The 56,937-nt window shown below is 64.5% G+C and carries 53 protein-coding genes (1 of these 53 only partly in view); 29 read left to right on the plus strand and 24 right to left on the minus strand.

Going from position 1 to position 56,937, the window contains the following annotated elements; all coding sequences use genetic code 11:
• Positions 1-267: helix-turn-helix domain-containing protein (locus tag GA0061098_RS12875; protein ID WP_129590846.1), on the minus strand; the 267-nt coding region annotated here is incomplete at its 3' end.
• Positions 268-389: 122 nt separating this feature from the next.
• On the opposite strand from GA0061098_RS12875, the gene GA0061098_RS12880 reads away from it, so the two are divergent.
• Complete coding sequence (locus GA0061098_RS12880; RefSeq protein WP_091956672.1) at positions 390-1,133, plus strand: DUF7168 domain-containing protein; 744 nt, start codon at positions 390-392, stop codon at positions 1,131-1,133.
• An 86-nt stretch (positions 1,134-1,219) separates the two neighbouring features.
• Here GA0061098_RS12880 and GA0061098_RS12885 read toward each other — a convergent pair whose 3' ends face one another.
• Positions 1,220-1,828 (minus strand): sll1863 family stress response protein, encoded by a 609-nt coding sequence (locus GA0061098_RS12885; protein ID WP_129590847.1) that lies wholly within the window; start codon positions 1,826-1,828, stop codon positions 1,220-1,222.
• Between the two features lie 267 nt (positions 1,829-2,095).
• On the opposite strand from GA0061098_RS12885, the gene GA0061098_RS12890 reads away from it, so the two are divergent.
• From GA0061098_RS12890 to GA0061098_RS12900, 3 genes are all read left to right on the plus strand, one after another.
• Positions 2,096-4,129: a VTT domain-containing protein gene (locus GA0061098_RS12890; protein WP_091956673.1), complete on the plus strand. Its 2,034-nt coding sequence runs from the start codon at positions 2,096-2,098 to the stop codon at positions 4,127-4,129.
• Positions 4,129-4,821 carry an endonuclease/exonuclease/phosphatase family protein gene (locus GA0061098_RS12895; protein WP_091956674.1) on the plus strand — a complete coding sequence of 231 codons (693 nt, stop codon included), beginning with the start codon at positions 4,129-4,131 and terminating at the stop codon, positions 4,819-4,821. The genes GA0061098_RS12890 and GA0061098_RS12895 overlap by 1 nt, the downstream gene beginning before the upstream one ends.
• A 161-nt stretch (positions 4,822-4,982) precedes the next feature.
• Complete coding sequence (locus GA0061098_RS12900) at positions 4,983-5,174, plus strand: hypothetical protein (protein ID WP_091956675.1); 192 nt, start codon at positions 4,983-4,985, stop codon at positions 5,172-5,174.
• A gap of 58 nt (positions 5,175-5,232) precedes the next feature.
• Here GA0061098_RS12900 and GA0061098_RS12905 read toward each other — a convergent pair whose 3' ends face one another.
• Entirely contained in the window at positions 5,233-5,457 is a 225-nt protein-coding gene (locus GA0061098_RS12905; protein WP_028144631.1) for a hypothetical protein, read from the minus strand.
• 248 nt (positions 5,458-5,705) lie between these two features.
• Here GA0061098_RS12905 and GA0061098_RS12910 point away from each other — a divergent pair, with 248 nt between their 5' ends.
• Positions 5,706-6,026: a DUF1476 domain-containing protein gene (locus GA0061098_RS12910; protein ID WP_038970337.1), complete on the plus strand. Its 321-nt coding sequence runs from the start codon at positions 5,706-5,708 to the stop codon at positions 6,024-6,026.
• A 16-nt stretch (positions 6,027-6,042) separates the two neighbouring features.
• Here the strand turns inward: GA0061098_RS12910 and GA0061098_RS12915 are convergent, their stop codons facing one another.
• Positions 6,043-6,621 carry a TIGR00645 family protein gene (locus GA0061098_RS12915; protein ID WP_091956676.1) on the minus strand — a complete coding sequence of 193 codons (579 nt, stop codon included), beginning with the start codon at positions 6,619-6,621 and terminating at the stop codon, positions 6,043-6,045.
• Between the two features lie 160 nt (positions 6,622-6,781).
• Between GA0061098_RS12915 and GA0061098_RS12920 the strand changes: the two genes are divergently transcribed.
• On the plus strand, positions 6,782-7,072 hold the full coding sequence (locus GA0061098_RS12920) for a hypothetical protein (protein WP_091956677.1): 291 nt from the start codon (positions 6,782-6,784) through the stop codon (positions 7,070-7,072).
• 17 nt (positions 7,073-7,089) lie between these two features.
• Here GA0061098_RS12920 and GA0061098_RS46960 read toward each other — a convergent pair whose 3' ends face one another.
• Positions 7,090-7,218 (minus strand): hypothetical protein, encoded by a 129-nt coding sequence (locus GA0061098_RS46960; RefSeq protein ID WP_256379428.1) that lies wholly within the window; start codon positions 7,216-7,218, stop codon positions 7,090-7,092.
• Between the two features lie 786 nt (positions 7,219-8,004).
• Between GA0061098_RS46960 and GA0061098_RS12925 the strand changes: the two genes are divergently transcribed.
• Positions 8,005-8,931 (plus strand): septal ring lytic transglycosylase RlpA family protein, encoded by a 927-nt coding sequence (locus GA0061098_RS12925; protein WP_091956678.1) that lies wholly within the window; start codon positions 8,005-8,007, stop codon positions 8,929-8,931.
• Here the strand turns inward: GA0061098_RS12925 and GA0061098_RS12930 are convergent.
• Complete coding sequence (locus GA0061098_RS12930) at positions 8,928-9,881, minus strand: alpha/beta fold hydrolase (RefSeq protein WP_091956679.1); 954 nt, start codon at positions 9,879-9,881, stop codon at positions 8,928-8,930. The genes GA0061098_RS12925 and GA0061098_RS12930 overlap by 4 nt on opposite strands.
• Positions 9,882-10,034: 153 nt before the next feature.
• Here GA0061098_RS12930 and GA0061098_RS12935 point away from each other — a divergent pair, with 153 nt between their 5' ends.
• The 9 genes from GA0061098_RS12935 (at position 10,035) to GA0061098_RS12975 (ending at position 19,848) form a co-directional block, all read left to right on the plus strand.
• A complete protein-coding gene (locus GA0061098_RS12935; protein WP_165637329.1) occupies positions 10,035-11,297 on the plus strand; it encodes a D-alanyl-D-alanine carboxypeptidase family protein in 1,263 nt (420 codons plus the stop codon).
• Between the two features lie 2 nt (positions 11,298-11,299).
• A complete protein-coding gene (tmk, locus tag GA0061098_RS12940) occupies positions 11,300-11,986 on the plus strand; it encodes a dTMP kinase (RefSeq protein ID WP_018320476.1) in 687 nt (228 codons plus the stop codon).
• The gene (locus GA0061098_RS12945) at positions 11,983-13,029 is read left to right on the plus strand and encodes a DNA polymerase III subunit delta' (protein WP_091956681.1); all 1,047 of its coding nucleotides are present in this window, start codon (positions 11,983-11,985) and stop codon (positions 13,027-13,029) included. Before tmk ends, GA0061098_RS12945 begins: the two co-directional genes overlap by 4 nt.
• A gap of 108 nt (positions 13,030-13,137) precedes the next feature.
• Positions 13,138-15,156, plus strand: coding sequence for a methionine--tRNA ligase (gene metG, locus GA0061098_RS12950; protein WP_091956682.1), 2,019 nt, complete (start codon positions 13,138-13,140; stop codon positions 15,154-15,156).
• Between the two features lie 12 nt (positions 15,157-15,168).
• Positions 15,169-15,945: a TatD family hydrolase gene (locus GA0061098_RS12955; protein WP_091956683.1), complete on the plus strand. Its 777-nt coding sequence runs from the start codon at positions 15,169-15,171 to the stop codon at positions 15,943-15,945.
• 13 nt (positions 15,946-15,958) lie between these two features.
• Positions 15,959-16,756 carry an MBL fold metallo-hydrolase gene (locus GA0061098_RS12960; RefSeq protein WP_091956684.1) on the plus strand — a complete coding sequence of 266 codons (798 nt, stop codon included), beginning with the start codon at positions 15,959-15,961 and terminating at the stop codon, positions 16,754-16,756.
• Between the two features lie 211 nt (positions 16,757-16,967).
• On the plus strand, positions 16,968-17,516 hold the full coding sequence (locus GA0061098_RS12965) for a TRAP transporter small permease (RefSeq protein ID WP_245323286.1): 549 nt from the start codon (positions 16,968-16,970) through the stop codon (positions 17,514-17,516).
• A 2-nt stretch (positions 17,517-17,518) separates the two neighbouring features.
• On the plus strand, positions 17,519-18,832 hold the full coding sequence (locus GA0061098_RS12970) for a TRAP transporter large permease (RefSeq protein WP_091956686.1): 1,314 nt from the start codon (positions 17,519-17,521) through the stop codon (positions 18,830-18,832).
• A 38-nt stretch (positions 18,833-18,870) separates the two neighbouring features.
• Complete coding sequence (locus tag GA0061098_RS12975) at positions 18,871-19,848, plus strand: TRAP transporter substrate-binding protein (protein ID WP_091956687.1); 978 nt, start codon at positions 18,871-18,873, stop codon at positions 19,846-19,848.
• A gap of 58 nt (positions 19,849-19,906) precedes the next feature.
• Here GA0061098_RS12975 and GA0061098_RS12980 read toward each other — a convergent pair whose 3' ends face one another.
• The 4 genes from GA0061098_RS12980 to GA0061098_RS12995 all read right to left on the minus strand — a co-directional run bounded on the left by GA0061098_RS12980 (position 19,907) and on the right by GA0061098_RS12995 (position 25,847).
• The gene (locus GA0061098_RS12980; RefSeq protein ID WP_165637330.1) at positions 19,907-21,556 is read right to left on the minus strand and encodes an acyl-CoA synthetase; all 1,650 of its coding nucleotides are present in this window, start codon (positions 21,554-21,556) and stop codon (positions 19,907-19,909) included.
• A 21-nt stretch (positions 21,557-21,577) separates the two neighbouring features.
• Entirely contained in the window at positions 21,578-23,467 is a 1,890-nt protein-coding gene (locus GA0061098_RS12985) for a TRAP transporter large permease (protein ID WP_091956689.1), read from the minus strand.
• Positions 23,468-23,482: 15 nt separating this feature from the next.
• Positions 23,483-24,502: a TRAP transporter substrate-binding protein gene (locus GA0061098_RS12990; RefSeq protein WP_091956690.1), complete on the minus strand. Its 1,020-nt coding sequence runs from the start codon at positions 24,500-24,502 to the stop codon at positions 23,483-23,485.
• A gap of 469 nt (positions 24,503-24,971) precedes the next feature.
• Positions 24,972-25,847 carry a ferritin-like domain-containing protein gene (locus GA0061098_RS12995; RefSeq protein ID WP_091956691.1) on the minus strand — a complete coding sequence of 292 codons (876 nt, stop codon included), beginning with the start codon at positions 25,845-25,847 and terminating at the stop codon, positions 24,972-24,974.
• A 179-nt stretch (positions 25,848-26,026) separates the two neighbouring features.
• Between GA0061098_RS12995 and GA0061098_RS13000 the strand changes: the two genes are divergently transcribed.
• Genes GA0061098_RS13000 through GA0061098_RS13030 form a run of 7 tightly spaced genes read left to right on the plus strand, consistent with a single transcriptional unit; the run spans position 26,027 to position 34,975 of the window.
• On the plus strand, positions 26,027-28,324 hold the full coding sequence (locus GA0061098_RS13000; RefSeq protein ID WP_091956692.1) for a NosR/NirI family protein: 2,298 nt from the start codon (positions 26,027-26,029) through the stop codon (positions 28,322-28,324).
• Between the two features lie 22 nt (positions 28,325-28,346).
• Positions 28,347-30,293 carry a TAT-dependent nitrous-oxide reductase gene (gene nosZ, locus GA0061098_RS13005; RefSeq protein WP_091956693.1) on the plus strand — a complete coding sequence of 649 codons (1,947 nt, stop codon included), beginning with the start codon at positions 28,347-28,349 and terminating at the stop codon, positions 30,291-30,293.
• Positions 30,294-30,317: 24 nt separating this feature from the next.
• Positions 30,318-31,673 (plus strand): nitrous oxide reductase family maturation protein NosD, encoded by a 1,356-nt coding sequence (locus GA0061098_RS13010; RefSeq protein WP_091956694.1) that lies wholly within the window; start codon positions 30,318-30,320, stop codon positions 31,671-31,673.
• Positions 31,670-32,590: an ABC transporter ATP-binding protein gene (locus GA0061098_RS13015; protein ID WP_091956695.1), complete on the plus strand. Its 921-nt coding sequence runs from the start codon at positions 31,670-31,672 to the stop codon at positions 32,588-32,590. The genes GA0061098_RS13010 and GA0061098_RS13015 overlap by 4 nt, the downstream gene beginning before the upstream one ends.
• Positions 32,587-33,414, plus strand: coding sequence for an ABC transporter permease subunit (locus tag GA0061098_RS13020; RefSeq protein ID WP_091956696.1), 828 nt, complete (start codon positions 32,587-32,589; stop codon positions 33,412-33,414). Before GA0061098_RS13015 ends, GA0061098_RS13020 begins: the two co-directional genes overlap by 4 nt.
• On the plus strand, positions 33,411-33,983 hold the full coding sequence (locus GA0061098_RS13025) for a nitrous oxide reductase accessory protein NosL (protein WP_091956697.1): 573 nt from the start codon (positions 33,411-33,413) through the stop codon (positions 33,981-33,983). Before GA0061098_RS13020 ends, GA0061098_RS13025 begins: the two co-directional genes overlap by 4 nt.
• Entirely contained in the window at positions 33,980-34,975 is a 996-nt protein-coding gene (locus GA0061098_RS13030) for an FAD:protein FMN transferase (RefSeq protein WP_091956698.1), read from the plus strand. Before GA0061098_RS13025 ends, GA0061098_RS13030 begins: the two co-directional genes overlap by 4 nt.
• 8 nt (positions 34,976-34,983) lie before the next feature.
• On the opposite strand, the gene GA0061098_RS13035 is transcribed toward GA0061098_RS13030, so the two are convergent.
• The 5 genes from GA0061098_RS13035 to GA0061098_RS13055 all read right to left on the minus strand — a co-directional run bounded on the left by GA0061098_RS13035 (position 34,984) and on the right by GA0061098_RS13055 (position 43,069).
• Positions 34,984-35,811, minus strand: a complete 828-nt coding sequence (locus GA0061098_RS13035; protein ID WP_091956699.1) for a hypothetical protein — start codon at positions 35,809-35,811, stop codon at positions 34,984-34,986.
• An 86-nt stretch (positions 35,812-35,897) separates the two neighbouring features.
• Entirely contained in the window at positions 35,898-37,187 is a 1,290-nt protein-coding gene (gene fsrB / locus GA0061098_RS13040) for a siderophore utilization protein FsrB (RefSeq protein ID WP_091956700.1), read from the minus strand.
• Positions 37,188-37,243: 56 nt separating this feature from the next.
• Complete coding sequence (locus tag GA0061098_RS13045; RefSeq protein WP_165637331.1) at positions 37,244-39,238, minus strand: TonB-dependent siderophore receptor; 1,995 nt, start codon at positions 39,236-39,238, stop codon at positions 37,244-37,246.
• Positions 39,239-39,865: 627 nt separating this feature from the next.
• Positions 39,866-41,863 (minus strand): primary-amine oxidase, encoded by a 1,998-nt coding sequence (locus GA0061098_RS13050; RefSeq protein WP_091956702.1) that lies wholly within the window; start codon positions 41,861-41,863, stop codon positions 39,866-39,868.
• A gap of 15 nt (positions 41,864-41,878) precedes the next feature.
• Positions 41,879-43,069 carry a serine hydrolase domain-containing protein gene (locus GA0061098_RS13055; protein WP_091956703.1) on the minus strand — a complete coding sequence of 397 codons (1,191 nt, stop codon included), beginning with the start codon at positions 43,067-43,069 and terminating at the stop codon, positions 41,879-41,881.
• 181 nt (positions 43,070-43,250) lie between these two features.
• Between GA0061098_RS13055 and GA0061098_RS13060 the strand changes: the two genes are divergently transcribed.
• Complete coding sequence (locus GA0061098_RS13060; RefSeq protein WP_091956704.1) at positions 43,251-44,237, plus strand: helix-turn-helix domain-containing protein; 987 nt, start codon at positions 43,251-43,253, stop codon at positions 44,235-44,237.
• A gap of 6 nt (positions 44,238-44,243) precedes the next feature.
• On the opposite strand, the gene GA0061098_RS13065 is transcribed toward GA0061098_RS13060, so the two are convergent.
• From GA0061098_RS13065 to GA0061098_RS13080, 4 genes are all read right to left on the minus strand, one after another.
• Entirely contained in the window at positions 44,244-44,909 is a 666-nt protein-coding gene (locus GA0061098_RS13065) for a methionine ABC transporter permease (RefSeq protein ID WP_091956705.1), read from the minus strand.
• Positions 44,899-46,050, minus strand: a complete 1,152-nt coding sequence (locus GA0061098_RS13070) for a methionine ABC transporter ATP-binding protein (RefSeq protein WP_208610648.1) — start codon at positions 46,048-46,050, stop codon at positions 44,899-44,901. The genes GA0061098_RS13065 and GA0061098_RS13070 overlap by 11 nt, the downstream gene beginning before the upstream one ends.
• A gap of 240 nt (positions 46,051-46,290) precedes the next feature.
• Positions 46,291-47,763: a DASS family sodium-coupled anion symporter gene (locus GA0061098_RS13075; RefSeq protein ID WP_091956706.1), complete on the minus strand. Its 1,473-nt coding sequence runs from the start codon at positions 47,761-47,763 to the stop codon at positions 46,291-46,293.
• Between the two features lie 110 nt (positions 47,764-47,873).
• Positions 47,874-48,680, minus strand: a complete 807-nt coding sequence (locus GA0061098_RS13080) for an enoyl-CoA hydratase/isomerase family protein (protein ID WP_091956707.1) — start codon at positions 48,678-48,680, stop codon at positions 47,874-47,876.
• 122 nt (positions 48,681-48,802) lie between these two features.
• Between GA0061098_RS13080 and nthA the strand changes: the two genes are divergently transcribed.
• From nthA to GA0061098_RS13095, 3 genes are read left to right on the plus strand one after another with little or no spacing between them, the layout of a single operon-like run.
• Entirely contained in the window at positions 48,803-49,438 is a 636-nt protein-coding gene (gene nthA, locus GA0061098_RS13085; protein WP_091956708.1) for a nitrile hydratase subunit alpha, read from the plus strand.
• The gene (gene nthB, locus GA0061098_RS13090) at positions 49,435-50,097 is read left to right on the plus strand and encodes a nitrile hydratase subunit beta (protein ID WP_091956709.1); all 663 of its coding nucleotides are present in this window, start codon (positions 49,435-49,437) and stop codon (positions 50,095-50,097) included. The genes nthA and nthB overlap by 4 nt, the downstream gene beginning before the upstream one ends.
• Complete coding sequence (locus tag GA0061098_RS13095; protein ID WP_091956710.1) at positions 50,094-50,474, plus strand: nitrile hydratase accessory protein; 381 nt, start codon at positions 50,094-50,096, stop codon at positions 50,472-50,474. Before nthB ends, GA0061098_RS13095 begins: the two co-directional genes overlap by 4 nt.
• Before the next feature lie 162 nt (positions 50,475-50,636).
• Here GA0061098_RS13095 and queC read toward each other — a convergent pair whose 3' ends face one another.
• Entirely contained in the window at positions 50,637-51,353 is a 717-nt protein-coding gene (gene queC / locus GA0061098_RS13100; protein ID WP_091956711.1) for a 7-cyano-7-deazaguanine synthase QueC, read from the minus strand.
• 126 nt (positions 51,354-51,479) lie between these two features.
• Between queC and mazG the strand changes: the two genes are divergently transcribed.
• Positions 51,480-52,298 carry a nucleoside triphosphate pyrophosphohydrolase gene (gene mazG, locus GA0061098_RS13105; RefSeq protein WP_091956712.1) on the plus strand — a complete coding sequence of 273 codons (819 nt, stop codon included), beginning with the start codon at positions 51,480-51,482 and terminating at the stop codon, positions 52,296-52,298.
• Positions 52,299-52,311: 13 nt separating this feature from the next.
• Complete coding sequence (locus GA0061098_RS13110; protein ID WP_091956713.1) at positions 52,312-52,770, plus strand: GNAT family N-acetyltransferase; 459 nt, start codon at positions 52,312-52,314, stop codon at positions 52,768-52,770.
• Between the two features lie 56 nt (positions 52,771-52,826).
• Here GA0061098_RS13110 and hflX read toward each other — a convergent pair whose 3' ends face one another.
• The 4 genes from hflX to GA0061098_RS13130 form a co-directional block, all read right to left on the minus strand.
• A complete protein-coding gene (gene hflX / locus GA0061098_RS13115) occupies positions 52,827-54,209 on the minus strand; it encodes a GTPase HflX (RefSeq protein WP_165637332.1) in 1,383 nt (460 codons plus the stop codon).
• Positions 54,210-54,220: 11 nt separating this feature from the next.
• Complete coding sequence (gene hfq / locus GA0061098_RS13120) at positions 54,221-54,469, minus strand: RNA chaperone Hfq (RefSeq protein WP_007591126.1); 249 nt, start codon at positions 54,467-54,469, stop codon at positions 54,221-54,223.
• Positions 54,470-54,782: 313 nt separating this feature from the next.
• Entirely contained in the window at positions 54,783-56,153 is a 1,371-nt protein-coding gene (ntrX, locus tag GA0061098_RS13125) for a nitrogen assimilation response regulator NtrX (protein WP_091956714.1), read from the minus strand.
• A 17-nt stretch (positions 56,154-56,170) separates the two neighbouring features.
• A protein-coding gene (locus tag GA0061098_RS13130; RefSeq protein ID WP_091956715.1) for a sensor histidine kinase crosses the window boundary here: on the minus strand, positions 56,171-56,937 show its end. 1,630 nt of this gene lie beyond the right edge of the window; 767 of the gene's 2,397 nt are visible here — the last part of the coding sequence; its start codon lies off the right edge, out of view; the stop codon is at positions 56,171-56,173.

Raw genomic sequence — 56,937 nt, forward strand, 5'->3', positions numbered from 1 at the left:
CCGTGCACCCCAATGCGGCTTCTCGGCCTTGAGCTGCACGATCAGGGTCTCGATCTGGCTTGGCAGCTGATTGGCATAGCGGACCGGCCGCCGGGAGCGATCGCTCAGGGCCTCGAGACCGTGCTCTTTATAGCGATCGAAGATCTTGTAGCCGGTCTTCCGCGAGATGCCGAACTCGCGACAGACCTCGGACATGGCTTCTCCTTCCAGAAGCCGGGCGACAAAGCGAAGGCGTTCTTCCATGACCGAACTCGCTCTCCACGGCATCGCCACCTCCCGCAGAACAAAAGCAGAAAGTGTAACCCATGTGTCCGGTACGTTCTGTCACCTATGTCTCGGGTCGCTCACGAACGGGGTCTCCCGGTCGGGCTTTCCCGAGCAGGTGATCGGTGGACCAGGCGTTAAATCCGGACGGGCTCGACAAGCTCAAGCTCCGCATTCGGGCGTTGCGCGCCAAAACCATCGCCAATGGCTGCACCGAGGACGAGGCGCTGTCTGCCGCCGCCAAGGTTGCCGAGCTGCTGGATCGCCACGATTTGTCGCTCTCCGACGTCGAGCTGCGCGCCTCGCCGTGCGAACGGAGGGTCTACGAGACCTATCGCAAGAAGCGAATTCCCCTGGACGACTGCATCGGCGCGATCGCTCATTTCTGCGATTGCCGGGTCTGGCGCGAGAAGAACGCGACCGGCGAGAACATCTATGTGTTCTTCGGTCTCGGCGCCGATGTCGAGGTCGCGCATTACCTGGCCGAATTGATCGACGGCGCCGTGCGCGCCGAACTTGGCCGCTTCAAGACCTCGGTCGACTACGCCCGGTTCCGGCACCAGCAGCGGCATCTGGCCAATGCCTCCTTCGCACTCGGGATGGTGGGGTCCATCGCGGACAGGCTGGTGGCAATCAAGGCCAGTCGCGATCAGGTCAACGAAGGCACCGGCCGCGGGCTGGTGGTCCTCAAGACCTCAGTGGTCGACGCAGAATTCGACAAGCTCGACCTCAATCTCCGGAACCAGCGCAGCTCCGGCCGGATGGTGTCGATGACGGCCTATGAAGCCGGTGGCGCCGCCGGAGCGTCGCTGGCCATCAATCCCGGGCTTGGCGGAGCGCGGTCAGGGACCACTGCCAAAGGAAGCTGAGCGCATCAGGGCGCGTGAGCTACGCCGTGCCACACGTGCCCTACGCCCGTCTTTTTCGAGTGGGCAGCCTTGGCAAACCGAAAACCTCAGCTCTTTGGACCGCCGCCCTTCAGCGCATTCCAGGCGGCCTGATTCGCCTGATCGAACGCCTTCCGAGACTCTGCGAGTGCGGCGCTCAGGACCGACCAGGATTCGCTGCCGGCCTGCTTCAGCTTCTGCAGACGCGCTTCAGCTTCGGACGCATCGGATTTCATCTGCTTGAGCGCGGCATCGACATCGACCGTGCGGGCTGCGGTCACTTTGCCCGCGGCGTCGCGAAATTTGTCCGCAGCTTCGCGCCAGGCCTTGGCCTGTGCCGCTGCGACGTCCTTGAAAGTGGCTTGCTGCTGCTCCAACTGTTTGCCGGCGCCTTCGAAGTAGGTTTTCACCTGGGCTTCGAATCCAGCCCACTGCTTTTCCAAATCGGCCTTGGCGTCCGTCCAGGCGGCTTCACCTGCTTCCGCCTGGGTCTTGAGCATCGCCTGAAACGCGTCACGGCGCGTCGTCAGATCGGACAGAAGTTGATCCGTCTTCACCTTGGACTCGGCCTTGGCCTGACCGGCCTTGACCTCGAACGAGGCCAATGCGGCATCCATCTCGTCGATCCGCTCCTTGGCCCAATTGAGGTAAAAATGCATGCTGCTCTGCTGTGACATGGCCGTCTCCATCTGCTTGACGACGTGAGATTCCCAGAGCTTCGGCCTGCTCGTATTGACCTGTCTCAATCATGCCGTGGTCTCACGGAATTGCGCCTGCGGCAGCGCGGACTCAGCGCCTGGCAACCTCTACCTCCTGGATTCGTGGAACCCCTTGAGCGTTCAGCGCGTTTAGACGCGAATGCGAATTGCGAGGTCCACCTGCTTCAGAGCTCATCCACCCTGATCCCCGGCGACACCGTCTGGCGGCGGTGCAAGGCGCGGCACGTGGCGGTTCTGAACGATGCTGCCGCTTATTTCGCAGCCCTGCGCGAGACGCTGCTCGAGGCGGAAGATATCGTCTACATCATCGGGTGGGACATCCACAGCGAGACCAGGCTGGTCGGATCGTCGGGGCGGGCGGATGACGGCTTGCCGGAACAGCTCGGCCCATTTCTGCGTGCCCTCGTTCACCGCCGGCCGGACCTGCGGATCAACATTCTCGTCTGGGACTTCGTCTCGTTCTACGCCTCCGAACGGGAATGGAATTCCGCGGCCAAATTCACCGCCGACACGGACGGCCGCGTCCGATTTCATCTGGACCCCACGCTTCCGTTCGGTTCGGCCCAGCACCAGAAGATCGTCTGTATCGATGGTTCACTGGCGTTCGTCGGCGGGCTCGATCTGACGATCAGGCGCTGGGACACGAGCGATCATCGCGCCGATCACGAACTGCGCTGCGACCCCCAGGGCAAGCCATACCCGCCGTTTCATGATGTTCAATGCTTGGTCGACGGGGATGCTGCCGCCTCGCTGTTCGAGTTGGCCGAGGAGCGCTGGCGTGCGGCAGGCCAACAGATGCAGGATCGGCGTGCGCAAAAGAGTATGCGCTGGCCGTCGGTTGTGCCGGTCGAGGCTGAGCTCATGCCGGTTGGGATCGCCCGGACCGAGGTGGTCTGTCCTGCTGGTTCGACCATCAGGGAGGTCGAACGCTCCTTGATTGCGGCGATCCGGTCCGCGACGAGCTTCATCTACATCGAGAACCAGTTCACCAGCGCCATCAAGATCGCGCGTGAGTTGGCGGAGCAGATGCAGCGCGTGCCGTCGCTCCAGGTTCTGGTCGTCGCTCCAAAACTGCATTCCTCGTGGCTGGAATCCCAGGCCATGCAGAACGGCCGTGGCGCGTTCATCGACTGCTTCAGCGAGGCTGGCGTGGCAGATCGCATCCGCTTCGTCTACCCGGTCTCACGAGAGGGAGACACGGAAGCGGCCGTGATGGTGCACAGCAAGCTCATGATCGTCGATGACAGGATCTTGAGGATCGGCTCGGCCAATTTGAACAACCGGTCGATGGGCGCCGACAGCGAATGTGATCTGATCTTTGAAGCCGCATCCGACGAACATCGAGAGTTCGTCGCTTCAGTTCGGCATCGCCTGATAGCCCATTTTTGTGGCCCCGACGAACAGAGCGTCAGGCAAAACGACGATCGTCTTCTTGCGCTTATGGACGAGGTGTCGAAAGCCGATGGCCCGAAGACGCTGCGGGAAGTGGAAGCCTCAGTCCTGACCAGCACCCTTGCCACGATGGTTCAGCCGGTGGCGGACCCTGAGCGGCCCCTTCATCTCGAGCGGGCGGCATCGCGCATGTGGAGCACGAAGACCGTCATCGGGATCGTATCGATCGCCGTGGCGCTTTTTGGCTTGGCGATAGCCTGGTCGTACACCTCCTTAGGCGATTTCGCCGACTCGGGCCGCATCTCGAATTTGCTGTCGACTTACTCCCAATCCGTCTGGGGGCCGCCACTCGCAATCGCGGCTTTTGTCGTCGGCGGGCTGGTGGTGTTTCCGGTGCTCGTGCTCATTGCAGCAACGGCTGCCGCGCTTGGGCCATGGCTGGGTTTCGCCACGGCGATCGCCGGTGTCTTGCTCAGCGCCTTCATCCTTTTCGTGATCGGGCGCGCCCTCGGACGGCAGCGGCTTCAGCAGTTGCTCGGACGACGCGCCGCGCGGATCCAGGACCGCGTTGTCGGCAAGGGCGTCCTGGCTGTCGTCGTCATCCGGATGATTCCCATCGCACCGTTCTCGGTCGTGAATGTCGTGGCTGGCGCGAGCACGCTGCCTTTACGCGACTTCCTGCTCGGAACCCTGCTTGGCATGACGCCCGGTATTCTTGCCATGGCCGTGCTGGGGGCTCAGATCGCGGATTTGGCCCGCAATGCATCCTGGAGCAGCATGTTCCTGTTGGTGCTGGCGTTCCTGGGGTGGCTCGGCGTCTGCGCGGGCGCGCAATTCCTCGCGACCTGGCTCGCCGGGAGACGCTGATGGCGCCGGTGCGTTTCATGACGTGGAATGTGCACGGCACGTTCAATCTCAATCCGAAGTTCGATCTGGAGGGGGTCTGCTCCATCCTTCGCAAATGGGCCCCTGATGTCGTCGCGCTACAGGAGGTGGATTCGCGATCGAGGTCCGACGATCCGTTCGCGAAGCTGGCGAATGTCGTCGGCGATCACCGCGTTCACGCCAAGTCGATTGTCACTGCGGATGGCGACTACGGTCAGATGCTCCTGAGCCGCTTTCCGTTCTCCGGGGTGCCCGAAATCGTCGACGTGTCGTATCGGGAGCGCGAGCCGCGCAGGGCCATTGCCACTGGCCTCCTGACGCCGGTCGGTGACGTGCGTGTGGTTGCCACGCATCTCGGCCTGAGCATCCACGAGCGGTATGCCCAGGCACAAGCCCTGGTGAGCCTGGTGAAACCCGGAAGGACCGTCGTCCTCGGCGATTTCAACGATTGGTTTTGGGTCAAGTCGGTGCGGCGTGTGCTCGCGCAGGCCTGCCCCAACCGTACGCGGCTGCGCACCTTCCCGTCGCGCTTACCCCTTATGCGGCTTGACCGGATTTATGCGACGTCTGATAGCCGGATCGAGAAGGTCTGGACCGACGTGGAGGCGAGAGCCTTCTCGGACCATCTGCCCGTCATTGCCGATGTTGAGATTCAGGGGCCTTCGAGAGCCTAGAAAAAGCTTTGTTGTCCAGTAGCATAGCTACTGTGCATGGGGTTGTTTTCCGATATTTGTTGGAGCGGCCTTCGGGCGGGGGCGGTCAGCTTGAGTTCCAATTTGCGGGGCCGCGGGGTCCACCTTGTGGAACCCTTTCGCCGCGTCTGCGTTGTCTCCGCATGACTGAAGACCTTTCCTTCCGACGCAAACCCCTGACCCCCGAGCAGCGCCAGGCGCGCGATGCGGCACGCCGGATCGAGGCCGAAAAGGCCATGCGCGACCATGAAGAGGCGCAGAAGGCGTTTTACGCCAACAAGGAGCGGCTGAAGGCCGAACGGCTGGCGCGCGAGGCGGCGGCGGCGAAGGTCTGATCCTGCGCGAGTCCCGCCCGCAATCTTCTGACGCGATCTGTCCGGGCGATGCCGCCGGCTAGTGCCGGTTCGGCGTCCTCGTCGCGCTCCAAGCCAGCCTCAGCGCCTGGACGGCCCCTGTGAACGCACCACGGGGCGATTGCGCCTCGATGGCTTCGGCTGCGATGCGGCAATCGTCGGCGACCTTGAGCAACCCGCTTCGCGCGAGGTCCATGGTGGAGAGGGCGGCCTGCTCCAGGCAGACCCGTTCAAGCCGTCGAAACTCCCGCAGCTCTTTGTTCATGCGTCAGCTCTCGGTATGCCCCAAGCCATGCGGCGCTGAGTCTGCTTAACGATCAGTAAACGATCTCTGCCTAGCCAAGTCGGCTGGCGCCGGGCTTGTGCGGGCCATGCACGCGCCCGGCGCGGGCGCATCGGCAGGCTTGACGGCGTTTGGCTTCCGCCGGAAGCTTCAGAACTGACGTGAAGCACGGAGACGTTCGCCCCCAGCCAGTCCGACACCCATCAGCGCAAGTGCAAATGGAGCTGACCATGACCACGTTCGACAAGCGCGAGCAGGGCTTTGAGGCCAAATTCGTCCACGACGAGGAATTCATGTTCAAGGCCACCGCCCGGTCCAACAAGCTGCTTGGGCTCTGGGCTGCAGGCCAGCTCGGACTCAGCGGCGATGCCGCGGCAAGCTACGCAACCACGCTGGTGACGGACCATCTGGAGAGCCGGGCGATCGCCGATGTCGTGGACAAGGTGTCAGGCGATCTCGCCGCCAAGGGCATCGCGCGTGAGCAGGTCGCGCTGAAGCTTCAGGAGTGCCTGCATCAGGCGCTGGCGCAGCTCGAAGTGGACAAGCAATAAGGCCGACGTTGGTAACTCACTCGGCCTGCTTGCGCGTGCCGGAGTCTCCGAGCTTGTCGACATAGGCAATGCCGATCGCCGAGGCGATGAAGGTGAGGTGGATCAGCACCTGCCACATCACGCCGGTCTCGGTGAAGCCGGCGCGGTTCGAGCCGAGATTGCCGGCCTCGATGAAGGTGCGCAGCAGCGCGATCGAGGAGATGCCGATGATGGCCATGGCGAGCTTGATCTTGAGCACGCTCGCATTGACGTGGCCGAGCCATTCCGGCTCGTCGGGATGGCCCTGCAGGTCGAGCCGCGAGACGAACGTCTCGTAGCCGCCGACGATCACCATCACGAGCAGGTTCGAGATCATCACGACGTCGATCAGCGCCAGCACGCTCATCATGATCTGCTGCTCGGTGAGATCGATCGCGTGCCAGGAGAGGTGCCAGAGCTCTTTCAGGAACAGCACGATATAGACGCATTGCGCCACGATCAGTCCGAGATACAGCGGCAGTTGCAGCCAGCGCGAGCCGAAGATGATCATCGGCAGCAGGCCCAGGCGCGGCGAGGGCGAACGGGGTTCGGATTGGGGTGAAGGCTCAACCGACATTCAGGCAGCGTCCTCGCAATCGAAACGATCTCGCTTTCATCTAGCCCGATAACATGGCCGGCGAAAGACGCGCCGCGCGTCTCGCCGTCGGCGGATCGCGCCATTTCGTGCTAGCGTGCCGAACGGCCATCGCGCGACGATGTGGATCGGGAGGCGGGGAGTGACGAGGAGTGGCTTTCGCAGATGGTCCGGCGGCATCGCGCTCGCCGGCGCGATCATGGTTAGCGCGGGCACCGCGGAGGTCTCGGCGACACCGCTGACCCCGTTTCGCTACGAGGCGCAGGCGCAGCGTCATTGCCCGCGCGACAAGGTGGTCTGGCTCGACTTCAGGAAGGGCATCTACTACCGCATGGGTCAGAAGCGGTACGGCCAGGGGTTCGACGGCAGCTTCGTCTGCCTGAACGAGGCCCGCGACGGCCGCTATCGCCGCTCCCTGCTGGGCCTGCGCTGAGCGGCGCCTGACGCCGGCTATTTCTGCGCCGGCAGCCTGACCGGCACGTGCGGGGAGGTGCTGATGACCCGGGGGCTGCCGTCAGGATAGGAGCGGTCGCCGCGGATCAGGGATTCCAGGACCAGGAAGAATTTCTCGGCAAGCATTTGCGTCACCCTCGTTGGTGATGGCCTCTGGAAATGAGTCGAGGCACCGAACGCGGGAATTCAATCAACAGAATGGGAGCGGGACATCGGCGCATGATGCGCCGCGATGGAGCCGTGCTGGAGGGTAACGAAGCGGGGCTCAGGCAAACGCCAGTGCCACGAGGCTCGAGCAGAGCAGAACCAAGCCGCCGGCGGTCAATGCCAGGAAGCCGTCAGATACCAGGTCATGGTTGCGCATGTGACACCTGCCGCTCTCGTTTTCGATGCTCGGTCGGATCGATCAAAATTGTCCGAACGCGCCGCTTGAAAGAGGTGATGCTTGCCAATCGCGCGAGTGCCCTTAGGCCCTCGTGCGGTAACCTTCAAACGCATGGGCCAGGAAGATCCCCGCGCTTACCAGACCCATCAGTGCCGAAACCGTCTCGATCATCGTTAAATTCCAAATCCCGCCCTTGCATCCGAGAAAACGCGTGCGGCCTTGCACAGTCAAAAGAATTCCAGTGAAGGCAGCGACAATGGGGGTGGAGTGAGGATTTGGCGCAACAGAATGTCCAAGCGTGGCACAGAGTTGGTGCGATCGCTCCGTAGAACAACGGAAAAATGCGAACGTCTCGTTTACCATCCCGGCGGGATCGCTGTGGGCTCCCCATTTCCGCCGTGTTCGGGTTGCGTTATCGTTACCGCTTCCGACGCGGTGGTGGGCCGCCTCGGATTAAAGGACCGGACAGCGCTCCCCGTAGCCAAAGCGGGGTGGGTACGCCTCCGGCAAAGTGGTATTTGGGGCGCATGGGGATCCGACGGTCAGATTCGGTTTTGCGGGCCGCACGCGGTGCTGCGGCGGTCGCGGCCTGCGTTGCGCTTGCCAATTGCGCCTCCTCCAACAAATTCGCCAGCCGGGTCGATCCGAAATACGGCGTGTCCTCGAGCCCCCGGGTCGTGGCGTTCGGGGACCCGGTTCCGAAGGGCGGCGGCACCTACCGCGTCGGCAAGCCCTATGTCGTGGCGGGCCGGACCTATGTGCCGGAGGAGGACGTCAACTATCGCGCCGAGGGCATGGCGTCCTGGTACGGCGATGATTTCCACGGCCGCCTGACCGCCAATGGCGAAGTGTTCGACATGACCTCGCTGACCGCGGCGCATCCCACCCTGCCGATGCCGTCCTATGCGCGGGTGACCAATGTCTCGAACGGCAAGTCGCTGATCGTGCGCGTCAATGACCGCGGGCCCTATCACGGCAACCGCCTCATCGACGTCTCGAACAAGGCGGCCGAACTGCTTGAATTCAAAGGCAACGGCGTCGCCAAGGTCCGCGTCGAATATGTCGGCCGGGCGCCGCTCGAAGGCTCCGACGACCGCCAGCTTCTGGCGACCCTGCGCACCGGCGTTCCGGCGCCGTCGCCCTCGATGGTCCGGGTCGCCTCGGCCAAGCCCTTCGTGCCGGAATTGCCGGGATCGAGCCGCGGTGCCATTCGCGGCGACGTGCCGATGCCGGAGGGGCGGCCCTATAATCTCGGCACCACCTCCGCCGACATGGCTTCGCTCAATGCGACCTCGGAAATGTCGGCCTCGAGCCGCAATCGGGGCCGGGCGGTCCAGAACGCGCGCGCCGTGTCCTATGACGAGGACGGCCGCTACGCCGCCGAGAACGCGCCGTCATCGGCGGACGGGGCCGCCGAGGCCCGCAGCATCCTGAGCGGCCGCGGGCTCTACTAGGCCGCGCTTTCCTTCAGGAATTGCACCAGCGCCGCATTCACCTCGTCGGGCCGTTCCTGCTGTACCCAATGGCCGGCGCCCTCGATGATCAGCTTCTGCTTCAGATTGGGCAGCACGCGCTCGAGCTCGTTGACGCGCTTGGCGCCGATCAGGCCGGTGATGACGGCGTCCCGGGAGCCGGCGATGAACAGCGAGGGCTGATGGATCTGCGCATCCTGCCAGGGCGCCGTCAGCTCCCAATTGCGGTCGATGTTGCGGTACCAGTTCAGCCCGCCGCGAAAGCCGGACTTGCGGAAGCTCTCGGTGAAATAGGCCAGATCAGCCTCGCCGAGCCAGCCGGGCAGCGGCTCCTCGGTGGTGGCGTGGCTGAGAAAGCCCTTGCCCTCCTGCACGAACATGGCGGCGGTGGGATCGGCAAGGCCGCGTCCGCCGAGCACGATGCGCATGGTGCAGGCGACGTCGCGTTCCAGCTCGGCCTCGGCGACGCCGGGTGCCTGGAAGTACTGCCAGTAGAAATTGGTGACGCCGCCCTGGCGCAAGAGGTCGAGCGGCTTGCCGCGGCCGCGGAACGGCGGCGGCACGCTCAGGCCGGCGACCGCCGTGAAGATGTCCGGCCGGAACAGCGCCGCGTGCCAGGCGACCGGCGCGCCCCAATCGTGGCCGACCACCATCGCCTTGGTCTCGCCGAGCGCCTGCACCAGGCCGACCACGTCGCCGACCGTGTCGAAGATCGAGTAGGCGGCAACCTCAGGCGGCGCGGCGCTCTGGCCGTAGCCGCGCATGTCGGGGGCGACGACGTGAAACCCGGCCGCGGCGAGCGCGGGGATCTGGTGGCGCCAGGAATAGGACAGCTCCGGCCAGCCATGGCACAGCACCACCAGCGGACCCTGACCGGCTTCGCGGATGAAGAGGTCGATGCCGTTGGCCTTGATCACGCGGGTGGAAGACATCGCTTTTCCGCCTTGTTTCAGAGGTTTGGTCGAGAAACATAAGGCGCCACGATAGGGGCGCGGCGAGAATCGTGCAATCTCAGGGACAGGCGTCGAACCGCGTGTTGTTCGCATCTGTTCCAACTGTTAGAACGCCTCTCTCAGGGCTTCGCCATGGCATTTCGTCTTCCTTTGCTTCGTCGTAACTGGCTCACAGCCGGAACACTGGCGCGCGGGCTGGTCGCCGCGATTCTGGTGGCAAGCATCGGCTGGAGCGGGGCGCTTCTGGCCGCCAACCAGAGCATCCAGGGGGCCAAGAAGCCTGATGATGCCGGCTTCGACGGCGATGCCCCGACCGCGATCCTGATCGAGGCCTCCTCAGGCAGCGTGCTGTTCGAGAAGAACGCGGACGAGCTGCGCGCGCCCTCCAGCATGATGAAGCTGATGACGGCGGAGGTCGTCTTCAATGCCATCAAGAAGGGCGACATCAAGCTCACCGACGAGTACCGGATCAGCGAGAATGCCTGGCGCCGGGGCGGCGCGCCCTCTGGCGGCTCGACCATGTTTGCCGCCATCAACAGCAAGGTCTCGGTCGACGATCTCCTGCACGGCGCGATCATCCAGAGCGGCAACGATGCCTGCATCGCGCTCGCCGAAGCCATGGCCGGCAACGAGAAAATCTTCGCGGCGGACTTCATGACCAAGCGCGCCCGCGAGCTCGGCATGACCAGGTCGACCTTCGGCAACTCCAACGGCTTGCCCGATCCCGCCAACAAGATGACGGTGCGCGAGCTCGGAATCCTCGCCCGGCACATCATCCTGGACTTCCCCGAATTCTACAAACTGTTCGGCGAGAAGGAGTACACCTGGAACAAGATCCGCCAGCCCAACCGCAATCCGCTGCTCAATTCGATGGAAGGCGCCGACGGCCTGAAGACCGGTTATACGAAGGAGGGCGGCTACGGCATGGTCGGCTCGGCCGTGCAGAACGGCACGCGGCTGATCGTCGTCGTCAACGGATTGGAAGATCCCGAGGATCGCGCCACGGAAGCCAAGAAAATGCTGGAATGGGGTTTCCGCAATTTCGAGACCCGCACGTTGATCGCGGCCGAGCAGCCCGTCGGCTACGCCAAGGTGTTCGGCGGCGAGAGCCGCTCGGTCAAGCTCGTCGCCAAGACTCCGGTGAAGGTGATGGTGCACAAGAACGGCAGCGACAAGCTGATTGCGCGCGTCGTCTATAGCGGTCCGGTGCGTGCGCCGGTCGAGGCCGGCCAACGGGTCGGCGTGGTCAAGGTCTGGCGCAGCGGCAACATCGCGGTGGAGACGCCGGTCTATGCGGCCGAGGCGATCGGCACCGGCTCGACCGTGCGACGCGCGATTGACGGTGCCAGCGAGCTCGTGATCGGCATGTTCCGCGCAGGCGCCGAGAAGCTCTGATCATGAGTGAGAGCGCGCTACAGCGGCCGTCCGGACGCGGACGCTTCGTCACCTTTGAAGGCGGCGAGGGCACCGGCAAGTCGACCCAGATCAAGAAGCTTGCCGACCGCCTCAAGGCAGCAAAGCTCCGCATCCGCGTGACGCGCGAGCCGGGCGGCTCGCCGGGTGCCGAGATCATGCGTCATCTGGTGCTGTCGGGCATGGGCAAGCTGCTCGGCCCCGAGGCGGAGACGCTGCTGTTTGCCGCCGCGCGCGACGACCATGTCCGCACCGTGATCCTGCCTGCGCTCAACCAGGGCACCTGGGTGCTGTGCGACCGCTTCGCCGACTCGACGCGGGCCTATCAGGGCAGCCTCGGCCAAGTGCCTGAGGGCCTGATCAACGCGATGCAGCGGGTCACGATCGGCGATCTCAAGCCGGACCTCACCATCATCCTCGACCTGCCGGTCGAGATCGGCCTCCAGCGCGCGGCCGCGCGCCGCGGCAACAGCACGCCGGACCGGTTCGAGGGCGAGAAGCTCGGTTTCCACCAGGGCCTGCGCGAGGCCTATCGCAAGATTGCCGAGGACGATCCCGCACGCTGCGTGCTGATCGACGCCAATTCCGACCCTGACACGGTCGCAGGCCGTGTCTGGACGGCGCTGCGCGATCGTCTCCTTCCCACACCAGCCTCGGTGGTTTCCGTATGAGCCCGCGTCAGACCGAGCGCGAAACCGCCATTCCGCATCCGCGCGAGACATCGAAACTGTTCGGTCATCGCGAGGCGGAGACCGCGCTGTTGACGGCCTATCGCAGCGGCCGCATCCCTCACGCCTGGCTGATCGGCGGGCCGCAGGGCATTGGCAAGGCGACCCTGGCCTATCGCATGGCGCGCTTCGTGCTAGCCCATGGTCAACCGCTTGGGCCTTCCGTGCAGCGCGCCGAAGACCTCGCGATCGATCCCGATGACGCCGTGGCGCGGCAGGTGGCGGCCGGCTCGCATGGCGGCCTGCTGACGCTGGAGCGTACCGCCAACGACCGCGGCGTGATGCGCACCGTGATCACCGTGGACGAGACGCGCGAGACGATCGGCTTCTTCGGCTCGACCGCCGCGGCCGAAGGCTGGCGCGTCTGCATCGTCGATACCGTCGACGAGCTCAATCCGAACGCGGCCAACGCGCTGCTGAAAATCCTCGAGGAACCGCCGCAGCAATCGCTGTTCCTCTTGGTCAGCCACGCGCCCGCGCGCGTGCTCGCCACGATCCAGTCACGCTGTCGCAAGCTGCGCCTGCGATCGCTCGCCACGAATGATGTGATCGGGGCGGCGGCGTCGGCGACCGAGCTCGATCCGAACGATCCTGCGCTGCGCGAGGCGGCGGAGGCCTCCGAGGGCAGCGTTGCACGGGCTCTGACTCTCCTCGGCGGCGATGCGCTCAAGCTTCAGCAGCGCACGGCGGCGCTGCTCGCGCGCCTGCCGCAGGTCGATCCGCGCGAATTGCACACGCTCGGCGATTCGCTCGGCACCAGTGACCGCGTCGCGCTCGCGGCCTTCATCGACGGCATCGATCGCTGGATCGCGGAACGCCTGCATGCGGACGAGGCCAATGCCAACCAGAACTTGCCGCGCCTTGCGCGCCTAGCCGAGGTATGGGAAAAGATCGTCCGCGCCGCGCGCGACACCGAAACCTACAATCTGGAGCGAAAGCCCTTGGTTTTCTCGGTGTTCGGCTGGCTGGCGGACGCAACGCGCTAAAGCATGATCCGGAACAGTGCGCAGCGGTTTTCCGAAAGATCATGCGCAAATCAATAATCGAACCCAGGTTCGTCTCCAGATTTCGAGAAGCCGGTAAAGGAATTCGTCGTGGCAACGCGAGCTAAGAAAACTGCTAAAGGCAAGGGCCGCAACAAGGCTGCGAAGAAAGCCGCAAAGAAGGCCGTGAAGGCGCGTGCGTCCAAGGCCAACGCCAAGGCGGCCAAGAAAGTCAAGAAGACCAAGAAGGCCACGGCCAAGAAGGGCGCGAAGAAGAGCGCCGTGAAGACGGCAAAGAAGGCGGTCAAGAAGGCTGCGAAGAAGCCGGCCGTCGCCAAGAAGGCCGTGAAGAAGGCCGCCAAGAAGCCAGCCAACAAATCAGCCAAGATCCCCGCCAAGTCGCCTGCGAAGACGGTGGCCAAGAAGGCGAGGGTGGTCGCGCCTGTGATCGCAGCGCCGGCCCCCGTCGCCACGCCGCCGAAGGCTGCCAAACCGAAGGCCCCGCGCGCGCCGAAGCCGGCTGCAGCACCGCAAGCCGCAGCGCCCGCAGCCACACCAAAGGCTGCCGCGCCCGTTGCCGCCCCCGCACGCGACAACGTCTTCTACATCACGACCGCAATCGCTTACCCCAACGGCAGCCCGCATATCGGCCACGCATATGAGACGATCGCGACCGACGTGCTGGCACGCTTTGCGCGGCTCGACGGCAAGGACGTGTTCTTCCTGACCGGTACCGACGAGCACGGCCAGAAGATGGTACAGACGGCGGCCGGCGAGAACATGGCCGTCTCCGCGCTCGCTGCCCGCAATGCCGGTCGCTTCAAGGAGATGGACGAGCGTCTGAACGTGTCGTTCGACCGCTTCATCCGCACCACCGAGGAGCAGCATCATCGCTCGAGCCAGGAGATCTGGCGCCGCATGGAAGCGAACGGCGATATCTATGCCGACATCTATGCCGGCTGGTATTCCGTGCGGGACGAGGCGTATTACGCCGAGGATGAAACGCGCTTGAACGATGACGGCGTCCGGCTCGGCCCGCAGGGCACGCCGGTCGAATGGGTCGAGGAGAAGAGCTATTTCTTCCGCCTGTCGGCATACCAGGACAAGCTGTTAAAGCTTTACGCGGATCAGCCTGACTTCATCGGGCCAGACTCCCGCAAGAACGAGGTGGTGAGCTTTGTCAGAGGCGGCCTGCGTGATCTCTCGATCTCGCGCACCACCTTCGATTGGGGCGTCAAGGTGCCTGGTGACGAAGAGCACGTGATGTATGTCTGGGTCGACGCGCTGACCAACTACATCACCGGCGTCGGCTTCCCCGACGAGAACGACGGAAACTGGCGCTATTGGCCGGCCGACGTGCACATCATCGGCAAGGACATCATCCGTTTCCACGCGGTGTATTGGCCGGCGTTCCTGCTGTCGGCCGGGATTCCGCTGCCGAAGCGGGTCTATGCCCACGGCTTCCTGTTCAGCAGGGGCGAGAAGATGTCGAAGTCGGTCGGCAACGTCGTCGATCCCTTCAATCTTGCCGACCAGTACGGCGTCGACCAAGTGCGCTATTTCTTCCTGCGCGAGGTGCCGTTCGGACAGGACGGCAACTACAATCACGAGGCCATCGTGGCGCGCATCAACGCCGATCTCGCCAACGATCTCGGCAACCTCGCGCAGCGTTCGCTGTCGATGATCGCCAAGCAACTCGGCGGCGTGTTGCCCGAGCCCGGCGAATTCAGCGACAACGACAAGGCAATCCTGGCGATGGCCGACGGCATGGTCGCCGCGTCACGCGCGGCCATGGCGACGCAGCAGATCCATCACTGGCTCAACGCCGTCTGGGCCGTGGTCGCGGAGGCCAACCGCTATTTCGCGGGCGAGGCGCCGTGGGCGCTCGCCAAGACCGATCCGGCCAGGCAGAAGACGGTGCTCTACGTCACCGCCGAAGTCGTGCGCCAGATCGCGATCCTGGCGCAGCCCGCGATGCCGACCGCCTCGGGATTGCTGCTCGACAGCCTCGGCATCCCGGACGGGCAGCGCAACTTCGCCATGCTCGGCGGTGCCAAGCGCATCGCGCCCGGCTCGACCCTGCCGGCGCCGACGCCGGCGTTCCCGCGCTACATCGAGCCGGCAGCCTAGGACGTTTGCGCGATGCTGGTCGACAGCCACTGCCATCTGGATTTTCCGGATTTTGCGGAAGATCTCGACGGGATCGTATCGCGGGCACGCGCGGCCGGCATCGGCCGCATGGTCACGATCTCGACCCGGGTGCGGAAGCTCGACCAGCTTCTGGCCATCACTGAGCGCTATGACGACGTCTACTGCTCGGTCGGCACTCATCCGCACAATGCGGATGAGGAGGACGGTATCGCATCGGATGAGCTGGTTGCGCTGACGGAGCATCCCAAGGTCGTCGCGCTCGGCGAAGCCGGGCTGGACTATTTTTACGACAACGGCTCGCCAGAGGCGCAGGCGAGGGGCTTTCGCGCCCACATCGCCGCCGCCCGCACCACCGGCCTGCCGCTGGTGATCCACACCCGCGAAGCCGACGAGGACTGCGCGCGCATCCTGGAAGAGGAGGCGGGCAAGGGCGCGTTTCGCGCCGTGCTGCATTGTTACACCGGCGGGCGCGAGCTGGCGCTGAAGGCGGTGTCGCTCGGGCTCTATATCGGTTTCACGGGCATCCTGACCTTCAAGAAATCAGAGACTTTGCGGGCGCTGGCGGCCGAACTGCCGGCCGATCGCATCCTGGTCGAAACGGACTCGCCCTATCTTGCGCCCGGCAAGTTCCGGGGAAAACGCAACGAGCCCGCTTATGTGGTCGAGGTCGCCAAAGTGCTGGCCGAGACGCGCGGCGTATCGTTTGACGAGATCTCGCGCCAGACCAGCGAGAACTTCTTCCGCCTGTTCTCGAAGGTGAAAGCTTGAAACCGGGAGCCGCATGACGCTGACGCTGACGATCCTGGGCTGCGGCTCCTCCGCCGGCGTGCCGCGCCCGGCGCTGGGCTGGGGCGCCTGCGATCCCAACAATCCCAAGAACCGCCGCCGCCGCTGCTCGCTGCTGGTCGAACGGACCTCCGAGCACGGCACCACGCGCATCGTGATCGACACCTCGCCGGACCTGCGCGAGCAATTGCTCTCGACCAATGTCGATCATATCGACGCGGTGTTCCTGACGCATGAGCATGCCGATCAGACCCACGGCATGGACGATTTGCGTTCGGTCGTGATGCACATGCGCCGTCGTATCCCGACCTATTTCAACCAATCGACGGCCAAGGACATCCTGTCGCGGTTCTCATATTGCTTCATCGCGCCGGAGGGCAGCGATTATCCGCCGATCCTGACCCGGCATTCGATCGAGGCGGGCGAAAGCCAGACCGTACTGGGGAAGGGCGGCGCCGTGGAGTTGACGGCCTTCCTGGTGCAGCACGGCAACATTCCCGCGCTCGGCTATCGCATCGGGGATGCGGCCTACACGCCCGACCTCAACGACATCCCGCGCGAGAGCTGGGGTGCGCTGGAAAATCTGGACCTCTGGATCGTCGATGGCCTGCGCTACACCAACCATGTCAGCCATTTCAGCATCAACGACGCGCTGTCCTGGATCGAACGGTTCAAGCCGAAGCGCGCGGTCATCACCAACATGACGGCCGACGTCGATTACGAAGTCATCCGGCAATCGCTGCCCGCGGGCGTCGTGCCCGCTTATGACGGGCTGCGGCTGGAAACGCACTGAACCTGCGGTAGAAATTCCCGCCACAAGCGGGCATAGTCCTTGCTTGCACCGGTTGCATCATGTTGATCTAACGTCTGAAAGACAGACGTTGGGCAAGAGCGATATTGAAGAGGATCGGCGGCACGAGATATGTGACCGCCGGGTCGGCTGTATCGCCCACATGTGAGATGGGGATCGCGTGGCAGGGGACGATGTAACGGCTGGGGGACTGGTGCGCCGCGCTCTGGATCTCCTTTATCTCGGGGCAGGCTACGCCGCCGGCGTCTTCCTGGTTGCGATCTTTGCAATCATGATGACCATGTCGGTCGGGCGCCAATTTGCGATCAACATTCCCGCCGGCGATGATTTCGCGTCCTGGTGCATGGCCGCGATGGCGTTCCTCGGCCTGGCCCATACCTTCAAGCGCGGAGAGATGATCCGCGTCGGCCTGCTGCTGGAACGTCTGCACGGGCGGACCAAGCAGATCGCGGAGATCGTGGCGCTCGGGATCGCCACCGCCTTCGTTCTCTATTTCACCCGCTATGCCGTGCAGATGACCTACGATTCCTGGCGCTTCAACGATATGGCGCAGGGCGTCGTCGCGCTTCCGCTCTGGATTCCGCAGCTCGGCTTCGCCGGCGGTCTTGCGATCCTGTCGATCGCGTTGATCGATGAAATGGTCAATGTCGTCGCCGGCAACCGGCCGACCTACGAAAAGGGCTCGCCGAACGAGACGCCGGACGAGTTCATCGAGCGCATCTCGCAAGGCGGCGGAGGTTGACCATGGCCAATCTCGGCATGATCGAGCTGTCGTTCATCCTGCTCGGCGTCATGATCCTGCTGCTGGGAAGCGGCGTCTGGATCGCGGTCTCGCTCGGGCTCGTCGGCTTCGTGGCGATGGCGTTGACCACGAGCCTGCCGCTCGGCGCCGTGCTCGCCACCACCACCTGGAGCGCCACCGCGTCGTGGACGCTGGCCGCGTTGCCGCTGTTCATCTGGATGGGCGAGATCCTCTTTCGCACCAAATTGTCGGAAGAGATGTTCCGGGGCTTGTCGCCGTGGGTTCAGTGGCTGCCCGGGCGCCTGACCCATGTGAACGTGATCGGCTGCGGCATCTTCGCCGCGGTGTCGGGCTCTTCGGCCGCGACCTGTGCGACGATCGGCAAGATCGCGCTGCCCGAGCTCGACAAGCGCGGCTACGACAAGGGCTTGAGCCTCGGATCGCTCGCAGGCTCCGGCACGCTCGGCCTCCTGATCCCACCCTCGATCCCGATGGTGGTCTACGCGGTCACGGCGAATGTCTCCGTGCTTCAGGTGTTCCTCGGCGGATTCCTGCCGGGTGTGCTCGTGATGGTGCTCTATTCGGGCTACATCATCATCTGGTCGCTGCTCAATCCGAAGAAGATTCCGCCGCGCGATCCTCCGATGCCGTTCCGGCAGAAGCTGCGCGAGTCGGCGAGACTTGCGCCCTGCCTGTTGCTGATCTTGGCGGTCTTCCTCTCGCTCGTGCTCGGCTTCGCGACGGCGACGGAATGCGCCGCATGGGGCGTCGCCGGCGCGCTGCTGCTGGCGTGGTGGAGCGGCACGCTGACGCGCAAGAACTTCCTCGAGAGCATCATGAGCGCGACGCGCCTGACCTGCATGATCATGCTGATCCTGGCAGGCGCAGCCTACACCACCGCCGCGATGGCCTATACGGGCATTCCGGCCGCACTCGCCACCTGGGTCCAGGGGCAGCAGCTCACGCCGGGCATGCTCGCGCTGTATCTGAGCATCATGTACATCATCCTCGGCTGCCTGATCGACGGCATCTCGATGATCGTCCTGACCGCCGTCATCGTGCTGCCGATGGTCAGGCAGGCTGGTCTCGACCTGGTCTGGTTCGGCGTTTACCTCATCATCCACGTCGAGATGGCGCAGATCACGCCGCCGGTCGGATTCAATCTTTTCGTGCTCCAGAACATGAGCGGGCGCGACACGTTCACCGTTGCGCGCGCAGCGTTTCCGTTCTTCGTCCTGCTGCTCGTTGCCGTGTTTATCATCACGGAGTACCCGCAGATCGTGATGTTCCTGCCCAAGCTCGCTTTCCCAGACTGAGCGTACCGGTGTTCAAATTGACTGTGAGGAGAAGCCTGATGATGTCTCGTTTGTTTCGCGCATTCTTGGCCGCCGGCGTGGTCGTTGCCGCGACACCCGCTTTGGCTCAGACCAAATGGAATCTGCCGGCAGCGTATCCCGCCGACAATCCGCACTCCGAAAACCTGGTCGCCTTCGCCAAGGACGTCGAAGCCGCCACGTCCGGAAAGCTCCAGATCACGGTTCATCCCGGCGCCTCGCTGTTCAAGGCACCGGACATCAAGCGCGCGGTGATGACCGGGCAGGCGCAGATGGGCGAGGTGCTGCTCTCGATCCACGAGAACGAGGACCCGATCTTCGGCATCGACGTCGTACCGTTCCTGGCGACCAGCTTCCCGGACGCGATGAAACTGTATCAGGCTTCCAAGCCTGCGATCGCCAAGAAGCTCGATGCGCAGGGTCTCAAGCTGCTGTTCGTCGTGCCGTGGGCGCCGCAGGGGGTCTATGTCAACAAGCCGCTCGCCACGATCGAAGACATGAAGGGTTTGAAATGGCGGGCCTACAATGTCGGAACCTCGCGCATCGGCGAGCTGGTCGGTGCGCAGTCGGTCACGATCCAGGCCGCGGAATTGCCACAGGCGCTCGCGACCGGCGTGGTGAATTCCTTCATGTCGTCGGGCGGGACGGGCTACGACGCGAAGGCGTGGGAGTCGCTGAAGTATTTCTATGACGTGCAGGCCTGGATTCCCAAGGACTACACTTTCGTCAACAAGGCCGCGTTCGACGCGCTCGACAAGCCGACCCAGGAGGCCATCCTGAAGGCGGCGGCAACGGCGGAGACCCGCGGCTGGAAGGCCTGGCAGGACAAGAGCACCTGGTACATCGATCAGCTCAAGGCCAAAGGCATGACCGTCGAGCCGCCGAGCCCGGCGTTGAAGGCCGGCTTCCAGAAGATCGGCGAACAGCTCACGACCGACTGGCTCAAGAAGGCGGGGGCCGATGGCCAAGCCGTCGTCGACGCCTACAAGAAGATGTGAGGACTGATGTCTTCCGCCCGCCACGTGCTCGTGCGGGCGGAAGACTCTCAGACGATATTCAGGCCGAGATCGCCTTCACTGATCCCACTTCGTTGCGCAGCAGGAACTTTTGGATCTTGCCCGTGGACGTTTTCGGGATCGGCCCGAACACGACGGCCTTCGGCGTCTTGAAGCCCGACATGTGTTTGCGGCAGAACGCGATGATGTCGGCTTCGCTCGCGCTGGCGCCGTCCTTCAACTCGACGAAGGCGCAGGGCACTTCGCCCCATTTCGGATCGGGCTTTGCAACCACGGCGGCAAACAGCACGGCCGGATGCTTGTAGAGGATGTCCTCGACCTCGACGGAGGAGATGTTCTCGCCGCCGGAAATGATGATGTCCTTGGAGCGGTCCTTGATGATGACGTAGCCGTGCTCGTCAAGTACGCCGAGATCGCCGGTGTGAAACCAGCCGCCTTCGAATGCTTCCTTGGTCGCCGCCTCGTTCTTGAGATAGCCCTTCATCACGATGTTGCCGCGGAACATGACCTCGCCGATGGTCTCGCCGTCGCGCGGCACCTCTTGCATCGTCTGCGGATCGATGACGGTGACGCCTTCCTCGAGCGGGTAGGGCACGCCCTGCCGGCGCTTCATGCGTGCGCGTTCAGCAGGCGGAAGCTCATCCCAGCCGGGCTGCTCGGCGCAGACGGAAGCGGGGCCGTAGACCTCGGTCAGGCCGTAGACATGGGTCAGCTTGATGCCGATGCTCTCTGCACCTTCGAGCACCGCGACCGGCGGTGCAGCGCCGGCGATCAGGCCGACGACGCGGCGCGCGGCGTTGCCTTTGGGCGCGTCGGGTGCGTTGATCAGCGTGTTGTAGACGATCGGCGCGCCGCACATGTGGGTGACGCCGTGCTGCTTGATCAGCTCGAAGATCCTGGTCGGCTCGACCTTGCGCAGGCAGACATTGATGCCGGCGGCAGCGGCGATGGTCCAGGGAAAGCACCAGCCGTTGCAGTGGAACATCGGCAGCGTCCAGAGATAGACCGGATGCTGGCCGAGATTGCCGGCAAGGATGTTGCTGACGGCGTTCAGATAGGCGCCGCGATGATGGGTGACGACGCCCTTCGGATTGCCGGTCGTGCCCGAGGTGTAGCTCAGCGCGATCGCGTCCCACTCGTCCTGCGGCGGAATCGCCGTGAACGCAGGATCGCCTTCCGCGACTGCGGCTTCATATTCGATCTCGCCGATGCGACTGCCGCCTTTGAATGATGCGTCGTCGACGTCGACGACGAATGGCTTTGGCCCGCTCATCTGCGCCAGCGCGTCACTTATGACGCCCGAAAACTCGGGATCGACCAGGATGATCTTCGCGCCGCCATGGTCGAGCTGAAACGCGATCGAAGGCGCATCGAGGCGGATGTTCAGCGCGTTGAGAACGGCGCCGGTCATGGGCACGGCAAAATGCGCCTCGTTCATCGCCGGGATGTTCGGCAGCATCGCCGCCACGGTGTCGCCGACGCCGATGCCCTTGCGCGCGAGCCAGGACGCAAAACGCTTGCAGCGCTCATAGGTCTGCGCCCAGGTGAAGCTGCGGCCCTCGTAGACCGTGCTGACATGATCGGGATACACGGCGGCGCTGCGCGCGAGGAAGCTTAACGGGCTCAGCGGCACGTAATTGGCAGGCGTCTTGTCGAGGCCGATATTGTACTGGTTCTGCCGCTCACTCATCGACACCCTCCGTCAAACGCCTCAAAGGAATCCGATCGAGATCCACGGGAAGATCGCGACGATGATCAATCCCACCAGCAGCGCCAGCAGATAGCCCCAGATCGGGCGGATGCCCTCGGCCGGATCGACGCGTCCGATGGCGCAGGCAGCATAATAGCCGACACCGAAGGGCGGGGCGAATAGTCCGATGCCCATGGCGAGAATGATCACCATGGCGTAGTGCACCTCGTGCACGCCGACGGCCCGGGCGATCGGAAACAGCAGTGGGCCGAACAGCACGATCGCCGGGATGCCCTCCAGCACGCTGCCGAGGATGGTGAAGGCCAGGATCGAGACGGCGATGAAGGTCGCCGCTCCCCCGGGCAGTCCGGTCATGGCCGCCGCCAGCGAGCGCGAGAAGCCGGATTGGGTCAGGCCCCAGGCCATGCCGGTCGCCGTGCCGATGATCAGCAGGATGGCGCCCGACAGCGCCGCGGTCTCGACCAGCATCGGGAACAGACGCGACCAGTCGAAGCGGCGGTAGACGAGGAGGCCGACCAAGGCGCCATAGACGATGCCGATGGTGGAGACCTCGGTCGCGGTCGCGATGCCCTCGACGACGGCGTAGCGGATCACGAAGGGCAGCGCGAGCGCGGGCAGGGCGATGACGAAGGTCTTGCCGATCTCGCCACCGCTGGCGCGGCGCACGTGACTCATGTCCTCGTGGCGGTAGCGCCACCATACCAGCATGCAGAGCGTGATCGCGAGCACGACGCCGGGCAGCAGGCCGCCGGTGAACAGGGCGGCGATCGAGACGCCCGTCACCGAGCCGATCGTGATCAGCACGAGGCTCGGCGGAATGGTTTCGGTTTGGGCTCCGGTGGCCGCCAGCAGCGCGACGAGATCGCCGGGCTTGGCGCCGCGCTGCTTCATCTCCGGAAACAGCACGGGCGCAACGGCCGCCATGTCCGCGGCCTTGGCGCCGGATATGCCCGAGACCAGGTACATGGCGCCGACCAGCACATAATGCAGGCCGCCGCGGACATGGCCGAGCAGGCTCGCCAGGAACGCCACCATGGCCCGCGCCATGCCGGTCATCTCGATCAGGAGCCCCAGGAACACGAACAGCGGCACCGAGAGCAGGATGAGGTGGCTCATGCCCTCGTCCATCCGCCCGACCAGCACCATGACCGGCGTGCGCGTGGTCAGCGCGAGATAGCCGAAGATCGCAAGGCCGAAGCCGAAGGCAATGGGAACGCCGGCGAAGACGCAGAAGCCGGCGACGCCGACGAAGAAGATGACGAGGTTGAGATTGCCGAGCGGCCGCAGCAACGGCTCCGCCAGCCAGAACAGGCCGATGATGACGGCAACGCTGACGACGGCGGCTGCGACCATCCGGTAATCGGCCGCGCGCAGCAGCCGCAGCAAGGCAAAGACCGCCATCAGCCCGATTCCGGCCGGCAGCGCGGCGGCGCGCCACATATTGGAGATCTGCAGCGCCGGCGTCGTGATGTAGCTTTCCTCATAGGCGTAGTCGCAGGCGGGCCAGACGATCAGGATCAGGAACGCCAGCGCCGCCGAGGTCGCGACCAGATCGAGATAGGCCCGCATGGCAGGCGTGGCGCTGGCGACGATCGCGGTCATGCGCATGTGCTCGGAGCGGCGGAACGCCACCGCTGCGCCCAGCATGGCCAGCCACAGGAACAGGATCGAGGCGAGCTCGTCCGACCAGATCAGCGGCCGGTGCAGGCCGTAGCGCGCGACTACGCCTGCAAACAGGATCACGATCTCGGCAACGACCAGGATCGCCGCCGGGATTTCGACGACGAGACCGAGCGCGCGCTCGAGCGAAGCCAGCAAGGAAGGTCGGCGAGGGGACTGAAACGCCGCCTCGCCCACCACTCCGGTCACCTCGACCTCGACGTGAGCCATGATGGCCCCAACGCGTTATGACAGCTTGCCGACGGCCTTTTCCAGGAGGTCCCAGGCCTGATCGCCATACTTGCCCTTCCACTCGGCATAGAAGCCGGCGGTCCGCAGCTTGTCGCGGAACGGCGCGACCGTGGGCTGATTGAAGGTCAGGCCCTTGGCCGCGAGCTCCTGCTGCAGATTGGCGTTGAGCTTGGCGGTGTCCTCACGCTCCTTGACGGCAGCGGCGTTGATGTTCCTGGCGACGACGGTACGCACGTCCTGCGGCAGCTTCTCCCAGGCGCGGCGGTTGGCCAGGAACCAGAAGCCGTCCCACATGTGGTTGGTCAGCGAGCAGTACTTCTGCACCTCGTAGAGCTTGGCAGTCGAGATGATCGCCAGCGGGTTCTCCTGGCCTTCGACAATCTTGGTCTGGAGCGCCGAATAGACCTCGCTGAAATTGATCGAGGCCGGCGCCGCGTCGAACGCCTTGAACATCGAGGTCCACAGCGGCGACACCGGCACGCGGATCTTGAAGCCCTTGAGGTCATCAGGCCCGGTGACCGGCTTGCTCGACGAGGTGGTCTGGCGGAAGCCGTTGTCCCAGATCTTGTCCATGACCTCGAGGCCGGCCTTCTTGATCTCGCCGCGGACATGGGCGCCGAGGTCGCCGTCCATGGCCTTCCAGACCGTGTCGTAGTCCGGGAACGCGAAGCCGATGCCGTTGATGGAGGCCGCCGGCACCAGGGTCGACAGGATCAGGCCCGACAGCGTGAAGAACTCGACGCCGCCGGAGCGGATCTGGCTCAGCATGTCGGTGTCGGACCCGAGTTGGTTGTTCGGGAAGATCTGGAGGTCGAACTTGCCGTTGGTCTCGGTCTTGATCGCCGCCGCCATCTCCTTGGCGCGTACGTTCAGCGGATGGGTGTCCGGCAGGTTGTTGGCGTATTTGTAGGTGAACTCGGCGCTCTGGGCGCGGGCCACATGGGGCGCACCGATGCCGCCCAGGACCGCGGTCGCGGCGGAGGCCTTGAGAAGCGTGCGTCGGGAAAAACTCATGGGTCTGCTTCCTCGGAAGTTTGTTGTTGTTCTGAGCCGCAAACCTATACGGACGGAAGGCCTGAAGGTCATCTGCGATCTCGCGAGGCCTCGCTTATTGCAGCCGGACAAGGTCACGGCAATATCGGCTTTCGCAGAGATGGGCCGGATTCAAAATCTGAAAAACAACCCCATGCACAGTAGCGGTCGAGAACCGGGGCGGCATCGAGGCCCGGACTGAAAATCGCGCTTCGGCGAAGGTGCGGTGACAGGAATTCCGTCTAAATAACTGATCTGATTGTATATAAATATATTCCATAATATACCTTATGCGAATTATAGATTAGGCTATATCCGCTTGCGACCCGCCTGTCGGATCTCGCCTGAACTGAGCCCCTGTCGCCAAACCGGTGCGTCTGTTCCGCCGGCGAAGGACGTGCGGCCACTGCCCCGGCCGTGCGGCTATGCGGTTCTGGAGTGCAGCAGCGCGTCACTCCGCCGAAAGCGATCGCAGCCATGCCAGCCGTGAGATCGCGCGCTCGGCAAGTTGCTGCAGGCTTTCCAGGTGGGCCGCGTCGCTCGACCGCTCGGCGCCGTCGAGGTAGCCGTCGACCAGCGCTTCGGCGATCTCCAGCGGACCTTTGTGCTCCATGGATGCCGGATAGCTCCCGAGGCCCACGGTGGCGTCGGCCATCTCGATCGTCTGCTGGCGAATGTCCCGGGTCCGGATTGCTGCTGGCCCGCTCAGGCGTTGTTCCATGTCGCCGAGCTGCATGACCAGGCGAAGCTCGAGCCTTTGCGCATCAATTTGCCGCAGAGGCACGGACGATGCCTCGGCGCCGCTCCGTTCGTGCTCGCGATGATAGGCACGGCGCCTCTCCTTCCGCAGCGTGGCGACATGGCCGAGCTCTTCCTTGGCCATCGCCTCGGACGCCTTCTTGATATCGGGATCATCGGAGTAGGCGGCGAGATAGGACCAGAACGCAAAGGCGCGCTCCTCGTTGCGGACGGCCATCGCAAGCGCGCGGTACGGCGTCATCAAGCGGGACGTTCTCACCTGGGCGGCAGCTTCCGGATCGAGCGTCTCCGGCGCCTCCCAGCGCACCAGAGCTGAATCCGGGCTCTTGCCGCGCCGCGATTGCGACCAGCGTGTGACGCTGTCGACATGCTCGCGCTCGGCGGCCGCGAGCTTCGTGAACACGTCAGCGAGATCATCCTTGCCCTGCCCGCGCATGTCTTCAGCAAGAGCATCATACCTTTTGGCTGCCTCCTGCTCCATTGCATGCGCTAGCGCAAAGAGTTCATCGAGCGATTGCAATACACCTGCGGGCTCAGCGCTCAGCAATGAAGTGCGCAGGAATGGCATGGCAAGGACTCCAAATGCAGGCTTCTGATTCAGCTCAGCGCGAATACAAATATTTTTGCTGGCCTTGACAGATGTGGGCACGCGCGATGACTTTGACACGTCAGCGACGACAAATCATCGAAGAAGAATCTCAAGGCCCGCGCGTCCCGGTGGGTCGCGCAGATCGCATTTGAATCGATATGTTGAAGCGACCGGATGACGATACCGCCTTCACAAGGCGTGCAGCGCTAGCGCTTGCGGGCTTGCTGCTGATATGTCTGGCGTACATCTCGCCCGCATGCGCCGCCGGTGACTTACCAACATACCTGCCGAAGCTTACGCCTGCCGAATTTTTCCCCGATGCGGATCGTTTCGGCCCGCCGCAAGGCGATCCGCCCATCGTACCAGTGTACCGCGGCGACCAGCTCCAGGGATTCGTTTTCCTCAACTCCGATTTCGCGAACTCCGTCGGGTACTCGGGCAAACCGATTCACTTGCTGGCCGGGATCGATCCGAAAGGCGTCATCACCGGCATCAAGCTCGTCGATCACAAGGAGCCGATCGTGCTGGTCGGCATTCCGGAAGCGCGCATCGTCGCCGCCATGAACTCCCTGATCGGCAAGGACATGAAGCCGGTCGCAAGTGGTGCAGAGAAACCGCCGCAGGTCGATATCGTGAGCGGCGCGACCGTCACCGTGCTGGTGATGGGCGACAGTGTCGTCCGCGCGGCGTCAAAGCTCATTCGGAGCGGTCGCGTCGGTGGCGGTGACGGCGCGGCGGCTTCGGCGGCCCTTCCCCCTGTCATCAAGACGCTCGATCTCGAGCGCAGTGAAGTGCGCGACTGGGAGAGTCTCGTCGGCGATGGCTCGGTGCGCCGGCTTCATCTCGGCATCGGCGATATCAACGAAGCCTTTGCGAAGTCCGGCAGCGCCGCGGCGGGCCAGTATCCCGAACCGGGTGACGCGAGCGATACCTTCATCGACCTCTACGTGGCGCTCGTGACCGCGCCCACGATCGGCCGCAGCCTGCTTGGCGCCGACGGCTATCAGCGGCTGAAGGACAGCCTGAAGCCCGGGCAGCAGGCCATCGTCGTTGCCGGCAACGGCCCCTACTCCTTCAAGGGTTCAGCCTACGTCCGCGGCGGTATCTTCGATCGCATCGAAATCCTGCAGGAAGGCAACAGCACCCGCTTCCGCGACCGCAACCACACCCGTCTCGGCGCACTGGACGCTGTTGGCGCGCCCGAGTTCAGGGAAATCGGCCTGTTCGTCACCCCGCCTGAGTTCACCCTGGATCCGACGCAGCCGTGGCAGCTTCAATTGCTGGTGCAACGCAGCCTCGGCGGCCGCGACAAGGCGTTCCTGACTTTCAATCTAGGCTACACCCTGCCCGACAGTTATATACGCCGCGAGCAGCGTGCGGTGACGGTACCGGAGAGCGCGGCGCCTCCGGCCTCGCAGCAGGCCACCGCTGCGTCCGCCCCGCCCCTGGATGCAGACGAGCCGTTGTGGATGCGGATCTGGCGGTCGAGCACCGTCTCGATCGGCATCACCGCGTTCATGCTGGCCACCCTCACCGGCATCTTCTTCTTCCAGAATCTGCTCGTGCGCCGCCCGGTGTTCTACACCTGGGTGCGGCGGGGCTATCTCGCCCTCGTTCTGGTCTGGCTTGGCTGGTACGCCAACGCGCAGCTCTCCGTGGTCAACGTCGTCACCTTTACCAATGCGCTGGTGACGGGCTTCCGCTGGGAATTTTTCCTCGCCGCTCCGCTGATCTTCATTCTGTGGGCTGCAACGGCCGGCGGGCTTCTGTTCTGGGGCCGCGGCCCGTTTTGCGGCTGGCTGTGTCCCTTTGGTGCGCTCCAGGAGCTCACCAACACGGCCGCGAAATGGCTGAAGGTGCCGCAGGTAACGGTGCCGTGGGGGCTGCACGAACGTCTATGGCCGATCAAGTACATCATCTTCCTCGGTCTGTTCGGCCTGTCGCTCTATTCGGTCGAGATGGCCGAGCGGTTCGCCGAGGTCGAACCGTTCAAGACCGCGATCATCCTGAAGTTTTCGCGAAGCTGGCCGTTCGTGGCCTACGCAGTCGCCCTGCTCGTCATTGGACTCTTCATCGAACGCTTCTTCTGCCGCTACCTCTGCCCGCTCGGCGCCGCGCTCGCGATCCCCGGCCGCATCAGGACGTTCGAATGGCTCCGCCGCTGGGAAGAATGCGGGTCACCCTGCCAACGCTGCGCCAAGGAATGCCCGGTGCAGTCGATCCATCCCGAGGGGCACATCAACGTCAATGAGTGCATCTACTGCATGCATTGTCAGGAACTCTATTACGACGATCACCGCTGCCCGCACATGATCCAGGTGCGGCTCAAGCGCGAGAAGTTCGCGGCGATGTCCTCGCCCGCGATGCGCTCAGGCGGCAAGGGTCCCGCGACCGTCATCACCGCTGGCGGCAAGCCTGTCGGCGCTTCACCCGTCAACTCTCCACCCCCTAACTGAACTGGAAGCCGAGGAGGCAATCATGAGCGAGAACGAAAAGGCAAAGGGCGTCAGCCGACGAACTGTGCTGGGAACGACGGCGGCCGCAGCGGGCGTGGGCCTGGCTGGCGGAGCGGCGATGAAGGACGGCGGTTTCGTCTCGTCTGCGGATGCGCAGACCAAGGCGGCTGCACCGAAGGCCCCTCCTGCCCGGTCGGCCGTGCTGAAGACCGAGGTCGCGCCCGGCGAGCTCGACGAATATTACGTGTTCTTCTCGAGCGGCCAGTCCGGCGAGATGCGCATCGTCGGCCTTCCGTCGATGCGCGAATTGATGCGTGTTCCGGTGTTCAACCGCTGCAGCGCGACCGGCTGGGGCCAGACCAATGAAAGCCTCAAGGTTCTGACCGAGGGGCTGCAGCCCGCGACCCGCGAATTCCTCAAGGATCGCGGCGGCACCTACATGAACGGCGACCTCCACCACCCCCATATTTCGTTCACGGACGGCACCTATGACGGGCGCTACGCCTTCATGAACGACAAGGCCAACAGCCGCGTCGCGCGGGTGCGGCTCGACGTGATGAAGTGCGACAAGATCATCGAGCTGCCGAACCAGCATACGGTGCACGGTTTGAGGGTGCAGAAATATCCTCGGACCGGTTATGTGTTCGCCAATGGCGAAGATGGAGTGCCGCTGCCGAACGACGGCAAGATCCTCAACGACTCCAAACAATATCGCTCCATCTTCAGTGCGATCGACGGCGACACCATGAAGGTGGCCTGGCAGGTGATCGTCAGCGGCAACCTCGACAACGTCGACGCCGACTATCAAGGCAAGTACGCCTTCGCGACCTGCTACAACGGCGAGGAAGGCGTCACGCTGGCCGAGATGACCGCCAGCGAGCAGGACTGGGTCGTGCTCTTCAACCTCAAGCGGATCGAAGAGGCCGTGAAGAAGGGCGACTTCAAGGAAATGAACGGCGTGCCCGTGATCGACGGACGCAAGGGCTCGCCCTACACGCGTTACGTCCCGGTCTCGAACAATCCGCACGGCATGAACACGGCTCCGGACGGCATCCATATCGTGGCGGCCGGAAAGCTCTCGCCCACCGTGACCGTGATGGACGTCCGCCTGTTCGACCAGTTGTTCGATGACAAGATCAAGCCGCGCGACGTCGTCGTCGCAGAGCCGGAGCTTGGCCTCGGCCCGCTGCACACCGCCTATGACGGCAAGGGCAACGCCTACACCACCCTGTTCCTCGACAGCCAGGTCTGCAAGTGGAACATCGACCTCGCCAAGCGGGCTTTCAAGGGTGAGAAGGTCAATCCCATCATCCAGAAGCTCGACGTGCATTACCAGCCGGGCCACAACCATACCTCGATGGGTCAGACCAAGGAGGCGGATGGAAAATGGCTCATCTCGCTGAACAAGTTCTCGAAGGACCGCTTCCTGAACGTCGGACCGCTCAAGCCGGAGAACGATCAGCTGATCGACATTTCGGGCGATCAGATGAAGCTCGTGCATGACGGCCCGAGCTTCGCCGAGCCGCACGACGCGACCATCGTCCATCGCTCCAAGATCAACCCGATCTCGATCTGGGATCGCGCGGATCCGATGTTTGCCGATGCGGTCAAGCAGGCCAAGGTGGACGGCATCAATCTTGAAGGGGATTCGAAGGTCATTCGCGACGGCAACAAGGTGCGCGTCTACATGACGTCGACCGCGCCGGCGTTTGGTCTGGAGGAATTCCAGGTCAAGCAAGGTGACGAGGTCACCGTCTTCATCACGAATATCGACGCGGTCGAGGACCTCACGCACGGCTTCTGCATCGTGAATTACGGCATCCAGATGGAAGTGGCGCCGATGGCGACCGCGTCCGTCTCGTTCACGGCGAACAAGCCCGGAGTTTACTGGTACTATTGCTCCTGGTTCTGCCACGCCATGCACATGGAGATGAAAGGCCGAATGTTCGTCGAGCCCAAATCGGTTTGAAGTCGGTCTGATCGGAGCGACCTCGTGGGTCTGTTGTTACGCATGTTTCCGGCGGCGCTGGTCGCCGCCGGACTGTCCGGCTTCGCTGATGCGGAGACATTCACGGCTGCGCCTGGGCAGCCGCTGCAAGCGGTGCTGGATGGCGCGCGCGCCGGCGACGTCATCGAGCTTGCTCCCGGCGAATATCACGGCTCGATCCGGATCGACCGTCCCCTGGAGCTGGTCGGGAGCCGAGGCGCGGTGCTCGACGGCGACGGCTCCGGCAACGTCATCACCGTCAGCGCGCCCGACGTCATAATCCGCGGCGTGACCATCCGGGCATCCGGCCGCGACCTGCAGGAGATGAATTCCGGGATCTTCCTGCAAAAGACCGCCGAGCGCGCCAAGATCGAGGACAACCACCTGGTGGGAAACCTGTTCGGCGTCTACGTGCACGGCGCCAGGGGCTCCCGGGTCGTTCGCAACGAGATCGAGGGACTGCGCGGCGGGCGTCTCAGCGAGGCAGGCAACGGCATCTCGCTGTGGAATGCGCCCGACGTCACCATCGCGAACAACATGTTCCGCTACGGCCGCGACGGCATCTTCTCGATCTCCAGCAGCAAGGACCGCTTCATCGACAATCGCTTCGAGCAGGTTCGTTTCGCCGTCCACTACATGTACACCAACGACAGCGAGATCAGCGGCAACGTTTCGATCGGCAACCATGTCGGTTATGCCATCATGTATTCGAACCGTCTGGTGATCCGCGGCAACTCCTCCGATCACGATCGCGACTATGGGATGCTCTTCAACTACGCGAACTATGCTCAGATCGAGGACAACCGGGTCACGGGCGGCCCGCTCGGCTCGATGACACAGAGGGCGGAGGACGGTCCCGCCGACGAGCGGGGCATGCTTCCGCAGCAGGCACGGGAGACCACTCTCAAGAGTGGCCCGGAGAAATGCGTGTTCATCTACAACACCAATCACAACAAATTCCGCAACAATTGGTTCGAGCGCTGCGCCATCGGCGTGCACTTCACGGCCGGCTCCGAAGGCAACGAGATCACCGGCAACGCCTTCGTCAGCAACGCCAACCAGGTGAAATATGTCGGCACCCGGCACCTCGACTGGTCGACCGGGGGGCGCGGCAACTACTGGAGCGACAATCCAGCATTCGACCTCAATGGCGATGGAATCGCCGACACGGCGTACCGGCCGAACGATCTCATCGATCGCGTGCTGTGGACGGCGCCGGCTGCGAAGGTCCTGATCAACAGCCCCGCCGTCCAGGTGATCCGCTGGGCGCAGGCACAGTTTCCCGCGCTGCTGCCGGGCGGCGTGGTCGACAGCCATCCGCTGGTGTCGCCGCCGCGGACCCCGGTGAAGGAAACACGATGACCAGCACGGTACGTGTCAGCGACGTCGCCAAGGTGTTTGGCCGGGTCGAGGCCGTGCGCGGTGCGTCGTTCACGCTTGGCCAGGGCGAGTTGGTCGCCTTGATCGGGCACAACGGCGCCGGCAAGACCACGCTCATGAAGCTCATGCTCGGGTTGATCCGTCCGACCAGCGGCGCCATCGAGGTTCTCGGAGACAATCCCGCCGCCGGCGAATTCGCAGGCCGACGGCAGCTCGGCTACCTGCCGGAAAACGTCTCCTTCGACCCTGCCCTCACTGGCCGCGAGACACAGGCCTTCTACGCCAGGCTGAAGCGAGAGCCGGTTGCCAAGGCGCTGGAGCTGCTCGACGCGGTCGGACTGGGGGCCGCCAGCCGCCGCCGGGTCAACACCTATTCGAAGGGCATGCGTCAGCGGCTAGGGCTCGCGCAGGCACTGCTTGGCGAGCCGCGCGTGCTGCTGCTGGACGAGCCGACCACCGGTCTTGATCCGGAGCTGCGGCAGACCTTCTACGACATCATCGAGCGGCTCGCGGCTCGCGGCGCGACCGTGCTGCTGTCGTCGCATGCGCTGACCGAGCTGGAGGAGCGCGCCGGCCGGGTCATCATCATGAACCGCGGCATCAAGGTCGCGGACGGATCGATCGACGAGTTGCGTCGCCTCGCCCGGCTGCCCACCAGGATACGCCTCAAGGTGGCTGGCCTCGCCTCGAGCGAGATGCCGCCCTGGGCGCCCAACGACGCGGCCTGCCGCCGTCTGAATGGCCACATCGTCGAGATCGACGCCGCGCCGGAGCGGAAGATCGAGCTTCTGCATCGCGCGACGGCCGCCGGCAATTCGGTCGAGGACGTCGACGTGGTCCCGCCCACACTCGACGAGCTCTATGCTCATTTCCTCCGGCAATCGGAGCAGGCGCCATGAATGTCCTGATCATCGCCGCGAAGGAAATCCACCAGGCCATCCGCAATCGCTGGGTGCTTGCCGCAACGCTCCTGCTCGCCGGGCTTGCGCTGTCACTGACCTTTCTCGGTAGCGCACCGACCGGGAACGTCGGCGTTCGCACCCTGGACGTGGTCGTCGTCAGCCTGTCGAGCCTGACGATCTTTCTCGTTCCGCTCATCGCGCTTCTGATTTCCCATGATGCCATCGTCGGCGAGATGGAACGTGGGACGATGCTGTTGCTGCTGAGCTATCCGGTCGCGCGATGGCAGGTGCTGCTCGGCAAGTTCTTAGGCCACCTCGCCGTCCTCGCTTTTGCGACCTGCCTCGGCTACGGCGCGGCGGTCGGAGCGCTGGCGGCGACGGGCAGCCAGATCGATAGCGACAGCTTCCTGGCGTTCGCGGCGATGGTGGGTTCCTCGGTGCTGCTCGGCGCCGCTTTCGTCGCCATTGGATATCTGGTCAGCGCGCTCGTGCGCGACCGCGGAACGGCGGCCGGCATCTGCATCGGGTTGTGGCTGCTGCTGGTGCTGATCTACGACATGGCGCTACTGGGCGTGCTTGCACTCGACCAGGGACGCAGTATCTCGGCGAGCGTGCTCAACGCCATGCTGCTGTCGAATCCGACCGATGCCTACCGGCTGATCAACCTGACCGGGTTCGCCAATGTCAGCACCTTCGCCGGCATGGCTGGCCTTGCCCAAACCACATCCCTGACGATACCGGTTCTTCTGACCGCCCTGCTCTGCTGGACGCTGCTGCCGCTGGGACTGGCCGCGCTCGCCTTCTCGCGGAGGGAGCTATGAGGCGCCGAACGATCCTCTTCGCCTTGCTCGTGCCGCTCGCGCTCGCGGGCTGCAACGAGAAGCAGGCCGCGAAGATCCCGTCGCCGCATCGGATGACCGCGGAAGACATCGGCCATTACTGCGGCATGAACGTGCTCGAGCACCCGGGACCGAAGGGCCATGTCTTCGCCGCGAGCCTCATGGAGCCCGTGTGGTTCTCGTCCGTGCGGGACACAATCGCCTTCACCATGCTGCCGGACGAGCCCAAGGACATTCAGGCGATCTACGTGTCCGACATGGGCAAGGCGCCGGACTGGGACAAGCCCGGCGCCGACAACTGGATCGAGGCGCGCAAGGCGCTGTACGTGATCGAGAGCCGGGTCAAAAGTGGCATGGGCGGCGACGAGGTCGTTCCGTTCTCGGACCGGGCGGCGGCGGAGAAGTTCGCCGGAGAAAACGGCGGCAGGATCGTCGGCTTCGACGAGGTGCCCCGGGACTATGTCTTGACGTCGGCGAATGCCGCCGGCGCCGGTGCTGCCGACGAAGCGGCCGAAGCCCCGCCGGGCGAACGATCGAGGAGGACGCCATGACGCGAACACTGACGCGCCGACGCTTCATCCGGATCAGCGCCGCAGCGGCAGGTCTCGGCGCGCTATCTCCAGGACACCCCGCTCGTGCAGAGGTCGCGCCGGTGACCTGGCGTGGCACGATGCTGGGCGCGGTGGCCACGATGGAGATCCACGACGAAGACCGCAGCCGGGCGGAGCGGCTGATCTCGCTGGCCTGCGCCGAGGCGCGGCGGCTCGAGCGGCTGTTCAGCCTTTACCTGAACGATTCCGCCCTGGTCGCGCTGAACCGGACCGGTGTCCTGATCGATCCCGCCGCCGAAATGGTCGATCTGCTATCGACCTCGCAGCACTATTCCACGCTGACGGGCGGTCTGTTCGATGTCACGGTGCAGCCGCTGTGGGATCTCTACGCCAGCCATTTCGCGCGAGATGACGCGGACCCGGCCGGTCCTGCGGCAGCCGCGATCGAGGCCGCGCTCGCGCGCATCGGCAGCAGCCGGCTGTCGATCAACCGCGACCGGATCGTGATGCCTAAGGGCATGACCGTCACCCTGAACGGGATCGCGCAAGGCTACGTCACGGACAAGGTGGTCGACCTGCTGCGTGCGCACGGCATCTCTCGCAGCCTGGTCGACATGGGCGAGGCCCGCGCGATCGGCGCGCGTCCGGACGGACTGCCCTGGGAGATCGGCATCGCCGATCCCGACATTGTGGGCCGCACGAAGACGGTGCTGCCGATCGTCGACCGCGCCGTGTCCACCTCGGGCGGCTACGGCTGCCAGTTCGATTCCAGGGCGCGCTTCAACCATTTGTTCGATCCCAGATCGGGCGGCTGCGCCCACCGCTATCGCAGCGTGACGACCGTGTCCCGCAGCGCCACCGCCGCGGATGCATTGTCGACGGCGTTCAGTCTGATGTCGGAAGATAAGATTCGATCGCTCTTGCCGCATGTCGACATCGACCGTGTGCATCTGATCGATGGGGCCGGTCAATCGGTCGAATTGTCGGCGTAACCTGCGCGCTACTGCAGTGGCAGCAGCTCCAACTGGCTCTGCGCCTTCTTGACCGCCGCTGCGTACCAGCTCTGGCTCGGCGCTTCCTTGGCGAAGCATTTCGTGTAGGCGTCCATGGCCTGATCCTCGCGGGCCATGTCGCCGCGCGGGTCCTTCTTGTTGACGGGTTTCGCCATCATCTGCTTCCACACGCGCTCGCAGGCCGGGATTTCAGCCGTCTTCACGGCGTTCGATGTGGCGAGGAAGTAGACCTTGTCGCCCTTGGTCGCGACGACGTCGATTTCATCCGGCGGTCCCTTGAGCCCGCCATTGCCGCGCACGCCGAGCACGGCGACCACGGCACTTGCGGATGCTGGGTTTGTGATCGGCAGCTCGGCATATTTGGCGAACGCGGCGTCCTGGATCGCCTGATAATAGAAGCGGTCGGACTTGAACGCGGCGCCGCTCTCCTGCGGCATGCCGTCCTCGCGATGCTCGCGCAGCCAGTGCGCCAGAAGCGTGCTCGTGGTTACGACGGCTTGGATCTTGTAGCCTTCCGAGGCGAAACTGAGCCCGTCGAGATGGCCGAAGCCGATATCACTCTTGAACAGCGTATCGACGTTCGACTTGCCCTCTGCCGGAAGCCCCTTGATCGTGACCGGTCCCACCAGGCCGCGCAAGGCGCCTGCAAGCTCCTTCAGGGCGGCGTCATGCTGCTTGTAGATCTCGTCGCTCTCCTTGGCACTCGAGAATTTTGCGATGTAGCGATCGCGCAGGTCGAGATAGTGCTGCTCGGGCGTGGCGGCATGGACGGGCGTCGCCAGGACGAGCAGGCAGAGCAAGGCAAGCGATTTCATTCGATGTCCGCGGACTTGGAGCGATCTCCAGTCTTTGTGCTGCCTAAAGGCGTGAAGGTTCATCCGCAACGACCGTGCGGGGAGCCCTACTCCGCCGGCGTCAGCTGCCGATCCAGGCGCATGGCCGCGGTCTCGCGCACGCGGACCCGGGCGCGGCGTTTGCGCCACCAGATCACGACGCCGGTCACCGAGAGTGCGGCGACCACGAGCCCCATGATCGAGATCAGGATGCGGCCGAACAGTCCGACGATGCGGCCCGAATGCAGCGGAAATTGTGCCTGGACGAAGATGTCGGCGGCAGTACCGACCCAGGGCAGCCGCTCGCCGATCGGGCGGCCGTCCTCGCTGTCGTAATAGAGCTGGGCCGGGCCGACGCCGCCGGCGCCGTGGTCGTCGCCGGGGTGGAAGAAGGCGGCGGCATAGACGCCATGGGCCGGGCCGTAATTGACCGAGCCGACAGGGATCGTCCACCCTCGCGCCTTGCCGTCGGCGGCAGCGCGGGCGGCGATGTCGGCGAAGATGACCTTGGGCTCGATGGGATCGTCGAGATCGCGATACGGCCGCTGCTCATAGGGTGTCGGCGTGTAGTTCGAGACCATCTTCATCAAAGGCGAGAACACCTCGAAATAGAGGTTCAGCGAGAACGCCGTGAAGGCGATGACGAACAGCACGCCCCAGGTCCAGAGACTGAAGGCGCGGTGGATGTCGAAATTGATCCGGTAGGCGCTGCCGGAGGTCTTGATGGTCCAGGCCGGCGCCCATCGCGCCCAGAAGCCGCGCTCGAGCTGGCGCGTGACAACAGGCGCCCGCGCCGCCTTGGCCCGCCTGCGCGAAGGCAGCGTCAGATAGAAGCCGACGAAACAATCGATGGTCCAGATGATGGCGATCACGCCGAGCACGCGCATGCCCCAGCGATCGCTGCCCCAGAACTCTGGAATGTGCATCGTGTAGTGCAGCTTGTAGAGAAACGAGACGAAGTTTTCCCGCGTGACGGGCCAGACCGCGCCCCAATAGCGCCGGCCCAGCTCCGCGCCGGTGTTGGGATCGAGGAACACCTGATTGTAGTCGAGGGCGTAGCGCTTGCCGGTCGCCGGATCGATCCGCGGCATGACGAAGAACCACAGCGAATGGCCCTCCTCCGGCGTCATGAAGAGGTAGACGACGCGCGCGCGGGGATCGCGCTGCTCGATCATCTTGGCGAGCTCGATCGAGGGAATCGCCGGGCCTTTGGTCGAGACGTCGAACAGATGGCTGTTCAGGACGTCGTCGATCTCGTGATCCCAGGAGATGATCGCCCCGGTGATGCCGGAGAAGAACAGGAATCCGGCCGTGAGCAGTCCCGCCCAGCGATGCAGCTTGCCGAATATCGCTCTCATCGTCTTGCACTCTCATCCAGCAGGTCCGGCTCGCCATCGCCGGATCGTCTTCGATTTCACCAGCGATAAGTCAGCTTGCCGATGGCTTTCCGTCCCTCGGCATACATGCAGCCCGAAAGGCCGTAGCACGCCGCGACATAGCGCGTGTCCGCAAGATTGGTGACGTTCAGCGACAGCCGCCAATTGTCACGGGTATAGGCAAGAAGCGCATCCAGCACTGTGGCCGATCCCACCTTGAACGTATTGGCATCATCGCCCCAGGTCGCGCCGACATAGCGAACGCCGCCGCCGAACTGCAAGCCCGCCAGCATGCCGTTCTGAAGCGTGTAGTCGCTCCACAGCGAGGCGCGGTTGAGCGGCACGGTGACCGGCGCCTTGCCGACATTGACCGGATCTTGCGTGACCATGGCATCGATATAGGCGTAGGCCGCGCGCAGGTTCCAGCCGTCGGCGAGCGACATCGAGCCTTCGAGCTCGATACCGCGCGACTTCACCTGCCCGATCTGTTCGTAAAAGGTGGTTGCAGGAACGTACACAGCGACGTTGTCACGCGTCAGGTCGAAGGCGGCGAAGGTGAACAGCGCATTCCAGCCGAGCGGTTGATACTTGACGCCCACCTCGTACTGCACGCCGGTCTCGGGATCGAGCATCTGTCCGGACGGGCTGGTCGCGAGCTGCGGCAGAAACGACTCGGAATAGCTGAAATAGGGCGCGATGCCGTTGTCGAAATTGTACATGACGGCAGCGCGGCCGGTGAAGGCCGAGGCGTCCTTCGAGGTCGACGTGTCGGCCGGGGGCAGATTGGTGTCGAGCTGCGTCGTCACGAAGTCCTGGCGGCCGCCGAGCTGGAATGACAGCCGGCCGAGCTTGATCTGGTCCTGCGCATAGAGGCCGAGCTGCGACTGCTTGATGCCTTTGTTGTCGTACATGCCGCCGAGAGCCCAGTCGTAGCTGTAGACCGGGTTGAAGACGTTGATCTCCGGCGCCGAGGTCGTGACGGCAAAGGCCGTATCCCGAAACGTGGTGTTGCGATAGTCGAGCCCGACCAGCGTGGTATGGCTGAGGATGCCGGTATTGAACTTGCCCTGGAGCTGATTGTCCACCGCGAAGGAGTTGATGTACGAGTTGCTGTAGCTGCCGAAACGCCCGAGCTGCCCCGCCGCCTCGTCGGTGTATCCGGTGCCGTAGAAAGTCTTTTCCTCGTTGTGCTGATAGGCGTAGCGCAGGTTCTGCCGGAACGTGATGTTGTCGGTGAAATTGTGCGACAGCTGATAGCCGGCGGTCGCGATCTCGGTGTTGAACGCGTTGAAGCTCGGCACGCCCGCGAAGAACGAGACCGGGATGGTGCGGCCGTTGTTCGGCCACACCGTGCCCGAGGCCGGCAGGAACTGAAGGCCCCACCCTGCCCGGTCGCGCTGGTAGTTGGCCAGCAGCGTTATGGTGGTGTCCTCGTTCGGCTTGAACGTGACGGCGGGCGCGATGAAGACGCGGTTGTCCTTGGTGAAGTCGACCTGGGTCTGGCCGTCGCGGACGACGCCGGTGAGGCGCCACAGCACGGTGCCTTCCTTGTTGGCGGCGCCGCCCATGTCGAACTGGCCCTGATAGCGGTTGAAGCTGCCGCCGGAGATCGAGACCTCGCCGAACTGCTGCGCCGTCGGCAGTTTTGTCACGTAGTTGAGAATGCCGCCGGTGCCGCTGCCGCCATACATCGCCGATGACGGTCCCTTGAGCACCTCCAGGCGCTCGGCCCCGTAGGGATCGAGGCCATTGAAGTGCACATAGTTGCTCGAGGGGATCCGCAGGCCGTCGACGTAGAGACCCGACATGGTCGTGTCGAAGCCGCGGATCTGGAGAGCGCCGAAGCGGGTGTCCGAGCCGCCATTGACGTCGCCGCTGACACCGGCGGTGTAGCGCAGCGCCTCGCCGATCGAGACCGCGCCCTGGTTCCTGACCTGGTCGGTGGTGACGACGGAGACCGACTGCGGGGTTTCGATCAGCGGTGTGTCGGTCTTGGTGGCCGTGCCGCTTCGCGTGGCGACGAAACCGCGCACCGGACCATTGGCACGCTCGCCCGTCGCGCCGTTCGATGAGGCCGACTGAGTTGGGGTGGCTGGTTGCGCAGATGAGCGACGATTGGCGCGAGAGGTGCGTGTCGCGGCCCTGCGCGATGAGGCAACCGCCGCAGGACGGGCGCGCTTAACCGGCGCATCGACGGTGACAGCGGGAATCTGCGTCTGCGCCTCCACGGAACCAAAGGGAACCACGAGCGAGAATGTGCTGACCGCTCCGAGGAGCAGCATCCGAATCTGTCGACGACGCGTGCCCTCACGCGAAGAAAGTTGGTAGTCGGTCACGTCTTTCGAGGCCCCACGCACTGCCGGCTTTGCCGGTATCGTTTTTGGTGCCCCGCCCTAACTCAGGCGGTTTGCGAGTGCGATAGGAACGAAGTTAGAATCTCTCCAGAGGCGTGCGCAGCGCGTGCGACGAATGCGCTCATGCCGAATTGCCGCGCACGGTGCCACGCAGTCGTCGTGCTCCACATTTGGAATGCTTCTAGATAGAAACACTCCCTCACCATTCGGCAATGGCTGGAAGCGATCAGCTTGCTACCGCGCGAGAATCGCCAACGACCGACGCGCTTGGCGCTACCGAAAAATCCGATCGAGCCCGATCGGACTCTATGACTTACTGGCGCGGCAACAGGATTCGTCGGCGGTGTTGCTCGCGCGTGCCAGCACGCTGCGGCTGTTGCGGTCCGGCGGGATGTCGCCGGCCGCATTGGCGGCGAAAAAGCCGGTCGGCTTCAGCAGGAAGCCGGCATATTCCACCGGCATGATCGGAAAGTCCTCGGGCTTGCAGACATGGGTGTGGCCGAAAGAGTGCCACAGCACGATGTCGGCATTCTCGATGTTGCGGTCCTTCGCGGCATAACGTGGCAGGCCATCGCCGCCGGCATGGACGTTGGGATAATCGCCGCTCGCGTATTTCTCGGCCGGATCGAATGCAGTCACCCAGACATGCTTGGTGGCGAAGCCGCCGCGCTTGCGCACGTAACTGCCCTCCTGCGCCAGCATCAGCGGGCTCGGATTGACGACGAGCTTGTAAGCGGGAGCATTGCCGACCGAGTTGGTCTCGTTGGGATTGCTGATCTTCCAGAACCGGCCGGTTTGGCCGTTGGCGATGCCCGCCGCGTCATGCTCGCGCGACAGCACCCGCGTCGTGGTGTCGAAGACGTTGCCGTGCGGATTGTCGTCACCCCAGGGCCGCGGCACAAAATCGTGCTCGGTGACGGTGTTGCCGCCGCCGTCGAGATCCATGTGCAGGCGCACGTTGAAGAAGTGCTGGTGCGTCGGTCCGCCCAGATTGTCGTCGACCATGCCGCCCCATTTGTATGTCTCGCCTGATGGCACCGCGGCGGTCTGGATGATGCCGGTGAGCTTGGTCTCCAGCTGGATCGTGCCGTCCTGGTAGAGATACCAGTAGAAGCCGTAGTCGTAATTTCCGACGGTCGCAAAAAACGAGATCACGAGCCGCCGCGAGCGGCGGACCTCGAACAGGCCGTTGCGGAACTCATAGTGTTTCCAGGCGATCCCGTAGTCTTCCTCATGCATGCAGATGGCGTTCTGCATGACGAAGGGCTCGCCCTTGTTGTCGGCGGCGGGCACGTCGAAATAGCGGATGTTGCCGAGACAGTCGCAGCCGAGCTCGAGCGCGTTCGCAAGCATGCCGAGGCCGTATTCGCCGGCATCGAACGCCGACTTCCAGAAATGGTTCGCGGTCGGATCGGCGTAAGGCACCACCATCTCGGTGACGCTGGCGCGATGGATCAGAGAGCGCCTGCGCGCGCCGTCCTGGTAGGCGAGCTGATGCAGCACGAGGCCCTCGCGCGGCGTGAAGCCGATGCGAAAGCTCCATTTCTGCCAGTCGACCTTCCAGCCATCGACCTGAAAGCTCGCACCTTCCGGCTGCTCGATATGCAGCGGCTTGATGCCGGCGCGCGGATTGGTCAGCTCATGCGCGCCGTAGTTCCGCTTCTTGCGCGGAATCGGCACGATCGGATCCACATCCGTGAGGTCGATGACCTTGCCGCCGATCAGGTCAACGACAGCGACCACGCCTTCGATCGGGTGCGCATAGCCGTTGTCCTGAAGGTGCTCGCGAAAATAGCTGATGGCCCGCACGATACGGGCGCCACGCTCGAACTCCTTGTCGAAGAAACCCGACGAGAACGGATCGACCTGGACCAGCTCGATGTCCTTGTCGGAGAGCCCGCGCCGCACCATCGCCGCCCGCCAGCCCGGATCGGTCTTCACCACGGCCTCGCACTTGAAGAACTCTTCCAGCATTACCGGCGGCTGCCCGTAAGGTGCCTCGCGGTTCGGGATGATCTTGCGGCCGACGATCTCGCCACGGCCGAGATCAACGATATGCTCGATCGCCTCGCCCGTGGTGACGTCGAGCGTCAACGCGAAGGCGCGGCGCCCTACGCCGCCTGCGGCCAGCTCATGCTTGGTCGGCTCCTCCAACCGGACTGTCGGGAAGCGGCAGTTCTCCGATGAGGTCACGGCGGCGCGCACCAGCGTGCAGGTGGCGGTGATCTCCTCGGCCGTCAGTGGATCGAGCGGATGCGGCGTCGCGGTCTCTGTTTGCGATTTGGCTTTGACGGTATCGAGCATGGGAATGTCCAGAAATCAGACGAGATGCGCGGTGATGGCGCTGAAGGCGGCGAACCAGCGCTGGTCGATCGGCACGTCCATCGCCTTGGGCTGGGTCGCGAGCTTGACGATGACGGTGTCCGAGTCGAGGTCGACATAGAGGTGCTGGCCGTGAATGCCGATCGCGGTGAGCGCGTTGCGCGACGGATCGATCGTGAACCATTTGCTGCGATAGCGCGCGCCCGGGAAGAACTCGGCGAGGTCGCCGTCGGCCCAGGCCTTGGGATCGCCGTTCTCGCGGATGTCATCGATCCACCAGCCCGGCACCACCTGCCGCCCCTCGACCACGCCGCGGCAGCGGATCATCTCGCCGAAACGGATGAGGTCACGCGCGGTCACCGAGATGCCGCCGGCGATGCGGCCCATGCCGTGGCTGTCGAGCGTGAGCGAGCCGTCTTCCTCCGCGCCCAGGGGCTGCCAGAGATATTCGGAGAGGATGCGATGGTAGGGCATGCCGCAGGCACGCTCATAGACCCAGCCGAGCACCTCGGTATTGGGCGAGACGTAGTGGAACACCTTGCCGTGCGGCTTGCCGGTGCCGCGCAGCGTCGTGAGATAAGCGCGCTGGTGGCCTGCCGCGACGCCCGGCGGCGGCACGTCCCAGCCCGAAGAGAACCGATAGCGCGCAACGTCGCCGGCGGGGTCCTCGTAATCCTCCTCGAACTTGATGGCGACGGCCATGTCGAGCAGGTTGCGGACGCTGCAGCCGGCGTAGACCGACGTCTCCAGTTCCGGCACGTAGCGCACCACCCTCGCCTCGGGATCGAGCAGCCCTCTCTCGGCCATCACGCCGCCGAGCGTGCCGGCAATCGCCTTGCTGATCGAGCAGATCAGATGCGGCGTGGTCACGCTCGTGCCATCGCCGTACCATTCGTGGATCAGCGTGCCCCGGTGCATGACGAGGAGCGTATCGGCAAAGGTCTCGCGAAGCGTGGCTTCGATCGTGGTCTCCTGGCCATCAGGCGCGGTGAAGCCGAGTTTTGCCAGTTCGCGCGGCGCGCTTCGCATTAGCGTCGGCTGGGCCGAGCGGCGGATCTCTGCGGTCGGCAGCACTTCACGGGTGTGAATAAAGCCCCAGCGGATCGCGGGAAAGCTGCGCCAATTGGCGCGCGTCACCTGCGCCTCGGGCGCGGGCGGGCTGCCGCGCATGATCTCGGTCGGTCGCATCTCGATCCCTCCGCAAAGCGCCGTCCCGGCTGCGTTGTCGAAACGGCAGGACCGAAGCCTGCACCACGGCGCCATCGGGCGTTATCGAGATCCGGCAATATTTTGCTGGACAGCGTCCGTAGCCGTGCCAGTCTGGTGTGGTTCTTGCTGGCTGTCGGGTGGTGAATTTCGACGTGTCGTCATGCCCTTAGGCGCAACTCTTCCGACTCTGGACTCGGCTGCCGGCCTGTTTCGGGCCAGCAGTACCGATGTCGACGAGCATTGCGCTTCGCTCGGTCGCTGGCGGCTCAGCTACGACCAGATCAGCGCCGGAGCCTTCAGGGGCAGCTTCACCCAACTCTCCCTGCTCCAGCTCGACGTCTTCTGCGAGATCACCAGCCAGCAGGTCCGCCAATACGGCCAGTTGGGGGCCGACAGCTTCGGCATCGGTCTGCCCTGGCACGGTGACGGCGAGGTCAATTGCAACGGCGCCAGCGTTGCAGGTGCCCAGGTCATCGCCTGCATCGACGCCGAGGTCGATATGTGCACGCCGAAGTCATTCGAGCTGCGCGGTGTTGTCGCCAGCGCGGCGCTGATCGAGGAGCTTGCGGCCCGGCTCGATATCGAGCTGCCACGCGCAGTCTGGCACCAGTTGCGGGTGATCGAGATGGCGCAGGTACCGGTCGCGCGATTGCGCGGTCACCTTGCCGCGATCCACGAGACCATCTCGACTGCCCCCGAACGGTTCGACGATCCGGCCGTCGGGCAGGCGCTGGAAGACGCCCTTCTCGTCGAGATCATGGACATGCTGCCGACCGCACGCCCCAGCGATCCCGGCCGCAGCGCCGCGACGCGCAAGCGCACGGTCGATCGTGCGCGGGCGCTGATGCATGGCAGCGGCGATCGCTCGCTCTCGCTGCTGGAGGTCTGCAAGGCGGTCGGCGCCAGCCCGCGCAAGCTCGGCTATTGCTTCCAGGAGGTTTTGGGAACGAGCCCGATGCACTACTGGCGAGCAATGCGGCTGAACCGCGTGCGGCGGGATCTGAAACGCGCCGGCGGCACCGATGCCTCGGTCTACGACGTCGCCGTGCAGCACGGCTTCTGGCACTTCAGCCAGTTCTCGCTCGACTACAAGCGCCACTTCTCCGAACTGCCCTCGGAGACGCTGCGCCGCGCCAGGTGTACCTGATCCGGCTCAGCGATGCCGCAGCCGGCGATTGACCCGGCGCGCCAGATAATCGCCCGCGCTCTGGACCAGCTGCACCAGTGCGATCAGCACGACGACAACGGCCAGCATCATCTCCGGCATGAAGCGCTGATAGCCGTAGCGGATGCCGAGATCACCCAAGCCCCCACCGCCGACCGCGCCGACCATCGCGGAGTAGCCGAGCAGACTGACCACAGCGAGCGTCAGTGCCAGCAGAAGTCCCGGCAGCGCCTCGGGGATCAGCACCTTGAACACGATCTGAAGCGGCGAGGCGCCGAACGAGGACGCCGTCTCGATCAGGCCGCCATCGACCTCGCGGATGGCAGCTTCGACCAGACGCGCGATGAAGGGCGCCGACGCGATCGTCAGCGGCACGATTGCGGCGGTCGATCCGATCGAGGTGCCGGCAACGAAGCGCGTGAACGGGATGATGGCGACGACGAGGATGATGAAGGGTGTGGACCGCGTCGCATTGACGACGATGCCGAGGACGCGATTGACGATGGGGGCGGCGAACAGCTCCCCTTTCCGGCTGGTCGCGAGGAAGACGCCGAGCGGAAGGCCGAAGGCGGTGCCAAGCAGCGCCGCGATGCCGACCATGTACAGGCTCTCGAAGGTGGCCTGGACGATCAGGTTGATGAGTTCAGGCGACATAGCCGAGATGCTCCGCCGAGAATTGATGTTGAGAGAGGAAGGCGAGCGTGCGCGCCACTGCGTCCTCGCCGCCAGAAATACCGAGAGGAATGCCGAGAACGAGCGAGCCGACGTGCTGACCGCCGATCTCGTCGATGCGCGCTGCCAGCAGCGATACGTCCAGGCCGAGCTCGCGGGCCAGCCGCGCGACCAGGGTGTCGCCGACCCCTGCCCCTCGCACCTGGAGGCGGATCACGGCTTGCCCGGCGGCGGACGGCTCCGCCACGATCCGGCTCGCCAGCGAGACGGGCAAGCTGTCGCCGGTCACCTCGGCCAGGAAGGATTGTGTGATCGGATGCTTGGGGTGGGTGAAGATATCCGCGACATGGCCGCTTTCGACCACATGGCCGGCGTCGAGCACCACGACGTCCCGGGCGAGCTGGCGCACCACGGACATTTCGTGGGTGATCAATACGATGGTCACCCCGAGCTCGCGGTTGATGTTCGCGAGCAGATCCAGGATTGCGCGCGTGGTCTGCGGATCGAGCGCGGAGGTCGCCTCGTCCGACAGCAGCACGCTCGGCCGGGTCGCCAGCGCCCGGGCGATGCCGACGCGCTGCTTCTGGCCGCCCGAGAGCTCCGACGGATAGCGGTCGTGCTTGTCGGCGATGCCGACGAGCGCGAGCAGCTCGGTGACGCGGGCCTTGATATCGGCCTTGGCCCAGCCGGCGATCTCGAGTGGCAGCGCGATGTTGTCGGCCGCCGTGCGCGACGACAGCAGGTTGAAATGCTGGAAGATCATGCCGATCGAGCGCTGCGCCAGCCGTAGCTCGCGCCCCGCCAACGCGGAGATGTCGCGACCGTCGACGACGACGCGCCCCGTGGTCGGCTTCTCCAAGCCGTTGATGAGCCGCACGAGGCTCGACTTGCCGGCGCCGGAGCGGCCGATCACACCGGTGATGGAACCGCGCGGGATCGCGAAGTCGATGTTTTGCAACGCGTTGACGCCGGGCTTGCCGCGATAGGCCGGATAGGTCTTCGAGATGCTGGCGAAACGGACCATCGCGTCCGGCTCAGCTGCGGCAGGTGAAATCGCTTCACACCTCTCGATCGGCTGTCCGATCGCGAGCGATTGGTGGGCATTCATGGAAGCGGCCTTCATGCACAATAGTTCGCTTGCCCGCCGGCCCCTCGGGGCGCACGGGAACCGGGCCGCATCGGGCGACGGGGATGAAACTGCGGTGAGGGTTCGGGTGGAACGCGCTGCATCGCAGCACGCACCATCGCCCTTTCAGGTCGGTCTTGCAATGTCAGATATTTGGAAGGAGTTGGACGAAGTTTTCCCAAATCCTGCCCGGAGAAGAATTTTCCTTCGCCGGGGCTATCGGCGTCCCGCCCGAGCTCATCCCATCTGCAACCATGGCAGCACGATCAGCAGGATCCCGGCGAAATAGAGCAGCCCGAACAGCAGGCCAAAACCCCAGAACTGGCCCTTCCCGATATAGCCGCTGCCGAAATACATCGGCGCCGGCCCGGTCGCGTAAGGCGAGATCACGCCCATCAGGCCCAGCGAATACATGCAGAGCATGGCGAGCGTCGTGACCGGCAGGCCGGGGATGCCCGATCCCACCGCGAGCACGACCGGCAGCACGGCGGCGGCATGCGAGGTGATGCTCGAGAAGAAATAGTGGATCCAGAAGAACAGCGCGACCAGCAGCAGCATCGCGGTCGATGGCGACAGCCCGGCGAGCGGTTTTGCGTATTCGGTCGCGAACCATTTGATGAAGCCGATCTCGTTGAGGCCGGAGGCCAGCGTCAGTAGCGAGGTGAAATAGAAGAACACCTCCCAGGCGCTCTTCTCGCTGACGATGTCGGCAAATTCGATCACGCCGGTCACCAGCATCAGCGAGATCACGATGAACACGACGGTGGTGGCATTAACGAAGTTCGAGCCGAGCACGGGAATGTGGATGTCCGGGCTGGAGCCCGCGATCCACAGGAACATCGCGAGCACGATCAGGCCGAGCATGATCCACTCGTTGCGCGACATCGGGCCCATCCCGGCGAGTTCCTTCGCCGCCCATTCGGTGATTTCCGGGCTGCTCTTCACCTCTGGCCGGCACACCAGATAGCTGAGCAGCGGCACGAGCACCATCAGCAGGATGCCGAGCGGCGCGAAGCCCAGAAACCACTGGCCCCAGCTGACCTCGACGCCGGCGGTCTTCTTGGCGATCGCCAGCGCCGCCGCGTTGGGCGCAAGCGCGGTGAAGAACAGCGAGCTCGTGACGGCGGTCGCGGCAAAGGCGGTCCACATCACATAGGTGCCGATCCTGCCGGCGGTCGGCCCCGGCTCGGATCCATAGATGCGCGGAATGTTGCTGATGATGGGATAGACGATGCCGCCGCTGCGCGCGGTGTTCGACGGCGTTGCCGGCGCGAGCAGGAAGTCCGACATCGCCACCGCATAACCGAGGCCGAGCGTGTTGCGGCCTAGGCGCTGCACCAGCACCAATGCAATGCGCCGGCCGAGCTGGCTCTTGCGATAGCCGATCGAGAACACGAAGGCGCCGACGATGAGCCAGACCGTGCTCTCGGCAAAGCCTGCCAGCATCCAGCGCAGCGACTTGCCGGGATCAGGGTCGATATAGCCGGCAACGCCCGCGACCGTCAGGCCGATGAAGCCGACCGCGCCGACCGGCATCGATTCCAGGATGAGCCCGGTGATGACGGCCGCGAACACGGCGAAATAGTGCCACTGATTGACGTTGAGCCCTGCAGGCACCGGCCACAGATAGATCACCAGCCACACCGCGAGCGGCGCGACCAGTTTCCAGCGAAAGCCTTTCGCCTCCGGCGCCTGCGAGCTAGCAGTCATGGGCCCTCCCCCTCGATCGTCGTCGCCTGTGCGGCCCGTGGCGAGCCTGCTCTTGTCCCTGCGCCGCGTATACGAACTGCCGGTTGTGCGATCAATGGCCCGGCATAGATCTACCGCCCCTTGAAGCGCGGCTTGCGGCGGCCCAGGAACGCCTCGACGCCCTCCTTGTGATCCTCGCTGAGGCTGGCGAGCGCGAACTGATCGACGTCCATGTGGCTGGCGAGATCGTCCAGCGCATGCGCGAGCCGGTTGACGGTCAGCTTCGTCATCGCCACCGAGAGCGGCGGCTGCGCGGCGACCTTGCGCGCAAGATCCATGGCGGCATCGAAGGCATGGCCAGGATCGACCACCTGCTCCACCAGGCGCCATTCATGGGCCTCATCCGCTGAGATGCGCTCATCAGCCAGGATCACCGCCTGCTTGGTGCGGGCCGGCCCCATCAGGTGCAGCATGCGCGGGATGCTCTGCCAGCTCATGTTCATGCCGAGCCCGATTTCGGGTACGCGCAGATGCGCATCGCGGCCCATGATGCGGAAGTCGAGCGCGACGGCCAGCGCGACGCCGCCGCCGACGCAGAAGCCCTCGATCGCCGCGATCGTGATCTGCTCCATCTCCTGCCAGGCGTGCGTCAGACGCGGCCCGAGCTTGAGGTGCCGCCGCAGCGTGCCGAGGTCCATCTCCTTGCGCGAGCGCCCCTCGGCGTCCTTGAGGTCGAAGCCGGCGCTGAATGCGCCCGAGCTGCCGGTCAATACGACGACCGACGTCGCGGCATCGTCCTCGAAACTGCGAGCCGCCGCGGTCAGCTGCCGCAATGCCTCGGGTGACAGGGCATTGATGCCGTCGCCCCGATCGAATCGCACCACTGCAATCCGCCCCTCAGGCCCGAGGCCCTTTTCGATCTTCACGTAGTCCGTCACCCACGTCTCCCCATCTGCTTTGCGGCGATGCTAGCCTACATCCGGCCTCACGAATATGGGACCCGGTTGCGCCGCAGCGCATACTCGACAGGCCCAGGCCATTGCGCTTAATCTTCGCCGCCATGAGCCATGATCACGACCATCACCACCATCACGATCACGACCATTCCGAGCTGTCGGAGACCGAGCTGCGCGTGCGCGCGCTCGAGACGATCCTGACCGAAAAAGGCTATGTCGAGCCCGCCGCGCTCGACGCCATCATCCAGGCCTATGAGATCAAGATCGGTCCGCACAACGGCGCGCGCGTCGTCGCCAAGGCCTGGACCGATCCAGCGTTCAAAAAGGCGCTGCTGGAGGACGGTAGCAAGGCGATCGGCACGCTCGGCCATGTCAGCCGCGTCGGCGACCATCTCGTCGTGGTCGAGAACACACCCGCGCGACACAACATGGTCGTGTGCACGCTGTGCTCCTGCTACCCCTGGGAAATGCTGGGATTGCCGCCGGTCTGGTACAAGGCGGCGCCCTACCGCTCGCGCGCCGTGAAGGATCCCCGCGGCGTGCTCGCCGATTTCGACGTCACCCTGCCGAAGGACATCGAGATCCGGGTGTGGGATTCTACCGCGGAGACGCGCTTCCTGGTGCTGCCAATGCGGCCCGAAGGCACCGAGGGCTGGAGCGAGGAGCAGCTCGCTGAGCTCGTCACGCGCGATTCCATGATCGGCACCGGATTCCCGCGAAAGCCCGGAGCGCCGTCATGAACGGCGTGCACGACATGGGCGGCATGGACGGCTTCGGCAAGGTCGAGCCGGAGCCGAACGAGCCTGTCTTCCACGAGGAGTGGGAGTCCCGCGTGCTGGCGATGGTGCGCGCGATGGGCGCGGCCGGCGCCTTCAACATCGATACCTCGCGCTTCTATCGCGAGATGATCCCGCCGCACGTGTATCTGTCGAGCTCCTACTACAAGAAATGGTTTCTCGGGCTCGAGGAGATGCTGATCGAGAAAGGCTACCTCACCCGGGAGGAGGTCGCCGCCGGCCATGCGATGCAGCCTGCAAAGGCGCTCAAGAATGGCAAGCTGAAGCGCGACGATGTCGAGCGCACCATGGTGCGCGGCAAGTTCGCCCGCCCTGCTCCGGCCTCGGCAAAATTCAACATCGGCGATCGTGTGCGTGCGAAGAACATTCATCCGGCCACGCACACGCGGCTGCCGCGCTATGTGCGCGGCCATGTCGGCGTGGTCGAATTGAACCACGGCTGCCACGTGTTTCCGGATTCAGCGGCGATGGAGCTCGGCGAGAATCCGCAATGGCTCTACACGGTCGTGTTCGAAGGCCGCGATCTCTGGGGCGAGGATGGCGATCCCACCCTGAAGGTCTCGATCGACGCGTTCGAGCCCTATCTGGACCCGGCGTCATGAGCGGCACCGCTGCTGCCGCAGCCACCGCGGCCATACCCAGCATTCCCCGCGATGACGACGGCCCGGTGTTCCGCGCGCCCTGGGAGGCGCATGCGTTTGCGATGGCATTGACGCTGCACGAACGCGGCGTGTTCACCTGGCCGGAATGGGCCGCCGCCTTGGCCTCCGAGATCAAGCGGGCCCAGGCGGCCGGCGATCCCGATACGGGCGAGACCTATTATCTGCACTGGCTCGCCACGCTGGAGGGTCTGGTTGCGCGCAAGGGCGTCGCCTCGACGGAGACCCTGCACCGCTACCGCGACGCCTGGGACCACGCGGCCGATCGCACCCCGCACGGCAAGCCGATTGAGCTTAAGCCGGAGGATTTTGCAGGGTAGTCAATTGGCGCAATGTTCTGTGAGCGCTGCTGCTCCATCCAGCACTGTCATCACCCGCGAAGGCGGGTGATCCAGTATTCCAGAGACGCTGGAGGGATACGGAGACGCCGCAGCGTACTGGATTCCCCGCCTTCGCGGGGAATGACAGCGGAGATCGGAGCGCTATTTGCGCCCCGCCACAAACTCCCGCCACCCCTTCGCCCGCAGGCTGCACGCCGGGCACTCGCCGCAGCCAAAACCCCACTCGTGCTGCGCGCCGCGTTCGCCGAGATAGCAGGTGTGGGAGTGCTCGCGGATGAGATCGACCAGCCCCTCGCCGCCGAGATCCTGCGCGAGCTGCCAGGTCGCGGCCTTGTCGATCCACATCAAGGGCGTGTGCAGCTCGAATTGTCTGGCCATACCGAGCGAGAGCGCGGCCTGCATGGCGCGGATGGTGTCGTCGCGGCAATCGGGATAGCCGGAGTAATCCGTCTCGCACATGCCGCCGACGATGTGGGTGATGCCGCGCCGGTAGGCCAGCGCCGCCGCAAAAGTCAGGAATACCAGGTTGCGGCCGGGCACGAACGTATTCGGAAGGCCGTCGGCCCCCATCGCGATCGCGACATCGCGTGTCAGCGCGGTCTCGGACACCGCCGCCAGCGTCGGGATCGACAGCGTATGGCTCTCGCCGAGTTTTGCGGCCCAGTCCGCGCGCAGGTCCTTGATGCCGTCGAACAGCCGGTCGCGGCAGTCAAGCTCAACCGCATGACGCTGGCCGTAGTCGAACCCCAGCGTCTCCACGCGCGAAAAGCGGCTGAGCGCCCAGGCGAGGCAGGTGGTGGAATCCTGGCCGCCGGAAAACAGCACCAGCGCGGTTTGTGATGACAATGGATCACTCATGGACCGCGCTTTAGCACTGCAGACGCGGCCCGCCAATCAGTGGAAATCGGCCTGTTCCGCCCCGCCGCGCTGGGAACGGCGGGCCGCTTTTGGCATAAGGTTTTGGAGCCAGGAGAGCGCCCCGCAATGACCCCTTCCCGCGACATTTCCCGCCTGATCGAGATCATGGCGGCGCTGCGCACGCCGGTGACCGGCTGCCCCTGGGACCTCGAGCAGGATTTTGCGACCATCGCGCCCTACACGATCGAGGAGGCCTATGAGGTAGTCGAGGCCATTAGCCGCGGCGATCTCGACGATCTCAGAGAGGAGCTCGGCGACCTCCTGCTCCAGGTGGTCTTCCACGCCCAGATGGCTTCGGAGCAGAACGCCTTTGCTTTCGGAGACGTGGTCGAGGCGATCACGCGAAAAATGATCCGGCGCCATCCCCACGTCTTCGCCGACAAGGACGGCAATCTCGCCTCCTCCCATGTCAAGGAAGTCTGGGACCGCATCAAGGCCGAAGAGAAAGCCGAACGCGCCGCGCGGCGTCCGCCGGAGCAGGTGCCGACGCACAAATCGCTGCTGTCAGGCGTCAAGGCCGGCCAGCCCGCACTGACCCGCGCCATGGAGCTCCAGCGCAAGGCCTCCACCGTCGGCTTCGACTGGAACGACCCGCGCGCGGTGCTGCAAAAGATCCGCGAGGAGGCCGACGAGATCGAGGCCGCGCTCGACCGCAACGACAAGCAGGAGATTGCGGAAGAGACCGGTGACCTGATGTTCGCCCTCGTCAACCTCGCCCGCCATGTCGATGCCGATCCGGAGGCCGCATTGCGTGCAACCAACGCAAAATTCGAGCGGCGCTTTGCCTACATCGAACGGGCGCTGGAAGCGCAGGGCCGCACGCTGGAGCAGGCGTCGCTGGCGGAGATGGACGCGCTGTGGAATGCGGCGAAGACGGCGACTTGATACGGGGCACGCAGTGGACATCAGGCAGGACGATCCGAAGGCGCCGCATGTCGCCGACTTGTTGGCACATCACCTCGAAGAACTCCGCAGCGTCATGGGCGAGCACGCGCAGGCCCTGGACGCGAGCGGCCTTTCGGCTCCGACCGTGACGTTCTGGACGGCTTGGCAGGACGGCGTGCTGGCTGGCTTCGGGGCCCTGAAGCAGCTGGATGAGACGCACGGCGAAGTGAAGTCGATGCGCGCTGCGCCCAGTGCGCGGCGGACCGGGGCCGGACGCACGATTCTGAACCACATCATTGCCGAAGGCCGCAAGCGCGGATATGCGCGTCTCAGCCTGGAAACCGGCACGGCGCCGCTGCACGTGCCGGCCGTCGCGCTCTACCGCAGCGCCGGCTTCGTATCCTGCGCGCCGTTTGCCGACTATCAGGCGAGCCCGCACAACCAGTTCATGAGCCTTGATCTGTCTGGGTGATTATCTCAGCGTGTAGCCCGGATGGAGCCAGCGCAATCCGGGCTACGAAGTGCGCTTTACGCGGACAGACGCGGCACGGCATCAAACCTGTTCACCACGATGTCCCGCTTCGTTTCATCCACCCGCACGGTCATATCAAAACGGCCGTCGTGCAGCTCTTTCGCCAGCACCTCGGCATTGCGGTGCAGCCAGCTGATGCCGGCGCCGTCGGCGGCGTCGATCGAGAGATCGAGCGTCGTGCGCTTGGCCGCTAACCGCTCCTCGATCGCGGCGAGCAATGCGTCGACGCCCTCGCCCGACACGGCCGAGACCAGCATCGCGGGATGATCCTCCGGCCTGCGCGCGACGATGTTCAGGAGCTCTTCGCGCTGCTCGGAATCGTAGCGGTCGATCTTGTTCCAGACCTCGATGATGCGGCCGCTGTCGTCGGGATTGATGCCGAGCTGGCGCAGCACGGCGTCGACGTCGCTCTGCTGGGCCTCGGCATCTTCATGGGATATGTCGCGCACATGCAGGATGACGTCGGCTTCGAGCACCTCCTCCAGCGTGGCACGGAAGGCGGCGACGAGCTGGGTCGGCAGGTTGGAGATGAAGCCGACGGTGTCCGACAGCATCGCCTTGCCGCCATGCGGCAGGTTGAGGGCGCGCAGCGTCGGGTCGAGCGTGGCGAACAGCATGTCCGCGGCCTGCACGTCGGCACGCGTCAGGCGGTTGAACAGCGTCGACTTGCCGGCATTGGTGTAGCCGACCAGCGCCACGACACGATACGGCACGCGCTGGCGGCCGGCACGATGCAGCCGCCGTGTCGCCTGCACCTTCTTCAGCTCGCCCTCGAGCTTGGAGATGCGCTCCTGGATCAGGCGTCGGTCCGCTTCGATCTGCGTCTCGCCGGGACCGCCCATGAAGCCGAAGCCGCCGCGCTGGCGCTCCAGATGGGTCCATGATCGCACCAGGCGCGAGCGCTGGTAGTTGAGATGCGCGAGCTCGACTTGGAGCGAGCCTTCCTTGGTCTTGGCGCGGCGGCCGAAGATTTCCAGGATCAGCCCGGTGCGGTCGAGCACCTTGGCATGCAATTCCTTCTCGAGATTGCGCTGCTGGATCGGTGCCAGCGCGCAGTCCATCACCACGAGCTCGACGTCGAGGCTCTTGGCCAGCGCGGCGATCTCCTCGACCTTGCCCTTGCCGATATAGGTCGCGGGGCGGATCTGGCTGATCGGCGCGATGATCGCGTCGGCAATGACGAGATCGATCGCACGCGCGAGGCCGGCGGCTTCATCGAGCCGGGCCTCGGCGTTGCGCTGGATATGAGTCTCCGATTGCGCGTCGGCACCGCCTGCGCGCACCCGCAAATAGGGGCCGATGACAAGCACCCGCCCCGTCTGCTTAGCCCCTGCCGACCGCGGACGGTCGGCATCCCCGTCGAAATTCCGGGGTTCCAATCAGATCACTCTCAAGCCGGCTGATCCTCGCCGCCTTCGAACAACTGGATCGGCGCACCCGGCATGATGGTCGAGATCGCATGCTTGTAGACGAGCTGCGAATGACCGTCGCGCCGAAGCAGTAAACAGAAATTGTCGAACCAGGTCACGATGCCCTGGAGCTTCACTCCGTTGACCAGAAAGATCGTCAGTGGCGTCTTGGTTTTGCGAACGTGATTAAGGAAGGTGTCCTGTAGGTTTTGTGCGCGGTCTGCCGCCATTGTTTTTTTCTCGCTTTGAGTTTCTTTTTATTGCGCCGGTTGCGGCCCTCTTTGTGAAGGTCGGAGCCTCTCCCGGTTGCCGTTCCTCATGAGATCCCCCTCGGAAGGAACAGCTGTGCAATTAGAGGACAGGTGGACCTATTAGGCAAGCCGCTTCACGCGGCAACGGTCGCCGTATTGCCCCGAAAAACTACGGAAATCGATGAATTTCCTCGTTTTCTTCCAAGGTGTCGCCGCAACGTCGCGGCGTTAGAATCCTGTTTTGACGGCATTTTCCCAGTGCGAACCGGTACCCGCTTCGCACGAAAACGCGCTAGCCGACACCGAGCGCTTTCAACTTTCGATGCAGCGCCGACCGTTCCATGCCAACGAACTCGGCTGTGCGAGAAATATTTCCTGAAAAACGACTGATCTGTGCAATCAAATAGTCGCGCTCGAACACCTCGCGCGCCTCGCGCAGCGGCAGGCCCATGATGTGCTCGCCATTGTTGCTGGTCGGCATCGCCGGCACCATGGAGCCGACGTCCTGCGGCAACATGTCGGCCGTGATGATGACCTCCGGTCCACCGGCGGCGAGAATCATGACTCTTTCAACGTTGTTGCGGAGCTGGCGCACATTGCCCGGCCAGACATGCGATTGCAGCACCGCCATCGCGTCCTGCCCGATCTGCCGCTTGGGCAGGCCGCTGCCGGCCGAGATCTGCTCCATGAAATAGTCGATCAATTCCGGGATGTCCTCGCGCCGCTCGGAGAGCGCAGGCACGCGGATCGGCACCACCGAGAGCCGATGATAGAGGTCCTCGCGGAAGTGGCCGGCCGCGATCTCCTCTTCGAGATTTCGCGCGGTCGAGGAGATGATGCGGACGTCGACCTGCACCTTGGCGGTGCCGCCGACGCGCTGGAACGACTGCTCCACCAGCACCCGCAGGATCTTGTTCTGGGTCTCGCGTGGCATGTCCGCGATCTCGTCAATGAACAGCGTGCCGCCATGGGCTTCCTCGAGCGCGCCGGGCTTGCGTGCCTGTTCGCCGTTGGACTGCTCGACGCCGAACAGCTCGTGCTCCATGCGGTCGGGCGTGATCGCGGCTGCGTTGATGACGACGAAGGGACCGTCGGCGCGGCCCGAGGCCGTATGCAGCGTGCGTGCCGTCAATTCCTTGCCGGCGCCGGCGGGACCGACGATCAGGATGCGGCTGTTGGCCTTGGCCGCGCGCTCGATGGTCTGGCGCAACTGGTTCATGCTCGGCGAGCGGCCGACGAGCTGGCTGGCGCTCGGCGCCAGCTGCTTCAGCTCCTTGACCTCGCGCTTGAGCCGCGAGTTCTCCAGCGCCCTGGTCGCGACCAGGATCAGCCGGTCGGCCTTGAACGGCTTCTCGATGAAGTCGTAGGCACCGCGCTTGATCGCGGCGACCGCGGTCTCGATGTTGCCGTGGCCGGAGATCATCACGACCGGCAAGTCGGCATTATCCTTCTTGACCTGCTCCAGGAGCTGCAAGCCGTCGAGCTTGGAGCCCTGCAGCCAGATGTCGAGGAACACCAGGTGCGGCCGCCGGTTGGCGATTTCAGCCAGTGCGGAGTCGCTGTCGCGCGCAGTCCGCGTGACAAAACCCTCGTCCTCGAGAATGCCTGCGACGAGATCCCGAATATCGGCCTCATCATCGACAATCAGAATTTCACTTGCCATGGGTCGCGCCTGTCTTGTCAGCTGCCTGTTGAGGCTTCGATTTTCGGTGAATCATTGGTCTTTTCAGCGGCCTCTTTGGTTTCGGCCGCCAGCTCTTTTGTTTCCTGCGCCGGGTCCTTGACAGGAGCGCCGGCCTGCTCGCCGGATGCTTCCTTGACCGCGGCCGCCGGGGCCTGCTCGGCTCCCTCGGACTTCGCGGGTTGCCCGGAGATCGCAAAGCGCATCCGCATCCAGGCACCGCGCTGGCCCTCGCGGAAGTCGGAAGCATCTTTCAGCTCGATGCGTCCGCCATGGTCTTCCAGCACGCGGCCGACGATCGCAAGGCCAAGGCCGGTGCCCTTGGCGCGCGTCGTGACATAGGGCTCGAGCAGCCGCGAGCGCGCGACCTTGGGCAGGCCGATGCCGTTGTCGATGACGTCGATCAGCACGTCCTCGCCCTGACGCGACACCACGACGTCGATATGACCTTTGCCGAGCTCCTCCGGCGGGACCTGCTCGATCGCCTCGGTGGCGTTCTTGACGATATTGGTGACCGCCTGCGAGATCAGCCGCCGGTCGAACTGGGCGCGGAGCGGATCCTCTTTGAATTCGGCCTCGATATCGATCTCGGGATGGGCGACCTTCATCAGGAACACGGCCTGCCGCACGGTGTCGGCGACGTCCTCGCCCTCCATCACCGGTTTCGGCATCCGTGCAAAGCGCGAGAACTCGTCGACCATGCGCCTGATGTCGTCGACCTGGCGCACGATGGTGTCGGTGCACTGCTCGAAGATCTGCTTGTCCT

This window comes from Bradyrhizobium shewense, from assembly GCF_900094605.1.
Lineage (GTDB): Bacteria > Pseudomonadota > Alphaproteobacteria > Rhizobiales > Xanthobacteraceae > Bradyrhizobium > Bradyrhizobium shewense.

Excerpts from the sequence above, each read along its gene's own strand:
- ntrX (WP_091956714.1), bottom strand. The coding sequence starts at position 56,153 with ATGGCAAGTGAAATTCTGATTGTCGATGATGAGGCCGATATTCGGGAT.
- GA0061098_RS12900 (WP_091956675.1), top strand. The coding sequence starts at position 4,983 with ATGACTGAAGACCTTTCCTTCCGACGCAAACCCCTGACCCCCGAGCAG.
- GA0061098_RS13020 (WP_091956696.1), top strand. The coding sequence starts at position 32,587 with ATGAATGTCCTGATCATCGCCGCGAAGGAAATCCACCAGGCCATCCGC.
- nthA (WP_091956708.1), top strand. The coding sequence starts at position 48,803 with ATGAGCCATGATCACGACCATCACCACCATCACGATCACGACCATTCC.
- GA0061098_RS12980 (WP_165637330.1), bottom strand. The coding sequence starts at position 21,556 with ATGAGTGAGCGGCAGAACCAGTACAATATCGGCCTCGACAAGACGCCT.
- GA0061098_RS13025 (WP_091956697.1), top strand. The coding sequence starts at position 33,411 with ATGAGGCGCCGAACGATCCTCTTCGCCTTGCTCGTGCCGCTCGCGCTC.
- GA0061098_RS12925 (WP_091956678.1), top strand. The coding sequence starts at position 8,005 with ATGGGGATCCGACGGTCAGATTCGGTTTTGCGGGCCGCACGCGGTGCT.
- nthB (WP_091956709.1), top strand. The coding sequence starts at position 49,435 with ATGAACGGCGTGCACGACATGGGCGGCATGGACGGCTTCGGCAAGGTC.
- GA0061098_RS46960 (WP_256379428.1), bottom strand. The coding sequence starts at position 7,218 with ATGCTTGCCGAGAAATTCTTCCTGGTCCTGGAATCCCTGATCCGCGGC.
- GA0061098_RS13060 (WP_091956704.1), top strand. The coding sequence starts at position 43,251 with ATGCCCTTAGGCGCAACTCTTCCGACTCTGGACTCGGCTGCCGGCCTG.
- GA0061098_RS12985 (WP_091956689.1), bottom strand. The coding sequence starts at position 23,467 with ATGGCTCACGTCGAGGTCGAGGTGACCGGAGTGGTGGGCGAGGCGGCG.
- hfq (WP_007591126.1), bottom strand. The coding sequence starts at position 54,469 with ATGGCGGCAGACCGCGCACAAAACCTACAGGACACCTTCCTTAATCAC.
- GA0061098_RS13055 (WP_091956703.1), bottom strand. The coding sequence starts at position 43,069 with ATGCGACCGACCGAGATCATGCGCGGCAGCCCGCCCGCGCCCGAGGCG.
- GA0061098_RS13070 (WP_208610648.1), bottom strand. The coding sequence starts at position 46,050 with ATGAAGGCCGCTTCCATGAATGCCCACCAATCGCTCGCGATCGGACAG.
- tmk (WP_018320476.1), top strand. The coding sequence starts at position 11,300 with ATGAGTGAGAGCGCGCTACAGCGGCCGTCCGGACGCGGACGCTTCGTC.
- GA0061098_RS12930 (WP_091956679.1), bottom strand. The coding sequence starts at position 9,881 with ATGTCTTCCACCCGCGTGATCAAGGCCAACGGCATCGACCTCTTCATC.
- GA0061098_RS12990 (WP_091956690.1), bottom strand. The coding sequence starts at position 24,502 with ATGAGTTTTTCCCGACGCACGCTTCTCAAGGCCTCCGCCGCGACCGCG.
- GA0061098_RS12885 (WP_129590847.1), bottom strand. The coding sequence starts at position 1,828 with ATGTCACAGCAGAGCAGCATGCATTTTTACCTCAATTGGGCCAAGGAG.
- GA0061098_RS12915 (WP_091956676.1), bottom strand. The coding sequence starts at position 6,621 with ATGTCGGTTGAGCCTTCACCCCAATCCGAACCCCGTTCGCCCTCGCCG.
- GA0061098_RS12905 (WP_028144631.1), bottom strand. The coding sequence starts at position 5,457 with ATGAACAAAGAGCTGCGGGAGTTTCGACGGCTTGAACGGGTCTGCCTG.
- GA0061098_RS13030 (WP_091956698.1), top strand. The coding sequence starts at position 33,980 with ATGACGCGAACACTGACGCGCCGACGCTTCATCCGGATCAGCGCCGCA.
- GA0061098_RS12955 (WP_091956683.1), top strand. The coding sequence starts at position 15,169 with ATGCTGGTCGACAGCCACTGCCATCTGGATTTTCCGGATTTTGCGGAA.
- queC (WP_091956711.1), bottom strand. The coding sequence starts at position 51,353 with ATGAGTGATCCATTGTCATCACAAACCGCGCTGGTGCTGTTTTCCGGC.
- GA0061098_RS13015 (WP_091956695.1), top strand. The coding sequence starts at position 31,670 with ATGACCAGCACGGTACGTGTCAGCGACGTCGCCAAGGTGTTTGGCCGG.
- GA0061098_RS12970 (WP_091956686.1), top strand. The coding sequence starts at position 17,519 with ATGGCCAATCTCGGCATGATCGAGCTGTCGTTCATCCTGCTCGGCGTC.
- GA0061098_RS13095 (WP_091956710.1), top strand. The coding sequence starts at position 50,094 with ATGAGCGGCACCGCTGCTGCCGCAGCCACCGCGGCCATACCCAGCATT.
- GA0061098_RS12960 (WP_091956684.1), top strand. The coding sequence starts at position 15,959 with ATGACGCTGACGCTGACGATCCTGGGCTGCGGCTCCTCCGCCGGCGTG.
- GA0061098_RS12995 (WP_091956691.1), bottom strand. The coding sequence starts at position 25,847 with ATGCCATTCCTGCGCACTTCATTGCTGAGCGCTGAGCCCGCAGGTGTA.
- fsrB (WP_091956700.1), bottom strand. The coding sequence starts at position 37,187 with ATGAGAGCGATATTCGGCAAGCTGCATCGCTGGGCGGGACTGCTCACG.
- GA0061098_RS12895 (WP_091956674.1), top strand. The coding sequence starts at position 4,129 with ATGGCGCCGGTGCGTTTCATGACGTGGAATGTGCACGGCACGTTCAAT.
- GA0061098_RS12910 (WP_038970337.1), top strand. The coding sequence starts at position 5,706 with ATGACCACGTTCGACAAGCGCGAGCAGGGCTTTGAGGCCAAATTCGTC.
- GA0061098_RS13000 (WP_091956692.1), top strand. The coding sequence starts at position 26,027 with ATGTTGAAGCGACCGGATGACGATACCGCCTTCACAAGGCGTGCAGCG.
- GA0061098_RS12975 (WP_091956687.1), top strand. The coding sequence starts at position 18,871 with ATGATGTCTCGTTTGTTTCGCGCATTCTTGGCCGCCGGCGTGGTCGTT.
- mazG (WP_091956712.1), top strand. The coding sequence starts at position 51,480 with ATGACCCCTTCCCGCGACATTTCCCGCCTGATCGAGATCATGGCGGCG.
- nosZ (WP_091956693.1), top strand. The coding sequence starts at position 28,347 with ATGAGCGAGAACGAAAAGGCAAAGGGCGTCAGCCGACGAACTGTGCTG.
- GA0061098_RS12945 (WP_091956681.1), top strand. The coding sequence starts at position 11,983 with ATGAGCCCGCGTCAGACCGAGCGCGAAACCGCCATTCCGCATCCGCGC.
- GA0061098_RS13075 (WP_091956706.1), bottom strand. The coding sequence starts at position 47,763 with ATGACTGCTAGCTCGCAGGCGCCGGAGGCGAAAGGCTTTCGCTGGAAA.
- GA0061098_RS12935 (WP_165637329.1), top strand. The coding sequence starts at position 10,035 with ATGGCATTTCGTCTTCCTTTGCTTCGTCGTAACTGGCTCACAGCCGGA.
- GA0061098_RS13065 (WP_091956705.1), bottom strand. The coding sequence starts at position 44,909 with ATGTCGCCTGAACTCATCAACCTGATCGTCCAGGCCACCTTCGAGAGC.
- GA0061098_RS13050 (WP_091956702.1), bottom strand. The coding sequence starts at position 41,863 with ATGCTCGATACCGTCAAAGCCAAATCGCAAACAGAGACCGCGACGCCG.
- GA0061098_RS13035 (WP_091956699.1), bottom strand. The coding sequence starts at position 35,811 with ATGAAATCGCTTGCCTTGCTCTGCCTGCTCGTCCTGGCGACGCCCGTC.